The organism is Tuberibacillus calidus DSM 17572 (assembly GCF_000430685.1).
Taxonomy (GTDB): domain Bacteria; phylum Bacillota; class Bacilli; order Bacillales; family Sporolactobacillaceae; genus Tuberibacillus; species Tuberibacillus calidus.
Genome location: NZ_AUMM01000005.1, coordinates 57,672 through 115,342, shown reverse-complemented (window position 1 = coordinate 115,342; position 57,671 = coordinate 57,672). Strand labels below are relative to the sequence as shown.

General features: G+C 45.8%; 51 protein-coding genes, 2 tRNA genes, 2 riboswitches and 2 other annotated features (2 of these 57 cut by a window edge). Of the genes, 4 read left to right on the top strand and 49 right to left on the bottom strand.

What is annotated here, in order from left to right; genetic code table 11:
* The 4 genes in view from H532_RS0102460 to hemA are tightly spaced (at most 41 nt apart) and all read right to left on the bottom strand, a layout consistent with a single transcriptional unit that may run on beyond the window.
* Nucleotides 1-463, bottom strand: the 5' portion of a protein-coding gene (locus H532_RS0102460; RefSeq protein WP_027724157.1) for a uroporphyrinogen-III synthase. The gene continues 317 nt to the left of window position 1, outside the view; the window shows 463 of its 780 coding nt (coding positions 1-463); it begins with the start codon at nucleotides 461-463; its stop codon lies off the left edge, out of view.
* On the bottom strand, nucleotides 460-1,389 hold the full coding sequence (hemC, locus tag H532_RS0102455) for a hydroxymethylbilane synthase (RefSeq protein ID WP_027724156.1): 930 nt from the start codon (nucleotides 1,387-1,389) through the stop codon (nucleotides 460-462). Before hemC ends, H532_RS0102460 begins: the two co-directional genes overlap by 4 nt.
* Before the next feature lie 41 nt (nucleotides 1,390-1,430).
* The gene (gene ccsA / locus H532_RS0102450; protein WP_038111333.1) at nucleotides 1,431-2,249 is read right to left on the bottom strand and encodes a cytochrome c biogenesis protein CcsA; all 819 of its coding nucleotides are present in this window, start codon (nucleotides 2,247-2,249) and stop codon (nucleotides 1,431-1,433) included.
* 12 nt (nucleotides 2,250-2,261) lie between these two features.
* Complete coding sequence (hemA, locus tag H532_RS0102445; RefSeq protein WP_027724154.1) at nucleotides 2,262-3,608, bottom strand: glutamyl-tRNA reductase; 1,347 nt, start codon at nucleotides 3,606-3,608, stop codon at nucleotides 2,262-2,264.
* 222 nt (nucleotides 3,609-3,830) lie between these two features.
* On the opposite strand from hemA, the gene H532_RS0102440 reads away from it, so the two are divergent.
* Nucleotides 3,831-4,325: a LiaI-LiaF-like domain-containing protein gene (locus H532_RS0102440; protein WP_027724153.1), complete on the top strand. Its 495-nt coding sequence runs from the start codon at nucleotides 3,831-3,833 to the stop codon at nucleotides 4,323-4,325.
* 212 nt (nucleotides 4,326-4,537) lie between these two features.
* Here the strand turns inward: H532_RS0102440 and yihA are convergent, their stop codons facing one another.
* The 17 genes from yihA to H532_RS0102350 all read right to left on the bottom strand — a co-directional run bounded on the left by yihA (nucleotide 4,538) and on the right by H532_RS0102350 (nucleotide 22,771).
* A complete protein-coding gene (gene yihA, locus H532_RS0102435) occupies nucleotides 4,538-5,134 on the bottom strand; it encodes a ribosome biogenesis GTP-binding protein YihA/YsxC (protein ID WP_027724152.1) in 597 nt (198 codons plus the stop codon).
* A complete protein-coding gene (gene lon, locus H532_RS0102430) occupies nucleotides 5,131-7,449 on the bottom strand; it encodes an endopeptidase La (protein WP_027724151.1) in 2,319 nt (772 codons plus the stop codon). The genes yihA and lon overlap by 4 nt, the downstream gene beginning before the upstream one ends.
* A 161-nt stretch (nucleotides 7,450-7,610) precedes the next feature.
* Entirely contained in the window at nucleotides 7,611-9,278 is a 1,668-nt protein-coding gene (lonB, locus tag H532_RS0102425) for an ATP-dependent protease LonB (protein ID WP_027724150.1), read from the bottom strand.
* Nucleotides 9,279-9,609: 331 nt separating this feature from the next.
* Nucleotides 9,610-10,884, bottom strand: a complete 1,275-nt coding sequence (gene clpX / locus H532_RS0102420) for an ATP-dependent protease ATP-binding subunit ClpX (protein WP_027724149.1) — start codon at nucleotides 10,882-10,884, stop codon at nucleotides 9,610-9,612.
* Nucleotides 10,885-11,262: 378 nt separating this feature from the next.
* The gene (gene tig / locus H532_RS0102410) at nucleotides 11,263-12,585 is read right to left on the bottom strand and encodes a trigger factor (RefSeq protein ID WP_027724148.1); all 1,323 of its coding nucleotides are present in this window, start codon (nucleotides 12,583-12,585) and stop codon (nucleotides 11,263-11,265) included.
* A 243-nt stretch (nucleotides 12,586-12,828) separates the two neighbouring features.
* The gene (locus tag H532_RS19385) at nucleotides 12,829-13,845 is read right to left on the bottom strand and encodes a tetratricopeptide repeat protein (RefSeq protein ID WP_027724147.1); all 1,017 of its coding nucleotides are present in this window, start codon (nucleotides 13,843-13,845) and stop codon (nucleotides 12,829-12,831) included.
* Between the two features lie 238 nt (nucleotides 13,846-14,083).
* A tRNA-Arg gene (locus H532_RS0102400) sits at nucleotides 14,084-14,160 on the bottom strand.
* Between the two features lie 141 nt (nucleotides 14,161-14,301).
* Nucleotides 14,302-14,375: transfer RNA gene (locus tag H532_RS0102395), tRNA-Gly, on the bottom strand.
* Nucleotides 14,376-14,564: 189 nt separating this feature from the next.
* Complete coding sequence (locus H532_RS0102390) at nucleotides 14,565-15,161, bottom strand: XTP/dITP diphosphatase (RefSeq protein ID WP_027724146.1); 597 nt, start codon at nucleotides 15,159-15,161, stop codon at nucleotides 14,565-14,567.
* Between the two features lie 2 nt (nucleotides 15,162-15,163).
* Nucleotides 15,164-15,910, bottom strand: a complete 747-nt coding sequence (gene rph / locus H532_RS0102385) for a ribonuclease PH (RefSeq protein WP_027724145.1) — start codon at nucleotides 15,908-15,910, stop codon at nucleotides 15,164-15,166.
* Nucleotides 15,911-16,248: 338 nt separating this feature from the next.
* A complete protein-coding gene (locus H532_RS0102380; RefSeq protein WP_027724144.1) occupies nucleotides 16,249-17,307 on the bottom strand; it encodes a GerMN domain-containing protein in 1,059 nt (352 codons plus the stop codon).
* Nucleotides 17,308-17,582: 275 nt separating this feature from the next.
* Nucleotides 17,583-18,371, bottom strand: a complete 789-nt coding sequence (gene racE / locus H532_RS0102375; RefSeq protein ID WP_027724143.1) for a glutamate racemase — start codon at nucleotides 18,369-18,371, stop codon at nucleotides 17,583-17,585.
* Between the two features lie 17 nt (nucleotides 18,372-18,388).
* Nucleotides 18,389-18,838: a MarR family winged helix-turn-helix transcriptional regulator gene (locus H532_RS0102370; protein ID WP_027724142.1), complete on the bottom strand. Its 450-nt coding sequence runs from the start codon at nucleotides 18,836-18,838 to the stop codon at nucleotides 18,389-18,391.
* Nucleotides 18,839-19,026: 188 nt separating this feature from the next.
* Nucleotides 19,027-19,251 carry a helix-turn-helix domain-containing protein gene (locus H532_RS0102365; RefSeq protein WP_027724141.1) on the bottom strand — a complete coding sequence of 75 codons (225 nt, stop codon included), beginning with the start codon at nucleotides 19,249-19,251 and terminating at the stop codon, nucleotides 19,027-19,029.
* A 355-nt stretch (nucleotides 19,252-19,606) separates the two neighbouring features.
* A complete protein-coding gene (gene sdhB / locus H532_RS0102360; RefSeq protein ID WP_027724140.1) occupies nucleotides 19,607-20,362 on the bottom strand; it encodes a succinate dehydrogenase iron-sulfur subunit in 756 nt (251 codons plus the stop codon).
* A 19-nt stretch (nucleotides 20,363-20,381) separates the two neighbouring features.
* The gene (gene sdhA, locus H532_RS0102355) at nucleotides 20,382-22,133 is read right to left on the bottom strand and encodes a succinate dehydrogenase flavoprotein subunit (RefSeq protein WP_027724139.1); all 1,752 of its coding nucleotides are present in this window, start codon (nucleotides 22,131-22,133) and stop codon (nucleotides 20,382-20,384) included.
* Between the two features lie 29 nt (nucleotides 22,134-22,162).
* The gene (locus H532_RS0102350; RefSeq protein ID WP_027724138.1) at nucleotides 22,163-22,771 is read right to left on the bottom strand and encodes a succinate dehydrogenase cytochrome b558 subunit; all 609 of its coding nucleotides are present in this window, start codon (nucleotides 22,769-22,771) and stop codon (nucleotides 22,163-22,165) included.
* A 385-nt stretch (nucleotides 22,772-23,156) separates the two neighbouring features.
* Here H532_RS0102350 and H532_RS0102345 point away from each other — a divergent pair, with 385 nt between their 5' ends.
* Entirely contained in the window at nucleotides 23,157-23,621 is a 465-nt protein-coding gene (locus H532_RS0102345) for a YslB family protein (RefSeq protein ID WP_051263080.1), read from the top strand.
* A 146-nt stretch (nucleotides 23,622-23,767) separates the two neighbouring features.
* On the opposite strand, the gene H532_RS0102340 is transcribed toward H532_RS0102345, so the two are convergent.
* The 14 genes from H532_RS0102340 to H532_RS0102260 all read right to left on the bottom strand — a co-directional run bounded on the left by H532_RS0102340 (nucleotide 23,768) and on the right by H532_RS0102260 (nucleotide 40,417).
* On the bottom strand, nucleotides 23,768-24,994 hold the full coding sequence (locus tag H532_RS0102340) for an aspartate kinase (protein ID WP_027724136.1): 1,227 nt from the start codon (nucleotides 24,992-24,994) through the stop codon (nucleotides 23,768-23,770).
* A gap of 98 nt (nucleotides 24,995-25,092) precedes the next feature.
* Nucleotides 25,093-25,270: riboswitch (Lysine riboswitch) on the bottom strand.
* A gap of 84 nt (nucleotides 25,271-25,354) precedes the next feature.
* Nucleotides 25,355-26,023: an amino acid ABC transporter permease gene (locus H532_RS0102330; RefSeq protein WP_027724134.1), complete on the bottom strand. Its 669-nt coding sequence runs from the start codon at nucleotides 26,021-26,023 to the stop codon at nucleotides 25,355-25,357.
* A 77-nt stretch (nucleotides 26,024-26,100) separates the two neighbouring features.
* Entirely contained in the window at nucleotides 26,101-26,949 is an 849-nt protein-coding gene (locus H532_RS0102325) for a transporter substrate-binding domain-containing protein (RefSeq protein WP_038111349.1), read from the bottom strand.
* Between the two features lie 144 nt (nucleotides 26,950-27,093).
* A riboswitch (TPP riboswitch) is annotated at nucleotides 27,094-27,200 on the bottom strand.
* Nucleotides 27,201-27,272: 72 nt separating this feature from the next.
* Nucleotides 27,273-29,051, bottom strand: a complete 1,779-nt coding sequence (gene uvrC / locus H532_RS0102320) for an excinuclease ABC subunit UvrC (RefSeq protein WP_027724132.1) — start codon at nucleotides 29,049-29,051, stop codon at nucleotides 27,273-27,275.
* 125 nt (nucleotides 29,052-29,176) lie between these two features.
* Nucleotides 29,177-29,491 carry a thioredoxin gene (gene trxA / locus H532_RS0102315; RefSeq protein WP_027724131.1) on the bottom strand — a complete coding sequence of 105 codons (315 nt, stop codon included), beginning with the start codon at nucleotides 29,489-29,491 and terminating at the stop codon, nucleotides 29,177-29,179.
* Nucleotides 29,492-29,798: 307 nt separating this feature from the next.
* A complete protein-coding gene (locus tag H532_RS0102300; RefSeq protein ID WP_027724130.1) occupies nucleotides 29,799-30,776 on the bottom strand; it encodes an electron transfer flavoprotein subunit alpha/FixB family protein in 978 nt (325 codons plus the stop codon).
* A gap of 15 nt (nucleotides 30,777-30,791) precedes the next feature.
* The gene (locus H532_RS0102295; protein WP_027724129.1) at nucleotides 30,792-31,562 is read right to left on the bottom strand and encodes an electron transfer flavoprotein subunit beta/FixA family protein; all 771 of its coding nucleotides are present in this window, start codon (nucleotides 31,560-31,562) and stop codon (nucleotides 30,792-30,794) included.
* Nucleotides 31,563-31,637: 75 nt separating this feature from the next.
* A complete protein-coding gene (locus tag H532_RS0102290) occupies nucleotides 31,638-32,411 on the bottom strand; it encodes an enoyl-CoA hydratase (protein ID WP_027724128.1) in 774 nt (257 codons plus the stop codon).
* Between the two features lie 65 nt (nucleotides 32,412-32,476).
* The gene (locus tag H532_RS0102285; RefSeq protein ID WP_425426220.1) at nucleotides 32,477-33,067 is read right to left on the bottom strand and encodes a fatty acid metabolism transcriptional regulator FadR; all 591 of its coding nucleotides are present in this window, start codon (nucleotides 33,065-33,067) and stop codon (nucleotides 32,477-32,479) included.
* Nucleotides 33,068-33,235: 168 nt separating this feature from the next.
* Nucleotides 33,236-34,921, bottom strand: coding sequence for a long-chain-fatty-acid--CoA ligase (locus H532_RS0102280; RefSeq protein ID WP_027724126.1), 1,686 nt, complete (start codon nucleotides 34,919-34,921; stop codon nucleotides 33,236-33,238).
* Between the two features lie 234 nt (nucleotides 34,922-35,155).
* Nucleotides 35,156-35,575 carry a DUF350 domain-containing protein gene (locus H532_RS0102275; RefSeq protein ID WP_027724125.1) on the bottom strand — a complete coding sequence of 140 codons (420 nt, stop codon included), beginning with the start codon at nucleotides 35,573-35,575 and terminating at the stop codon, nucleotides 35,156-35,158.
* Nucleotides 35,576-35,605: 30 nt separating this feature from the next.
* A complete protein-coding gene (locus H532_RS0102270) occupies nucleotides 35,606-37,966 on the bottom strand; it encodes an endonuclease MutS2 (protein ID WP_027724124.1) in 2,361 nt (786 codons plus the stop codon).
* A complete protein-coding gene (gene polX, locus H532_RS17615) occupies nucleotides 37,959-39,662 on the bottom strand; it encodes a DNA polymerase/3'-5' exonuclease PolX (protein WP_245566391.1) in 1,704 nt (567 codons plus the stop codon). Before polX ends, H532_RS0102270 begins: the two co-directional genes overlap by 8 nt.
* 197 nt (nucleotides 39,663-39,859) lie before the next feature.
* Nucleotides 39,860-40,417 (bottom strand): CvpA family protein, encoded by a 558-nt coding sequence (locus H532_RS0102260; RefSeq protein ID WP_027724123.1) that lies wholly within the window; start codon nucleotides 40,415-40,417, stop codon nucleotides 39,860-39,862.
* 232 nt (nucleotides 40,418-40,649) lie between these two features.
* On the opposite strand from H532_RS0102260, the gene rnhC reads away from it, so the two are divergent.
* The gene (gene rnhC / locus H532_RS0102255; protein WP_027724122.1) at nucleotides 40,650-41,585 is read left to right on the top strand and encodes a ribonuclease HIII; all 936 of its coding nucleotides are present in this window, start codon (nucleotides 40,650-40,652) and stop codon (nucleotides 41,583-41,585) included.
* Between the two features lie 184 nt (nucleotides 41,586-41,769).
* On the opposite strand, the gene pheT is transcribed toward rnhC, so the two are convergent.
* The 5 genes from pheT to H532_RS0102230 all read right to left on the bottom strand — a co-directional run bounded on the left by pheT (nucleotide 41,770) and on the right by H532_RS0102230 (nucleotide 48,552).
* Entirely contained in the window at nucleotides 41,770-44,193 is a 2,424-nt protein-coding gene (gene pheT, locus H532_RS0102250; protein WP_027724121.1) for a phenylalanine--tRNA ligase subunit beta, read from the bottom strand.
* Nucleotides 44,194-44,205: 12 nt separating this feature from the next.
* Nucleotides 44,206-45,240, bottom strand: a complete 1,035-nt coding sequence (gene pheS, locus H532_RS0102245) for a phenylalanine--tRNA ligase subunit alpha (RefSeq protein ID WP_027724120.1) — start codon at nucleotides 45,238-45,240, stop codon at nucleotides 44,206-44,208.
* A gap of 46 nt (nucleotides 45,241-45,286) precedes the next feature.
* Nucleotides 45,287-45,514, bottom strand: a binding site (T-box leader).
* 234 nt (nucleotides 45,515-45,748) lie between these two features.
* Nucleotides 45,749-47,242: a catalase gene (locus H532_RS0102240; RefSeq protein WP_027724119.1), complete on the bottom strand. Its 1,494-nt coding sequence runs from the start codon at nucleotides 47,240-47,242 to the stop codon at nucleotides 45,749-45,751.
* 26 nt (nucleotides 47,243-47,268) lie between these two features.
* Complete coding sequence (locus H532_RS0102235) at nucleotides 47,269-47,667, bottom strand: Fur family transcriptional regulator (protein ID WP_027724118.1); 399 nt, start codon at nucleotides 47,665-47,667, stop codon at nucleotides 47,269-47,271.
* A 129-nt stretch (nucleotides 47,668-47,796) separates the two neighbouring features.
* Nucleotides 47,797-48,552 carry a TrmH family RNA methyltransferase gene (locus H532_RS0102230; protein WP_027724117.1) on the bottom strand — a complete coding sequence of 252 codons (756 nt, stop codon included), beginning with the start codon at nucleotides 48,550-48,552 and terminating at the stop codon, nucleotides 47,797-47,799.
* An 85-nt stretch (nucleotides 48,553-48,637) separates the two neighbouring features.
* Between H532_RS0102230 and sspI the strand changes: the two genes are divergently transcribed.
* Nucleotides 48,638-48,841, top strand: coding sequence for a small acid-soluble spore protein SspI (gene sspI / locus H532_RS0102225; RefSeq protein ID WP_027724116.1), 204 nt, complete (start codon nucleotides 48,638-48,640; stop codon nucleotides 48,839-48,841).
* Nucleotides 48,842-48,908: 67 nt separating this feature from the next.
* On the opposite strand, the gene H532_RS0102220 is transcribed toward sspI, so the two are convergent.
* From H532_RS0102220 to H532_RS17610, 9 genes are all read right to left on the bottom strand, one after another.
* On the bottom strand, nucleotides 48,909-49,994 hold the full coding sequence (locus tag H532_RS0102220; RefSeq protein ID WP_027724115.1) for a M42 family metallopeptidase: 1,086 nt from the start codon (nucleotides 49,992-49,994) through the stop codon (nucleotides 48,909-48,911).
* 218 nt (nucleotides 49,995-50,212) lie between these two features.
* A complete protein-coding gene (gene dut, locus H532_RS0102215; protein ID WP_027724114.1) occupies nucleotides 50,213-50,650 on the bottom strand; it encodes a dUTP diphosphatase in 438 nt (145 codons plus the stop codon).
* Between the two features lie 216 nt (nucleotides 50,651-50,866).
* On the bottom strand, nucleotides 50,867-51,226 hold the full coding sequence (gene rplT, locus H532_RS0102210; RefSeq protein WP_027724113.1) for a 50S ribosomal protein L20: 360 nt from the start codon (nucleotides 51,224-51,226) through the stop codon (nucleotides 50,867-50,869).
* Between the two features lie 40 nt (nucleotides 51,227-51,266).
* Complete coding sequence (gene rpmI / locus H532_RS0102205; RefSeq protein WP_027724112.1) at nucleotides 51,267-51,461, bottom strand: 50S ribosomal protein L35; 195 nt, start codon at nucleotides 51,459-51,461, stop codon at nucleotides 51,267-51,269.
* A gap of 82 nt (nucleotides 51,462-51,543) precedes the next feature.
* Nucleotides 51,544-52,047, bottom strand: coding sequence for a translation initiation factor IF-3 (gene infC, locus H532_RS0102200; RefSeq protein WP_027724111.1), 504 nt, complete (start codon nucleotides 52,045-52,047; stop codon nucleotides 51,544-51,546).
* A gap of 441 nt (nucleotides 52,048-52,488) precedes the next feature.
* Nucleotides 52,489-53,514, bottom strand: a complete 1,026-nt coding sequence (locus H532_RS0102195; RefSeq protein WP_027724110.1) for an ABC transporter permease — start codon at nucleotides 53,512-53,514, stop codon at nucleotides 52,489-52,491.
* A 444-nt stretch (nucleotides 53,515-53,958) separates the two neighbouring features.
* Entirely contained in the window at nucleotides 53,959-54,216 is a 258-nt protein-coding gene (locus H532_RS0102190; protein ID WP_027724109.1) for a hypothetical protein, read from the bottom strand.
* 264 nt (nucleotides 54,217-54,480) lie between these two features.
* Nucleotides 54,481-56,397 carry a threonine--tRNA ligase gene (thrS, locus tag H532_RS0102185; RefSeq protein WP_027724108.1) on the bottom strand — a complete coding sequence of 639 codons (1,917 nt, stop codon included), beginning with the start codon at nucleotides 56,395-56,397 and terminating at the stop codon, nucleotides 54,481-54,483.
* Nucleotides 56,398-56,446: 49 nt separating this feature from the next.
* Nucleotides 56,447-56,666 (bottom strand) — a binding site (T-box leader).
* Nucleotides 56,667-56,899: 233 nt separating this feature from the next.
* A protein-coding gene (locus tag H532_RS17610) for a putative sporulation protein YtxC (RefSeq protein WP_245566390.1) crosses the window boundary here: on the bottom strand, nucleotides 56,900-57,671 show its 3' portion. It continues 47 nt past the right edge of the window; the window shows 772 of its 819 coding nt (coding positions 48-819); the start codon falls outside the window, past its right edge; its stop codon occupies nucleotides 56,900-56,902.

Sequence of the window (57,671 nt, the reverse complement as noted above, 5' to 3'; positions counted from 1 at the left end):
TACCGGCTTGATGCAGTTCAGTTTCCAAATCGCTTTTGGCGAGGTTTCCGAGGAGAAGGAGCGCTGTAGCACCTTTTGGCGCCGCTTGCCGGAACGCCTCGGCCAAGCTTTCCGCTGTAAATTCTTTCGGCCATCGTTCAACCTTAAACCCATATGATTCAATCATTTTTGCGGTTTTAAGACCGACAGCGGCAAATTTTGGTGAACGAATCCGGATCCCCCGTGCGTTTATAAGGTCCATAAAAGCCTTTACGCCATTGGCACTTGTAAAGATGAGCCAATCAAAGTCATCGGCCTTTTCTAAAATCGCCCATTCTTTTTCTGAAAGCGGTGCGGGGATTATCTTCATCACAGATCGTATAATGGGCTCTGCCCCATAGGCACGAAGTGTTTCGGCCATTTTTTCGGACGATGTTTTCTCCCGCGTCAATAAAACGGTTTTCCCTTCCAAAGGCAAGGTCATTTTGTTAACCGTACCTTTACGTCTTGCAGAATATCGTCTGCCCCTTGTTGTTTCAGGGCTTGCCCAAGTTTTACGCCAAGTTCAACCGGGTCGTTGCCTGAAAGCCGGTCTTTGATTATGACTTTGCCGTCGGGTGTTGCAACAAGGCCGGTTAATGTCAAGCGGTCGCCGTCGCTTTCACCCAGAGCCGCAATCGGCACTTGGCAACTTCCCTCTAGTTCCCCAAGAAACGCTCGTTCCGCATAAACGACACGGGCGGTCGCTTCATCATGGATCAACGCCAATAGTTCCAACAGCGCTTCATCATCACTGCGGCATTCGATGGCGAGCGCGCCTTGGCCAACCGCTGGCAAAACATCATCCACATGAAGATATTCCGTCACTTTTTCTTCTTTCCAACCCATTCTTTCCAATCCGGCAGCCGCAAGGACAATGGCATCGAATCGCCCTTCCTCCAACTTACGGATGCGCGTATCAATATTTCCCCTGAGCGGTTCGATGCGCAAATCCGGGCGCACATGAAGAAGCTGGGCTTGCCGTCTCAAGCTACTCGTTCCGACAACTGCTCCCTCGGGCAAATCTTTCAGAGAGCGATAGTTTTTAGAAAGCAAAACATCGCGATAATCGGCGCGGGGCGGCACGCAGGCAATCGTTAACCCGCTCGGAATCTCTGACGGAACATCTTTCATGCTGTGAACGGCAAAGTCGATGTCTCGTTCGAGCAAAGCTTTTTCAATTTCTTTTACAAAAAGGCCTTTCCCGCCCACTTTGGAAAGCGTGACATCAAGGATGCGATCTCCTTTTGTGACGATATGTTTTAACTCAAAGTGTACATCCGGGCAGAGCTTCTGGATTTGCTTCATAACCCATTCGGTTTGCATCAAAGCGAGCTGACTCTTCCGCGATCCGACAACGAATTTCGGCATGTTGCTCCTCTTTTCTCTGTTAAATTTTCATCCTACATCTATTACCATAAATGAAAGCCGGTGAAGGATTCTGATAAAAACACATTGATTAAAACGATCAGAAACCCCACAGCATTCCAATAGACTAAAGGCTTCCCAGACACATTTCTTCCCAGTTTTTGATAGATATAAAAGCCATAGACAAAGAGAATGAAAAAAGAGGTTAATACTTTAATATCCAACCAGCTAAAGGCGGATAAAGTGAAAATGGCTCGGTCGATGCCGAGAAAAAGCGAAATGGTTAACAGTGGAAAGCCCGCTAAATTACAAACGAAGGATGCTTGTTCCAATTTTGAAAGACTGCTGAAACGAATGAGACGACGCCCCCATTTTTTCTTTTTCAGCATCGAATACTCCAGCCAATACATGACGGACAAGATAAACGAAGCGAAAAAAGCAGCATAGGCAATAAATGCCATGGTGATATGAATGATTAACAAGTCCGACATGAGCTTTTCACTTAAGACTTGCGAAACCCGGTCATCGGGTCCAAACAATGTCACGGCCATGAGAAAAAAGCCTAGGGCGTTAGCGAAAAGCGAAAAAAATGGCAAGCGGTCAGATCTTGTTAACAATAAAGAAAAGGTAATCATCAACCAAGATAAAAAGAACAGGCCGTCAAGAGGCGTCAGGATAGGAAATTCGCCTGTCACATGCATCTTCTCGTAAAAAATCACATCTTGTAAAAGCCAGACAATAATAAGTAACCAGAAAGCGATGCGTCTCGCTTTCCGGTTATTTTGATAGTAATCCATGAAATAAAAGCATACAGAGGCAGCATAAATGACGATCGTCACATCATAAAGTGCAGTGATTGGCATGGTCGAATCCCCTTATGAACGCGGCCGAGCTTCATTTAAAACGGGACGCTTGCCATAACCCCTTTGTTCGTCATAGGGCATATCTTCTGAAAGTTCTAAATCCAGACCGAAAATATCAATAAAAGTATTTAATAATTGTTTGGCATCCGGGTCAACGGCAAATTCCTTCGCCTTTTGGATTGGCTCACGCAGCATTTGATTCACAATGCTCTTCGTATGCTTACTGATAATCTTGCGTTCCCGTTCCGTTAAGTCGGGCAGCTTGCGTTCCAGACTTTTCATCGTTTCCCTTTGGATTTGCAACGCTTTTTGCCTTAATCCGGCGATAATTGGAACGACACCGAGCGTTCCAACCCATTCGAAAAACCGTCCCACTTGCTCTTCTATCATTTCGGAAATACGAGCGGCCGCTTCTTTACGTTCCTCTAAATTGGTTTGAACAATGCCTTCGAGATCATCAATATCATAGAGAAAGACGCCTTCCAATTCTTGAATGCTTGGATCCACATCTCGTGGAACGGCAATGTCAACGATAAACAACGGTTTCCCTTTACGTTTCTTGACGGCACGCTGAACCGTGGAAGCGGTAATGACAAAATCTTTGGCACCGGTAGAACTGATTAAAATGTCGGTCTCGGCCAAGGCGTTTTCCAATGCGCGGATGTCCTTCGCCACACCATTATAGCGCTCTGCCAGTTCCACGGCTTTTTCATAGGTTCGGTTCATCACGGTAATGTGATCAATGCCGCGGCTTTTCAAATGTGTAGCCGTTAACTCGCCCATTTTCCCAGCACCAAGAACTAAAATGCGCTGATCATCCAGACGGCCAAAGATTTTCTCAGCCAGTTCAACAGCGGCATAGCTCACGGATACCGCGTTATCGTTAATCATCGTCTCCGAATGCGCGCGTTTGGCTACATTTAGCGCTTCCTTAAATAATTCATTAAAAAAGGTCCCTGTAACGCCTAGGGCTTGCGCCTTAAGAAAAGCATCGCGCACTTGTCCGAGGATTTGGGTTTCACCCAAAACAAGGGAATCCAAACCGCAAGCGACATGGAATAAATGGCGGACGGCTTCCTCATTTTCTTTCACAAAAATATAAGGCTGAATGTCTTCCATCTTCTTGTTAAAGTAATTCGCCAAAAAAGCTTTTGTGTAATAACGCCCTGTGTGAATTTGGTCCGAGGCAACATACAATTCTGTCCGGTTGCACGTTGAGACAATTACAGCTTCAAAAATGCTCTTTTGGTTGCGTAGTGCTTTTACTGCCTCGTCCCATTCCGACTCCGGAAATGTCATTTGTTCCCGAATTTCAACAGGGGCCGTTTTGTGATTCACGCCGACCACTATCATATTCATCGCTGTCTACCCCGTTCCTTCCGTTCATTCCAATAGATAGTATATCATGTTTCGTCCCGGGAAACATCCTAAGGATGATTATTTAGAATAATTATTATCAAAGATTTCATCTTCAATCATAAAGAAACACTTGAGTTTTCGCAATGCATATGCTGTCATTATATTAGACAAAAAGTGTGAAATTCACACAAAAGACATAGATAGAGCTTGGAGGGAAACCGGTTGAAAAACCAGAATGCGTTTGTCGGCTTAGCCCTGCTAGGATTCGGCATCTATTTTTTACTTAATCAATGGCACATTCCATTCTTGCAATCGTTTCACAGCTGGCCGACCGTGGTCATCATCATCGGCCTGGCGTTGGCTGTTCAGGCACTAGCAGCAAAAGATTACGGGAATTTATTTCCGGCGGTCATCCTCCTGGGGCTTGGCATTCATTTTCATTTTCGCGATGAATGGCCGTGGTGGCCGGAAGGTTGGGCCGTGTATACCTTTATTTTTGGCCTCGCTTTTCTTGCCCGTTATTATAAAGAGCGCAAAGACGGTCTGGCTATCGGGCTGACGCTTGTTGCGCTATCGCTTTTAAACTTTTTCTATCAAAGCTTCCAATCCTTTACCGCTAGACTTTTCCACCTCATTGGCGATCTTTGGCCCCTACTCTTGATTGCCTTCGGGCTTTATCTGATTTTCGGTCAGAAAGGCGGTAAAAAGAAAAGGTAAAGCCATCACGCTTTACCTTTTGATAACCTTCATATAAATGGATGGTTAAAACAAAGGAGATCGCTTTTCTTGTAGGGAATCAAAAAGCCCATAGGCCCCAACATATCATACCTCATGCATCTCGACGCCTCCGAACACCAACACACAGGCAAATACCATATCATGCGCCACAATGATCCTCATCCTAGAACGGATGATTTACATAAAAACGCTTAAGTCATTTGGTGATCTAGGTATTTTTCAATCTCCTGCCACAATTCCTCTTTCCCCGTACCGTTAAAAGATGAGAAAACAACCAATGGGTCATCGGCGACCATCTGTAATCCTTCACGAATGATTTTTTTATGCTTCTGATGTCGGCCTTTGGAAATTTTGTCGCTTTTGGTTGCTGCCACTATTGTCGGGATCTGAAAATATTTCAGATATTCGTACATTTGAATGTCATCTTTTGAAGGTGGATGGCGGAAATCAACCAACTGAACGACACCGCGAAGATTGCGATTTTCCGTAAAATACGTTTCGAGCATTCGCGCCCAAGCCGCCCTCTCCGATTTGGACACTTGGGCATAGCCGTAACCCGGGACATCAACAAAATAAAAAATGTCGTTAATCAAGTAATAATTCAACGTTTGTGTTTTCCCCGGTTTTTGGGAGGTTCGAGCTAAATTTTTCCGGTTCAACAACGTATTGATCAGAGATGATTTGCCGACATTAGAACGGCCAGCCAAAGCGATTTCCGGCAAATCGCCTTCCGGCCATTGAGAGGGTTTGACGGCGCTCAGGACATATTTTGCACTCGAAATTTTCACCGGGCTTCTCCTCGCAGAGCATGGCGGAGGACCTCGTCGAGATGTTTGACTTTGATAAAGGTCAAATCCTTGCGGACGCTCTCTGGTATATCATCTAAATCGCGGGCGTTTTCTTGAGGAATGATGATCGTTTTCAAACCGGCGCGATGTGCGCTTAATGTTTTTTCCTTTAATCCGCCAATCGCAAGCACCCTCCCGCGAAGCGTAATCTCTCCGGTCATGCCGACTTCTTTTTTCACTGGTCGATTCGTTAATGCCGATACAAGCGCTGTGGCCATGGTGATCCCGGCGGACGGACCATCTTTTGGAACGGCTCCTTCAGGAACATGGATATGAAAATCGTGTTTTTCATGGAAATCTTCCGGTATACCAAGTTCTTTTGCGTGCGCCCGGATATAGCTGAATCCGGCCTGAGCCGATTCTTTCATGACATCGCCAAGTTTTCCGGTGAGCGTCAATTTTCCTTTCCCAGGAAGGACCGATACTTCAATGGACAGCGTGTCACCGCCAAATGGGGTATAAGCCAAACCCGTGGCCACGCCGACTTGATCTTCGGCTTCCGCTTGTCCGTAATGGTAAAGCGGCTTTCCGAGAAATTTTTCGATCGTCCCCGCCGTGATCGTGACGGTTTTTTGCTCGCCGGTGACAATGCGCTTCGCCGCTTTCCGGCACAAGGAGGCAATCCGCCTTTCGAGGTTGCGGACGCCCGCTTCTCTTGTATAACGGCGAATTAAAAATAAGATGGCATCGTTCTGGAAGCGGAGTTGACTTTTTTTCAAACCGTGTTCTTTCAGTTGTCTCGGGATAAGATGGCCAAGGGCGATATGAAGTTTTTCCTCCTCGGTGTAGCCAGCGATCGTGATCATTTCCATTCGGTCCAAAAGCGGTCCGGGAATCGTCGCGGCGTTATTGGCGGTTGTTATAAACATGACTTTGCTTAAGTCGTACGGCTCTTCAATATAATGGTCACTAAAGGTAGCATTTTGTTCCGGGTCGAGCACTTCTAACAGAGCAGCGGCCGGGTCCCCGCGAAAATCATTGGACATTTTATCAATCTCATCCAAAAGAAAAACGGGATTAATGGTTTTCGCTTTTTTCATGCCTTGAATGATGCGCCCCGGCATGGCGCCGACATACGTCCGGCGATGGCCGCGAATTTCTGCTTCATCACGGACACCACCAAGGGAAATGCGGACAAAGTGGCGGTTAAGCGCCTTGGCGACGGACCGGGCTAATGATGTTTTACCCACACCAGGCGGTCCGACAAGGCAGAGGATCGGACCTTTTAGTGATTTCGTTAGCTTCTGAACAGATAAATACTCTAGGACGCGTTCTTTCACTTTATCCAGTCCATAATGCTCTTCATTCAAAATCTTTTCGGCATGGCGAATATCAAGATTGTCGGTCGTCTCCTCTTTCCAAGGCAATTGGATTAACCAGTCGATATAATTGCGAATCACACCGCTTTCAGCCGAGCTCGGCGGCAGTTTATCATAGCGATTCAGTTCTTTGCGCGCTGTTTCCTTCACATGATCCGGCATGGAAGAAGCTTCGATTTTTTCTCTAAGCGCTTCGACTTCGCTCTCTTTCGTTTCCTTTTCGCCGAGTTCTTTCTGGATGGCTTTCATCTGTTCCCGCAAATAATATTCTTTTTGCGAGCGCTCCATCGATTTTTTGACTTGCTGCCCAATCTTTTTCTCAAGGCCAAGGACTTCTTGTTCATCACTTAAAATTTGAATGAGTTTATTCAGGCGTTCTTTGATGTCCAACAATTCCAATAGCCCTTGCTTCTCCTTTATCATTAAAGGGAGATGGGAGCTAATGACATCAGCAAGCCGTCCGGGCTCGTCAATGTCTTGGACAGAGGCCAAGGTTTCGGGCGTCACTTTTTTGCTTAGTTTAATATATTCAGCAAATTGATCGACCGCAGCGCGCATCAATGCTTTGGTTTCCAAATCGAAGTCCGACACTTCTTCTAGGATCGTGACGTCGGCTTCATAATATGGTTCTTTCTTGGTATAGCGCTCAATTTTCGCTCGCTTTTCACCTTCGACCAAAATGCGGATCGTCCCGTTCGGTAGCTTTAGCATTTGTTTGACGCTAGAGATCGTTCCCATTTCAAAAATATCTTCAGGTTTTGGAGATTCCACCGCAACTTCTTTTTGCGCCACAAGGAGGATTTTGTGATCATCTACCATGACGGCCTCCAACGCCTCAACGGACTTTTCGCGCCCAACGTCTAAGTGCATGACGACCGTTGGGTAAACGATTAAGCCGCGCAGAGGAAGCACAGGGATTCTTCGCTTTTCACTCACTTAACCACCTCCATGAGCGGATGATTATGTATGTCATTCATTCATAATTTTACATGACCTTCGCGCTCGGTCTCACGCAAAATCATACCATTGGAGGAAAACAATCGTCCAGCCTGGACTATTAAAAATGGTTAGTTAACCCGTGACAGGCGTAACACCTGTCACACGGGTTGTATCGGGGCTTGCGTCATGGCTGGGACCGATTGATCATCTGACAGCCAGTCCGGTTCTTGCAAAGCGATTTTGAAAACTTCGCTCAGTTTTTTTACCGGAATGATTTCGATATCCTTTATTTCATTCAACAGGGCTTGTCGATTTTCTTCAGGAATGATCACCCGCTTCGCCCCTGCTTCTTTTGCTGCTTCAATTTTGGCGATCACCCCGCCGATTGGCTTAACAGCTCCGTGGATCGATAATTCTCCGGTCATTGCGACGTAGGGATCCACCGGGATATTCTTAATGGCGGAATATACGGCTGTAGCGATGGCAATGCCAGCCGACGGACCGTCAACCGGTGCGCCTCCCGGAAAATTAATATGAATGTGATACTGATGGGCACGCGTCCCCATTTGGTTGAGAACGGTCAGAACATTTTCCACCGAACTTTTGACAAGGCTTTTCCGCCGGATCGATTTGCCGGAGTTACCTAACGTCTCTTCTTCAACAATACCCGTAATCGTCAAGCTGCCCCGTTTTGCCCGAACGGCGGTGACCTCTATTTCCAACAAGGCACCGCGATTCGGTCCATAAACGGCTAAACCGTTGACTAGGCCGACAACCGGCTCTTGGTGCACCTTTTTTTCCTGACGGGGTTGTAACTGACTGGCATAAATCACCCATTCAATGTCTTCCAAACGAATTTCTTGACGATTTTTCGATATAGCCAAGCCTGCGGCGATTTGCATCATATTCACGGCTTCTCGGCCGTTACGGGCATATTCGGCAATTTTATGTATGCCTTCATCCCCAATCGTCAACTGCAGTTTGTCGGCAGCCCTTTTGGCAATCACTTCAATGTCTTTGGCTTTCAATTCATTAAAATACACTTCCAGACAGCGCGAACGGATGGCTGGTGGAATTTCCTCAGGTGACCGGGTGGTTGCCCCGACGAGTCGAAAATCAGCGGGTAAACCATTTTGAAAAATGTCATGGATGTGCGGGGGAATTTGCGTATTTTCTTCGCTATAATAGGCGCTTTCCAAGAAAACTTTGCGGTCTTCCAACACTTTGAGCAGCTTGTTCATTTGAATGGGATGGAGTTCACCGATTTCATCGATAAAAAGAATGCCACCATGTGCGTGGGTGACGGCACCTTGTTTCGGCTGCGGGATGCCTGCTTGTCCCATCGCTCCCGCTCCTTGATAAATCGGGTCATGGACACTGCCGATTAATGGGTCGGCAATGCCGCGTTCATCGAACCGAGCTGTCGTGGCATCGAGCTCGATAAACACCGACGATTTTTTAAATGGAGAAAGCGGATTGCGTTTAGCTTCTTCCAAGACGAGGCGTGCGGCGGCCGTTTTCCCCACACCTGGTGGGCCGTAAATTAAGACATGTTGCGGGTTCGGTCCGCACAGCGCCGCTCTTAACGTTTGAATCCCATCGTTCTGACCGACGATGTCATCCATCGAAGTCGGACGGACTTTTTCCGCAAGCGGTTCGGTTAAAGAAATGCTACGCATTTTCCGCAGGTTTTCCAATTCCTTTTTCGATTCTTTGTCAATAGAGGCCTTCTGCGATTGCTGGCTGCGAAGCAAATTCCAGAAGTACAAGCCAATGATGACGCCGAAGAATAGTTGCACGAAAATCACGAGCGATGTCCAATTCATTCCTTTAACCCCCCTGAATGTTTGCTTCCATTGGTTAGTATCTCCTGGCCCTATCTCTAGTAAACGGCAGGAGGGGTTAGGGAATGAATGGTAATCCCCCACTAAAGAGAAAGGCGAATGATCCGAGGTAGGAAAACTTTTTTTAAAGAAAACGCGGGTCTTTTATCCTTTTTAAGCGCAGCAAGAGCCTTCGTTTGACTTATGCTTACCTGTAAATATTTACTTTCTTACCAGAATAAAAAAGGTTGACTCATGAGGCAAATATCCCTGATGCCCAGGTCATCCCTCTTAAGTCAACCTCTCATGTCATGACTCACTATGCAAAGATTGGTCAGGCGCTTTCTTTCGGCTTTTCGTTATTTTTGATCACGGTGCCGTCATCCATAATCAGTGTCGGTGCGACTTTGTCTGTCACGGTTTCCTTCGTGATGATGCATTTTTCCACATCATCTCGTGAAGGTAGTTCAAACATGACATCGAGCATAATCGTCTCGATGATGGAACGCAATCCGCGGGCGCCGGTTTTTCGTTCAATGGCTTGTTTGGCGATCTCGCGGAGCGCTTCGTCGGTAAATTCGAGATCCACACCATCAAGCTCTAATAACTTTTGATATTGTTTGACCAATGCATTTTTCGGTTTTGTCAAAATATCAACAAGCGCATCTTCATCTAATTGATCCAATGTTGTCACAACGGGTAAACGGCCAATAAACTCGGGAATCAAGCCGAATTTCAATAAGTCTTCGGGGAGCACTTGTTTGAGGTACTCGTCTTTTTCCAGTTCTTTCTTGCTTCTTACATCTTGGCCGAATCCGATCACTTTCTTACCAAGGCGGCGTTTAATTATTTGTTCAATGCCATCAAAGGCACCGCCGCAGATAAACAAGATATTCGTCGTGTCGATTTGAATGAATTCTTGATGCGGGTGTTTTCTTCCGCCTTGTGGTGGGACGCTGGCGACCGTTCCCTCAAGAATTTTCAGCAAGGCTTGCTGAACCCCTTCACCGGAAACGTCACGTGTAATCGAGGGGTTCTCGGATTTGCGAGCAATTTTGTCGATTTCATCGATATAAATAATGCCTTTCTCGGCTTTTTCCACATCGTAATCGGCGGATTGGATCAGTTTAAGCAAAATGTTCTCCACATCTTCACCGACATAACCGGCTTCGGTTAATGATGTCGCATCAGCAATCGCAAACGGGACATTTAATATTCTAGCAAGTGTTTGCGCGAGCAACGTTTTCCCGCTTCCCGTCGGTCCAATCATGACGATATTGCTCTTGGCAATTTCTACATCATCATTCTTGTGCTTGGCGTTGATGCGTTTATAGTGGTTATAAACAGCAACGGAAAGGCTTTTTTTCGCGCGATCTTGCCCGATCACATAATCATCGAGGATGTCACAGATTTCTTGTGGTTTTGGCACATCCTTAAATTCGACTTCCTCATCGACACCAAGCTCTTCCTCTACGATTTCGGTACAAAGCTCGATGCATTCATCACAAATATATACACCTGGTCCGGCAACCAGTTTCCGAACTTGATCTTGCGTTTTTCCGCAGAAGGAACATTTCAATTGACCTTTTTCGTCATTAAATTTGAACATTATTTCACCCCTAATTTCTGTCTTTGAAAGCACGGGCAGAAAAGAGCGAAAAAACTTTACATTGTAAAGCGTGATCGTTAAACCTTTTCAACCGATGATTCAGCGACATAAGACAGCGCGATGGTCTGTCATGTCTTTACTATAGAATAACCATAATCGCGCAACAGTTCAAATAATATACACGGCGGGAAATGATAACTTTTTATGTAAAACAGCCCTTTTGGGAGGCCTCCCTTAACGTAAGGATATGTATATGGTATATAAAATACACTTTTTTTTGATTTTAATCAAAACCCGGGAACGAAATAAATTTCGACAAAAAATTCTGCATAAAGGTAATGAATGGGAGCCGCTAAAAGCCGCTCCCTGATGCTTGATTTACGCTTCTTTAATTTCTTCGGCAGGAACTTCAACCCCGTGGTCAACAAGAAAATCAATGGCCTTGCGGATTCTAAGGTCTTCTTTAATCGCTTTCGTTCCGCCTTGCATGTTAATCAATTGTTTCACTTGGTCAACGGGCATTTTAAAATTCTCTGCGGTTTTCTTAATATCTTCTTCGACTTCCTCATCCGTGACTTCGATGTTTTCGGCATCTGCCACCGCTTCGAGGGTGAGATTTGCTTTGACGCGTTTTTCCGCAGATTCACGCAATTCTTCTCTCAACCCTTTTTCATCGGTTCCAGAGAATTGATAATACATATCCATCGTTAAGCCTTGGGAAGCCATTTGCTGCCTTACTTCCCCAACCATGCGATCGATTTCTCGTTCAATCATGGCTTGAGGAATGTCCACTTCGGCATTTTCCGCAGCTTGTTCAACAACGGCATCGCGTCTGTTGTTCAGTGCTGTCGTTTCCCTTTGCTCTTTTAGTTGATTTTTAATTTTTTCTTTCAGCTGGTCTAAGGTTTCAACCTCTTCGTCCACATCTTTAGCGAATTCATCATCGAGTTCCGGTAACTGTTTTACTTTCACTTCGTGCACTTTCACTTTGAAAGTAGCTGGCTTACCTTGTAATTCTTCGGCATGATACGATTCAGGGAATGTCACTTCGATTTCTTTTTCTTCCCCAGCTTTCATTCCGATCAGTTGTTCTTCAAACCCCGGAATGAAGGTGTTGGAGCCGATTTCAAGCGAATAATTTTCTCCCTTACCGCCATCAAACGGTTTTCCATCGATAAAGCCTTCGAAATCGATAACGACCGTATCACCGTTCTCGACAGCACCGTCTTCTTTTACAGCGAGTTCCGCATAGCGTTCACGAAGCCGATTGAGTTGATCATTCACATCCTCATCAGTGACTTCTACGTTTTGCTGCTCCATTTTAAGCCCTTTGTATTCACCGAGCTTAACTTCTGGTTTTACGGTGACTTCAGCTTTAAAAATGACTTCGCTACCTTTTTCGATCTTTTCGATATCGATGGTCGGTTGATCGACCGGAAAAATACCGGTTTCATCTACCGCTTTAGCATAAGCTTCCGGCAGAATAATGTCGACAGCATCTTGATAAAGCGCCTCCACGCCAAAACGCTTTTCAAAAATCGGGCGAGGCACTTTGCCTTTGCGGAACCCCGGTAGGTTCACTTTTTTAACAACTTTCTTGAACGCTTGGTCAAGCGCTTTATTGAAGCTCTCGGCGTCTACTTCAAAAGTTAAGACACCTTGATTTCCCTCTTTTTTCTCCCAATGTGCTTTTACATCCATTTAGTCTTACCTCCAACAACGATCTTCATACTTATAAGAGAGAGGCGCCATTCAAATGAAAGGTCATTTTTTCACGGCGCTTCTCTTATAGAAAATTTTTTATAAGAAAAGCGTATGGATCATACCGCCATCTTATCAATACAGGACTATGCAACCACTACATTATAACATAAACAACGTGAATGCAAAATTGGCTGCACAAAAAAAACGATATTTTCTATCCATCGTGCACCAAACCATCCCTCAAGATGATGACTGAGGCGCCTCAACCGCTTCCAATTGCGACAGGGCTGGCTGAACCTCTGATAGGGTAAGCCCGAAAGCCTGATGCAATCGAGCGTCCGTCACGGTTTCTCCATTCATACGGTGAACAAGGGTATAGCATGCGGCCGCCCAAGTGGTCGCTTCATCAGCGACCAATGGTAGGGGATACATCGTTAAAATAAAATGTCCCCAAAGTTCACTCGCTTGATCAAGGAGTGATGGGCTTTCAGACCCTAGGACATCACGGATTTTTTTAAGCACTTGCTCAGACAACCCTTCATAAAATAAAGGTTCACCTAAATGAACTTTAACGATCTGACCGAATTTCTCAACTTCGACCGTCTTCTGAATACCTCGTTCCTTTAAGTCTCCGAGCATCATGCTCTTCAATAACGGGTCTCCGTTAGGATTGGCAAAGAAACTTGTATAAAGAGGCAGAACTTCCTCATCCTTTAGACGACGCGCCTGATGAAAAGCCCGCCACTGCTGGTCTCTATTTTTGTTAGACAAGGCTTCCGAAAGATCAGCCTGCCCGTGATTATCCCGTTCATCATGTGAAGGTAGCGGGATTTCATTCATTCTTCGTTTGGCAAATTCCCCTAAATGCTTGAGATTTCGCCGTTCTTCAGGCAGAAACTTGCTTTCTTCCAAAACCATCTCGACCATATCACAAACGGCTTGATATTTCTTCTGATAGATTAAAACAGTTAAATGAAGCTTCAAAACATCAAAATAGTCACCAACACCCCGTTCGAGCATCTCTTTCGTCAGAGATTCAGCTCGGTCGAGGCGTCCGAGCTCAACACTACAAACCGCAAGACCATATGCGGCTTGTGGGTTATCACGGTCAAATTCTGCCAACTGTTTGAACAATTGAAACGCTTGTTGGTATTGTTTCGATTGAAGCGCAAGAATGGCTTTTTCTGATAATAACTCGGCTAAGCGCGGAAAGGGTATGATCATTCCGTCCTTTTCATTTGGCCGTTGATCGCTCACATTAGGCCCCCATTTCAAAAACCTTTCTCGTTCTCCAGTGTAACAGTTTCACCGCTTAAAGACAATTTTCCCTTTTATTTTTCATGTGACATGTGTCAGTTCTTATGAAAAAAATACGTTGACCGAACATCTAAACTTTTAGTTTAAACAAAAAAACAGAAAAACGCTCGCAAACCTGTTTCGTTCAACGGTTTCGAGCGTGATTGGTTGTTTTCGCTTTTTCAAGAAATTAATAGAATGGCGTCCCAGGAGGGATTCGAACCCCCGACCGACGGCTTAGAAGGCCGTTGCTCTATCCTGCTGAGCTACTGGGACATGGACGTTGTTTGAAAAGTTCATCGTGCGTTTGGACGAACCGCCGTTGCCGTAACTTAACACCAGTTACTTCTCGTATTAAACCCAACGCATGCGGCGAATGGAATTTACCTTCAAAATAAAAAAAGACAACGCATATTATGGAGCGGGTGATGGGAATCGAACCCACGACTAGAGCTTGGGAAGCTCTTGTTTTACCATTAAACTACACCCGCATGTCTAACGACAATGTTTAATATAACTGATATTAGTGCCGTTGTCAATATGAAATTTGAAATGGTGTCGAACGTATGTCAACTTGTCATATAGGGAAGGCCTAAAGACAAATTTTCCTCTTGCACTAACGATCATCCTTTTTATCGCTGTCATTGGGTAAACCGGCGGGAATACCCGCCGGCTGTCAACTAACCTAGCAGTTCAGGCAGTAACTTTTCTAATTTTTTTAAAGCACGAGCCCGATGACTGATCGCGTTTTTTTCATCTGAAGTTAACTCCGCAAAGGTTTTATTCATTTCCGGGATATAAAAAATGGGATCATAACCAAAGCCCCCTTCACCCCTTGGCGCGGTTGTAATGAGACCGCGGCATTCTCCTTCCGCAAATACGGTTTCGGAACCGGGGCGACTGACAGCAAGCACACAGACAAAGCGCGCGCTTCGCTCATTCATGGGCACATCCTCTAACTCCTTGAGCACTTTTTCAATGTTTTTTCGATCGTCTTTCTCCTCACCGGCATATCGGGCGGAATAAATGCCCGGCCGTCCACCTAAGGCATCGATCGCCAATCCTGAATCATCCGCAATCGCAAGACACTGGTAACGCTCGGCAATGGTTTCCGCTTTAAGCCGCGCATTTTCTTGAAACGTTGCACCAGTCTCCTCAACATTGGGAGCATCTGGCAGATCATTCAATGACAGAACTTCTGTGCCATAAGGGGCAAGCATCTTGCGAAATTCTTTAATTTTTCCTTCGTTTTTTGAGGCAATCAACACTTTTTTCATGGTTAATCCTCCCGAGAATCAGGAAGCGTAAATGCGCCGATAATTTTTTTCTGATAATCAATTAACTCCGAAATGCCCTTTTTTCCCAAAGCGAGAAGTTCAGCCAACTGAGCCTCAGAGAAAGTGGCTTCCTCCCCTGTCCCCTGCAGTTCAACGAAGTCACCTCTACCGGTCATGACAATATTCATGTCGACTTCGGCCGTTGAGTCTTCTTCATAATTCAAGTCTAATATGGCGCCATGGTCGGGATGAATGCCAACCGAAGTGGCCGCAAGAAATGTTTTCACAGGCATCGTATCCACAAGGCGATCTTCAACGGCTTTTTTAAAAGCTAAAACCATAGCCACAAATGCACCCGTGATGGAGGCGGTTCGCGTCCCGCCATCGGCTTGAATGACATCGCAGTCGATCCAAATCGTCCGTTCGCCGATCGCATTTAAATCGACGACAGACCGGAGCGCCCGCCCAATGAGGCGTTGGATTTCCATTGTTCGTCCGGAAACACGGCCTTTACTTGACTCACGCGTGTTTCTTTGGGGGGTTGCCCTTGGGAGCATGGCGTATTCGGCGGTAATCCAGCCTTTCCCTTGACCGCGCATAAACGGGGGCACACGATCTTCTATCGTTGCCGTGCAGATTACCTTTGTTTGGCCGACTGAAATCAATACTGACCCCTCAGGGTGTATCGTAAAATTTGGTTCAATATGTACAGGTCTTAATTCGTCATGTTTTCTTCCGTCTTGTCTCATACCCATCCTCCCTAATAGGACCATATTCTCCCGCCAGGTCTATTTTTAAACCGGAAGCCCTGACTGACCAATTTAAAAGAGGTAGCCTCAGCTACCTCTTTTAACTATAACATATTTATATCGGCTTCGCTTGTCACTTCCCTTATCATCCCAAAGCAAGAAACCCCCACTTCCTTGCGAAAGCATCGACCGTGAAACGGTGCTCGCCGTGGGAGAACATCCTAAAACCTTGCCACTTCTTAGGATGGCGCTATGGGGGATGTTTACTTCCAATGGTTTAACTTTTAGCACGGATCCATACCATTGGTCTTCGAGATTTCGGTCAAGACGTTTCGAACCTAAATCCCAACTTGATTGACAATTGGTTTGGTTACAGGTTCAGTTAAGGCCTTGCCGTTGTCAAGCGTCATTTCTGCCTTTCCTTTCACTTCAACCGCTACTTTTTTGATGCCGTCGGTGCCGATCAGTGATAAGGCTAAACAATTAACGGCTTTGTCACTTACAACTCTTTTCTTTGGATCATTAAATAATTGTTCATTGAAATTCAGTGTCACGATGCCATCTTTCACAACGGGTTCATCGACTAATGCGGCATCGGTATTAAAAGGCGACTCAAGGGAAGCATCGCTAACAGGCGGATGAATTAGCGCATCAACTTTTGCGCTTAGCATATCCTTAGTAGCGTCGATCCGTCGGGTAACAGGGACATAATACGTATCGCCGCTATCGTTTTGCGATAAATAATAAATGGTGACTGAGTCACTTGCCCTCAGATCAACAACATTGCCAAGGGTGACATTAATGCCGTCCTTCCGGGATAATCCGTCCGGTGCGATTGGCGTTTTAGCTACCGGCATTTGGTTTAGCATTTTGCCGTTCAAGCTGAGTTTGACGTGATCGATCGTATCGAATTGCGTTAATGTCCAAGTGATGGCCTCCATGATTTGTTCTTCTTGACTGGCCTTATAATTGGCAAATTCCTTTGAGAAGTCAACGGTTGCCACACCATCTGCTAAATTAACGGTAAATGTTGTTCCAGCTGGGAGGACAGCTTGAAAACCGTCCGGTAAAAGCTCTTCTACAGGCCCGTCCTTGACGAGATATTTTAAGACATCCGTCGCCGGGGAGGGCGTATTCGGCAATGCAAAAGTTTGCGGCGTGACATGCCCGTTTTGGTCAATCAGGTAAAGCTCACGATTCACTGTTTTTGCCTTTTTTTGATCGGTGGATTGGGTCGCGGCCGTTTTCGCTTGATCCTTATCCTTTTGGACAGCCTTTTGGTGGCTTGGAGGCGGATTAATATTGGATCCCGACTGCTTCTCGACTCCGCAACCGACAAGCGGAATCATGGCGGCAATCGCGAAAATGGAAAATGTCGACGCCAGCCGTTTTCCCATGTTTTTCCCTCCTCTGATGGTTTGTACTAATATGTATACGAGCCTCCATATAATTTAGACCAACCAATCCAAACCTCTGCATAAAAATGTCCGGGCGTCTTGTTGCCCATCATTTATTTTTTTGTAACGGATACTCTGCTCTTATAAAAGCAGGTTGAACTTTTACACCTCGCTTGCAAGGATCATAGCACGCCATCTGAAAGTTATTCCTTCCATTTTTCGAAATTAAAAAGCCGTCCCAAAAGTCCTCGAAGGAACTTTTAGGACGGCTTATCTTAGACGGTCACGGATTGCACGCGCGGTTTGATTTTCATCCATTGTGCGATTACGAGTTTTAGAACGCGCTCAGAACCTGTCGTATAAAAGCGATGTTCCGGATGTTCTTCTGTTCCGAGCATCCCGATTTCCGCCAAGATGGTACTGATCTCTCGAGCGGTTTCTTCTCCGGAATCGATCAGGGCTATCTCTTGGCCCAGCACTTCTTGTATGACAGGTTTTAAAATGGGATAATGCGTACAACCCAAAATTAACGTGTCGATATTTGTCTCTTTTAAAGGTGACAGTGAGCGGCTGACAATGTCATATGCCCGTGGGCCAGCCCATTCCCCACTCTCAACTAGAGGAACAAAGTCAGGGCAGGCGAGGGCTTGGATTTCTAGATTCTGATTTATCCGTTTTAAGGCACGCACATACGCCCCGCTTTGTATCGTCCCGACCGTACCGATGACACCGATCCGTCCATTGCGGCTTGCTTTCACCGCCGCCCGGGCGCCCGGTTGTATAACACCGATGACCGGTATGGGAAGTGTTTGTTTGATTTCTTCATAGACCATCGCCGTGGCCGTGTTGCAGGCGATGACAAGCATTTTAATATCCTGTTCTAAAAGTCTATTCGTCAATTCCCATGTAAATTGCCGGACTTCTTCCGGCTTTCTTGGGCCGTATGGGCAACGTGCCGTATCACCCAAGTAAAGCAAACGTTCGTGCGGAAGCTGGCGGATGATTTCTCTAGCTACTGTCAGTCCGCCCACTCCTGAATCAATGACGCCAATCGGTCTGTTCAAAACATCGCCCCATTTTCTTAGAAGTCCTTTTTTATTTCGTCATAGATTTTTTGGAGACCAGCTTGGAAACCACTGATGACTTCTTCAGGGTATTTTCCAAGTTTCTCCTCTAAAAAGGCTTGACGTTTGCGAATGACATCGCGGATCAGCCCGGCGCCTTTTGGCTGCAAATAAATGCGGACAAGCCTTTTATCGTTCTCATCCTTCATGCGTTTCACAAGTTCCCGTTCTTCCAATCGGTCAATCATATCCGTCGTTGTGCTAAACGGCATATAAACGCGGGATGACAACTCCCCTATTGTAATCCCTTCTTCTTCAGAAATCCACTGTAAAGCAACAAATTGCGGTGGTGTGATGCCAACTTCTTTCAGAAGCTGACGTCCGGTTTCTTTTATGACTGATGCCACAAAACGGAGTTGTTTTTCTATAAGTGCATAAACATTTGTTTGCACTGTACTCGAATCCATCTATTTTTCCTCCCGATTCGCACAACCAAGGAAAAGCTCTTTCCATCATTCCTGATTTTCTTTCATCATACCATAAATTATGTATAGGCCGAAACGGTTTTTATCGCACAGACTTTTGCGAAAAGTTGAAAATCAGCACAAAGAAAATAGTGGATCCGGCTTCCCGATGAGAGAAAGCCGGACCCTCCCTAAAGCTCGAGTTCCCCGAGCCGCAACAATTCAACGACCGCTTGAGAGCGACCTTTCACACCCAGCTTCTGCATGGTGTTGGAAATATGGTTTCGAACTGTCTTTTCACTAATAAACAGCTCTTGTGCAATCTCTTTTGTTGTTTTGTCCTGAACGAGCAGTTCGAAAACCTCTCGTTCTCTTTTGGTCAGTAAAGGCTTGGGACGATGGTAGTTATCTTTCAACAATTCCCCCTCCTTGCTCGAGCAATAGAGCTGTGAGGAAGGTATTTAGTCAACATATTATATGTATCGGCCGAAAAACTTGTGACATGGCAGAAACCGCTCTATCGCACACTTTTTGAGCATTTTTCTTAATTGAAATCGCCTGATTTCCTAAAGCCAAGTCTCAACTTGTCGGTGGTTCGGTTTGTTAAAAATGGGAGACTCAAGTTAAGTGATCCCCATCATTTTTCCACAATCAAAATGCCAGCGATCGAACATTTTCTCCTTCATAAAGCGAAAAAAGGGCTTTCGTTCTCAAAATAATGAACGAAAGCCACTCATGTTTATGGTTGCCCGTACAAAAAGCCGGGGATGATTAACGATGTCCAAAAAAGCTTTTTAAGGATTCGACGACAGCTTGACGGTTGATCGCTGCGATGGAAGTCGTCAGCGGGATGCCTTTCGGACATGCTTGCACGCAGTTTTGTGAGTTGCCACAACCTTGTAAACCGCCTTCACCCATAAACGCTTGTAAACGTTCGGATTTGTTCATTTCTCCTGTTGGGTGAGCATTTTTTAACTCCACTTGACCGAAAGCGAACGGACCCATAAATGAGGTTTTGCTGTTCACGTTCGGGCAAGCTTCAAGGCAAACGCCGCATGTCATGCATTTCGATAATTCATAAGCCCATTGCCGTTTGTTTTCAGGCATTCTTGGACCGCTACCCAAATCGTACGTCCCATCAATGGGGATCCAAGCTTTAATCCGTTTTAATGTATCAAACATCCGGCTTCTATCGACGGCCAGATCGCGGATAACCGGAAATGTGCGCATCGGTTCCAGACGAATCGGTTGTTCCAATTTATCAATCAGTGCGCTGCAGGCTTGGCGCGGTTTTCCGTTTATCACCATGGAGCAGGCGCCGCAAACCTCTTCCAGGCAGTTCATTTCCCATTGAGGTGGAGAGGTTTTCTCACCCTTGACATTGACTGGGTTGCGACGGATTTCCATTAATGCCGAAATCACATTCATATTCGGGCGATAAGGCACCTCAAACGTTTCTTCGTAAGGGGTTGCTTTGGGACCGTCTTGCCTCAAAATGATCAAACGCACCGTTTTCCTTTCAGCCATTAGTCTTAACCCCCTTAAATTAATGTTCGGTTGTATAGTCGCGTTTACGCGGTTTAATTAAGGATGTATCAACTTCCTCGTATTCAAAATCAGGACCGTTTTTGTCCGGATTAAATTTCGCCTTGGTTGTTTTGAGCCATTCTTCGTCATTACGTTCCGGAAACTCCGGTTTATAGTGCGCCCCACGGCTTTCATTACGGTTATAAGCGCCGAGCGTAATGACGCGGGCGAGCTGCAACATGTTCCAAAGCTGACGGGTAAAGGAAGCACCGCTGTTGGACCATTTGGAAGTGTCATTGATGTTAATGTTTTTCCAACGTTCCATAAGCTCTTGAATTTTTTCATCGGTCTTCAAGAGGTTTTTGTTGTAACGAACAATGGTGACGTTATCGGTCATCCATTCACCGAGTTCCTTATGAAGCACGTAAGCGTTTTCCGTTCCATCCATCGCCATGATGTTGTCGAACTTTTCTTGCTCGCGGATGCGATTTTGTTCGAAAAGACGGCTGGAAAGGTCTTCAGCATGCTTATCCAAACCGCGAATATATTCCACAGCGTTAGGCCCTGTGACCATGCCGCCGTAAATCGCAGACAGCAGGGAGTTTGCCCCTAAGCGGTTCGCCCCATGATATTGATAATCGGCTTCCCCGCAAGCAAACAAGCCTTTAATATTCGTCATTTGGTTAATGTCAACCCACATGCCGCCCATGGAATAGTGGACAGCCGGGAACACTTTCATCGGTACTTTATGTGGGTCTTCACCGACGAATTTTTCATAAATCTCAATGATCCCGCCAAGTTTGACATCTAATTCATGCGGATCTTTGTGCGAAAGGTCTAAGTAAACCATGTTTTCGCCGTTTATACCCAGTTTTTGGTTCACGCACACATCAAAGATTTCCCGCGTGGCGATATCGCGAGGAACAAGGTTGCCGTATGCCGGATATTTTTCTTCGAGGAAATACCAAGGTTTACCGTCTTTATATGTCCAGATGCGGCCACCTTCCCCACGGGCGGATTCACTCATCAAGCGCAATTTGTCATCGCCAGGGATCGCAGTGGGGTGGATTTGGATAAATTCCCCGTTGGCATAATAGACGCCTTGTTGATAAACAGCGGATGCGGCAGAACCGGTATTAATCATTGAGTTGGTCGACTTACCGAAAATAATGCCAAGCCCGCCGGTCGCCAAAATAACGGCATCCGCAGCAAAAGTTTTAATTTCCATAGAGTGAAGATTTTGCGCAACGATGCCACGGCAAACTTCTTCATCATCGATGACAGCGGACAAAAATTCCCAATACTCATATTTTGTGATGAGGCCGTTGACTTCCCAACGTCTGACTTGTTCATCCAAAGCATAAAGCAACTGTTGACCAGTTGTCGCACCGGCATAAGCCGTTCTATGATGTTTCGTGCCGCCGAAACGACGGAAATCGAGCAAACCTTCCGGAGTCCGGTTAAACATGACACCCATCCGGTCCATCAAGTTAATAATGGAAGGTGCTGCTTCACACATCGCTTTGACTTGTGGTTGGTTGGCGAGGAAATCACCGCCATAAATCGTGTCATCAAAATGAATCCATGGCGAATCGCCTTCGCCCTTTGTATTAACAGCCCCGTTAATCCCACCTTGGGCACATACCGAGTGTGAACGCTTTACCGGAACTAAAGAAAAAAGATCCACGTGTACACCGGCCTCAGCCGCTTTAATCGCCGACATTAAACCAGCTAGTCCGCCGCCGACGACGATAATTTTCTCATTACTCATTTGCCACACTCCCTACATAAGCTATATCATCAAACAAATGCAAAAACGGCCCGAACGCCTACGTAAGCGAGCAGAATGAAGACAACTACTGTAAAATAAGTCGTCACTCTTTGGGCACGCGGCGTGACAATGATTCCCCAGTGAACCAAGAATGCCCATAAGCCGTTTGAAAAATGAAAGACTGCCGCAATGACCCCAACAATATAGAAGATCAGCATTCCTGGGTTATCGAGGATATCTGCCATCATGTTAAAATCGAGTTCCTTTAAATGCAAAAGGTAGGCAATGTGGGTTTCCCAAATATGCCATGCCAAAAAAATGACCAGGTATAAGCCCGTAAAACGCTGAAGAAGGAACATCCAGTTGCGGAAATAGCCATAATGATTCACATTATATTTGGCTTGGAAAGCGATATAGATGCCGTAAATCGCATGGAATAAAAGCGGCAAATAAATTAGAACGATTTCCAAAAAACGAACGAACGGAAGATGTTCCATAACGTTGGCGGCCGTATTAAACGCATTTGGGCCTTGAGTTGCATAGTAGTTGACGGTCAAGTGCACGATCAAGAACAGACCGATTGGAAATAAGCCAAGGAATGAATGAAGTCTGCGATTGACATAATCCCTGCTGGCCATTCGATTTCCCCCTTCGACGACTTGTTTTTACCGGTTGTTGGTTGAGCTCATTTTCGATACCACACGGGGCCAGGCGGTATTGGCATGAACCATCCGTGACGCACGAAAAGACTGTTGATCTGAGTCGATTTGACGTATGTATCCACCTAACATTAGGAAACCCATACTCGACAGCGCTTTAAATAGGGTTTTTATCAATACCTGTGCCTACAACTGAGATCCACAGTTTCTCCGAACGTCGAAAAGTGTTCATTTTGTGACAAGACCATTGTACTCCCATCATTTTACCCCGTCAAGGAATCAAGGATACATAGGTAAAGCCAAAAACTTGTAGTGAAATCGGCTATTAATCGTTATAATATAAATGTCAGAAGGAGTGGGAGCCATGAAAAGAGCATTGCCCCAAATCGAACATTACAGCGGACTTGAAGTTTCCTCATTCGGAATTGAACTCCTCAGATCCGTCCTCTTACCGGAGTTATTGGGCGATGATCTGGAGCCAATTTTATATTGGTCAGGACGAAAATTAGCCCGGCTTTATCCATTTAATACGATCGATGATTGCATCGCCTTTTTCGATAAAGCAGGGTGGGGTAAGTTGGAAGTTGTTGAGGAATCACGCGGTAAAATGCAACTGGAATTAAGTTCGGAACTCGTTTCAGCACGTCTTATCGACGATCCAGATGCCGCATTTACTTTGGAATCAGGATTCCTCGCCGAAGCCTTACAAAACATTAAGGGTTATTGCGCGGAGGCTTATACTGAAATTAAAAACAGCCGTAATAATAAAAAGGTCCTCTTTCTTATTAAATGGGACACAAAAGATCCCGTTGAAACCGTGACTTATTGAGGCATCACACCTTAAAAAAGGTTGACCTTTGAAGGATCCCGGCTAAACAGATGTCAGATAGAGCTTTGCTTGCAAAAACCGCCTGCCTGCATCTGGCCAACCTTCCTTAGGTCAACCTTTTTACCCATCCATCGCGTTTTTCGTCGTTATCCAACGCGGACCGTCATGTCAAGTTGGAAGGTTTCATGCAGGACTTGAAGCGCCTTCTCCAAATTTTCCCCTGCAATGACTGTGGACACCTTAATCTCCGATGTGCTCACCATTTTGATTAAAATCCCTTGATCCGATAAAGCCGAAAAACACGTCGCAGCAACCCCAGGATTGGAGGCCATCCCCGAACCGACGATGGAGACTTTTGCCAGACCAGCCTCCGTCTCTAAATATTGATATCCAATGGCCGCCTTTTCTTTTTCCAATACATCGATGGTATCATCCAAATCATTGACAGCGATGGTAAAGGATAGCGATAACCCATTCTCACTGATATTTTGAATGATGATATCGATGTTAATCCGAGCATCCGCTAATTTTTTAAAGACATCGGATAGAGTCGTCATTTTATTAGGCAGCCCGTGTAAAGTTACTTTAACAACATTGCGTTCAAAGGCCAAACCCCTAACGCTCATTTGATTTTCCATTTGCGCTTCCTCCTTAATCACCGTGCCTTCAGTATCATTGAAGCTGGAACGGACAACGAGTGGCACCTTATATTTCTTAGCATTTTCCACGGCTCGAGGGTGGAGGACACCAGCGCCTAGATAGGCCATTTCCAGCATTTCATCATAACTGATTTCATCTAGCTTCCGCGCGGCTTTAACATAACGCGGGTCTGTCGTATATACCCCATCGACATCGGTATAGATTTCGCATAAATCAGCCTGAACCGCCGCTGCAAGTGCTACAGCGGTCGTGTCGGAGCCACCGCGACCGAGAGTGGTTATTTCATCGTTTTCCGTAATGCCCTGAAACCCCGCAACGACGACAATCTTTCCTTGATGGAGGGCTTTCTGAAGCCGCTCCGTTTGGATTTCTTTAATACGGGCATTGCCAAAGACGCTTTCCGTCGTGATCCCCGCTTGCCAACCCGTCAATGATAATGCTGCAGCACCCATATCTTCTAAAATCATCGTTAAAAGTGCACACGTTTGCTGTTCGCCGGTTGAAAGCAACATATCTAATTCGCGTTTGTTCGGCCGGCGAACCGCTTCATTGGCCAGGCGAACGAGTTCATCGGTCGTTTTCCCCATTGCTGACACAACGGCAATCACTTGATCCCCAGATCGTTTTCTTTCCATGATCCGACCGGCCACTCGGCGAATTCTTTCAATCGATCCTACCGATGTACCGCCGAATTTCATGACAATAAGTCCCATGTCCACCACTCCTATCCCCGATTCAAGTCATACAAATCTTGTGAAAAACGAAAAAGACGATGAGCCACCCTCACCGTCATAAAAATTCCGTTTTTTCGATGATGGATAGCGCTCCACACTTTAAAAGTGTGACAGACCCGCACTTCTTCAGCTACGGATCCAGCGGCCATGTCACCGGCCATGCACCGCTTCGGCAATGACCCCTTTCCACCTCGATCGTTGATGTCCGGGCATCTCACGGGGCTTACTCTTGGCCATCGCACCTCTATCACAAATCTTTATTAAATTAGTTGCAATTATATCAAAGTTGATACATAACTTCAATCATTTATGAAATTGCAAGGCGGTACATATTACCTTTTAACTTATGATTGGAAACCGCTTTTCCAGTAAATTTTGTAATGCCGATGCAGCAAGGCAAATGAGCCAATAAATGATCGCCACTAGGGTGTACATCGTTAAAGTGTCATAAGCCCTTCCGGCAACGATCTGACTCATATGAAACATCTCCGGAACGCTGATTACCGCCGCGAGTGACGACGATTTAATTAAATCGAGAAAAACGTTTCCAAGGGAAGGGATGGCGATCCGAAATGCCTGCGGAATAACGATCGCCGTTAACGCTTGACGGTAGGACGCTCCAAACACCATCGCCGCATCCCATTGTTCTTTAGGAACCGAAGCGATGGCTGCCCGGTTAATCTCCGCCATATAGGCGGCGCTGTTTAAACTGAAACCGACGATCGCGGCGGTCAGCGCCTTCCACTCCACCCCTATCACTGGAAGCCCGAAATAGAGCAAAAAGAGAAAAACGATCATCGGCATGCCTCGCATAAAAGAAATATAAAAACGAGCCGGCCACTTTAAAAGAATAGAATGAGAGCTGCGCATGACGGCAAGGATGACGCTTAAAGCCAATCCGAAAATCATGCTTAGAATAGAAATCAATAAAGTATACCAGATGCCCTGAAGAATGTAAGGCAGCGAATCAATCGCAAGCTGCGGATCAAACAAGTCACCCCAAGTCACATGATCCCTCCCTTTCCAACTTTACAATTTATGTCAAAAATAGAGGCAACGGTTCGAAAACCGTTACCTTGCATCCATTAATCCAATTTAACTTCTCTGATTTTTAGATTTGGTTTTTTCGAGACATCAGCACCATAAAACTGTTTGCCGAGTTTGGCAAGCGTGCCGTCTTTTTTCATTTCGCCCAGAACCTTGTTGACCTGCTTTTGCAATTCGGTATTATCTTTGTCCATGGCGATGGCGCTGTGTCCTAAGTTATATCTTATATTCGGATGTATTTCCAATGGCAGATTCGGAAAGGCGGACAATCCCATTTTGCATAGATAATAATCATTCAAAATCACATCCGTCCGGCCGAGGGCAACATCCTTAAGATACACATCATTCGTTGCGTTGCCGTAAGTGACGATTTCCGCTCCAAACTTTTTGGCAATCTGGCTGTACACCGTTGATGCTTCCCCACCGGCGCGTTTTCCTTTCAGATCTTCCAATTTCTCTATTCCGGAGTGGTCTTTTTTACGCACGATGGCAACGCCGTAAGAATACTTATACGGGTCGGAAAAAGCGAATTTTTTCTCCCTTTCTTTAGTAGGCTCTATATCGTTGGCGGCAAGATCAATTTTTCCGCTTTGGAGAGCCGGCAACATGGCATCGATGCCCATTTCCTTGAACTTAACTTTCAAACCGAGCCGTTTGGCGATTTCCCGCACGACTTCTACATCGTACCCTGTTAATTTATTTGAGCCTTCCGCATGAAAGGAACTGCCATATAGTGTTCCTGAAGTTCCGACATTTAGAACGCCTTTTTCTTTGATTTTATCCCAAGCGGACGCAGACGACTTGTTGTTTGCACTCCCGCACGCGCCAAGAGCAAAAATGAGGCAAAAGATCCCCGTCCAAGCGAGTAACTTAAAAGAACCTTTCAATGAAAACACCTCGACTTGTGAATTGATTTGCCATATAAATAGAGTAACTTTGCTCGGACCTATGTATTTAACTTTCCCAAAAAGGCATAAAAAAACTTCCGGCAAGCGAGCGGAAGGTTTGAAAAATAACATGAGATAAAATGTTATCACCAACCTCCGCTTCCATACGCCGGTATGATCCGGATCAAGTTAAAAGGGTTCGGAGTTATCCGTCTCAGCCGGACGATCGCCCGGCACCCCTAGCAGAGTTAAAATCTACTTTTTTGGCAATCTCAAAATACCATTTCACTACTGCCAAGTCAAAAGTTATACCCAATAAAGAATTAATTGTCGTCGTTCTTATTTAGTTTTTGTAGAATATCTTCGGCAACTTTGATAGGTATTCCGGCATTAATAAGATCTTCAACAGAGGCTTCTGCAATCTTTTTCACTGACCCGAAATTTCTTAACAATAGGCGTTTTCGCTTCGGCCCGACACCCTCAATATCATCAAGGATCGATCTTGCCATGGTTTTGTCCCTGACTTGTCGGTGAAAGCTGATGGCAAACCGGTGGACTTCGTCTTGAATCCGCTGCAACAGGTAAAATTCCTGACTGTTGCGCGAAAGCGGGACGATTTCGGCGGGATCGCCGGTGACCAATTGAGATGTCCGGTGTTTGTTATCTTTTACCATCCCACAAACGGGAATCGAAAGTCCTAATTCATTTTCCAAAACATCCATAGCCGCATGCATCTGGCCTTTGCCTCCGTCAATTAATATGAGATCCGGAAGCGGCAAATCTTCTTTTAAAAGACGGCTATATCGCCGGCGCACGACTTCCTTCATGGTGGAGACGTCATCGGCACCTTCCACCGTCTTAATGCGATATTTGCGGTAAGCTTTTTTATTCGGCTTCCCATCTTCAAATACGACCATGGCTGAGACAGGATGCACGCCTTGGATATTCGAATTGTCAAAGGCTTCAATGACCCGCGGTGTTGGAATATTTAGAGCAAGCCCTAACCTTTCAACGGCTTTGATCGTCCGCTCTTCATCCCGTTCGATTAAGGTAAACTTTTCCTCAAGGGCGATTTTCGCATTTTTCCCTGCCAAATCCACTAACGCTTTTTTCCGCCCGCGCATCGGTTGGACCACATCGATTTCTAATAGCTTGGCAACCAGTTCCTTGTCAATCGCTCGCGGGATTAAAATTTCCTTTGGCTTTAAATGATTGGCTTGATAAAATTGCCCAATAAACGTCAGAAAATCGTCCTCGGGATCCCGATAAAACGGAAAAATGGACACATCTCTTTCAATTAACTTGCCTTGGCGCATAAAAAAGACTTGGACGCACATCCAGCCTTTGTCATAGGCAAAATTGAACACATCGCGGTCGACCGTGTCGGTAAACATCACCTTCTGCTTCTCCATCACGGTTTCAATCGATCGGATTTGGTCGCGGAGTGTTTTCGCCTTTTCAAAATTCAACGCTTCCGCTGCTTCAGCCATCTGTTTTTCCAACTCTTTTTTAATCTCTTTATATCCGCCGTTCAAAAATTTAACGATCCGCTCGATCCTTTCCGCATACATCGCCTCTGTCACTTCGCGCGCACACGGTCCGATGCACTGCCCGATATGGTAATAAAAACACGGCCGTGTCTCTGACCCGCTGCATTTTCGCAAAGGATACAGGCGGTCAAGCAACTTTTTCGTTTCTTGGGCAGCGCTGACGTTTGGGTATGGTCCAAAATATTTGCCGGAACCTTTCTTCACCTTTCGCGTAATGATGAGTCTCGGATGCCGCTCATTCGTGATTTTTATATACGGATAGCTTTTATCATCCTTCAGCATGACATTATATTTCGGTTCATGCTTCTTAATTAAATTCATCTCGAGCAGCAAGGCTTCAATGTCTGAAGAAGTCACAATGTATTCGAAATCGGCGATATCGGCAACAAGCCGCTGCGTTTTTGCGTCATGACTGCCGCTGAAATATGAGCGGACGCGATTTTTTAAATTTTTCGCTTTGCCGACGTAGATAATCGCTCCGCGGTCGTTTTTCATTAGGTAACATCCCGGTTGGTCGGGAAGAATCGCTAATTTTTCTTTTAAAGTATTCATCGCGATCGCCTTTTTCCCCAATAAAATGATAAAATGACATTTTATATTTTATCACAGCGGAAATGAAAAAAAGAAGGATCTGTGTGACCCTTCTTTTCCCTTTCAATGCGTTTAGCATTGCCGCTTTAGAGGTGTTTGTTGATGAAACCGACGAGAGCTTCTTTTGGCTGATAGCCGACGGTTTTATCGACCAATTCGCCGTCTTTAAAAAGCAAAAGCGTTGGAATGCTCATGACGCCGAATTGGCTGGCCGTTGCTTGGTTTTCATCGGTGTTGAGTTTTGCGATTTTCACTTTGTCGCCCATTTCACCATCTATTTCCTCAAGCACCGGAGCGATCATTTTGCATGGACCGCACCAAGGCGCCCAAAAGTCAACGAGAACCAAGCCGCTCTTCGTTACATCGGCAAACGTTTGATCCGTCACATGTGTAATTGCCATGAGAAAGCCTCCTTTTTTTTATGTATTAACTTAGAGAAGCATAGAACGTTAGCTTCCTTTTCTGCAGTATATCACGCAAGCGTCTGGCCGCCAAAAAATATGCCTAAATCTATCCCCAATCGCTTGTTAGTCTGCCCGTTCTCCTGTCTGTCATTCAAAAAAGATGATGCAGCCATCTTCACAGGAAGACCCTTCGTAGAGTAACGCGAAGCAAAAGCCCAAGTGGCTTAAATCGACCTGGAAAAATGCTCTTCTTTCTAAGTAGTATGAAAAAAAGGAAGCGGGACTTCGCCCACTTCCTAGTCATTTAAGCCTCTTGAAGCACTTCCTTGAAGTATTTTGTCAAAAGCGGCACAACCTCAAAAATATCACCGACGATGCCATAATCGGCCACGTTGAAGATATTCGCTTCGGGGTCTTTGTTAATGGCGACGATGACTTTTGAATTCGACATACCGGCCAGATGCTGAATAGCCCCGGAAATGCCACAGGCAATGTAAAGGTCAGGGGTAACAACCTTACCGGTTTGCCCAATTTGCAGCGAATAATCGCAATAACCTGCATCACAAGCCCCTCGGGAAGCACCGACGGCACCGCCGAGAACTTCTGCCAATTCATATAACGGTTTAAATCCTTCAGCGCTTTTCACACCGCGGCCACCGGAGACGACGACTTTTGCTTCCGTTAAATCGACACCGGAAGTCGTTTTCTTAACAATTTCTTTGACGATGGTGCGTAAGTCTTTAATCGCAACGTCAACATGAGCGACATCAACATCACGGGATTCATCTTTTTCTAGCGCATCGATGTTATTTGGACGGACGGTGACAAAGATTAATCCGTCTTTAACCCGTTTCTTTTCAAATGCTTTTCCTGAATAGATCGGACGAATGAAGAGCGGATCACCGCCGTTTTCTTCAATGCTGGTGACGTCAGAAATTAAAGCCGAATCCAGACGGGCGGCTAGACCTGCGGCTAAATCTTTGCCAATTGACGTGTGACCCATGACAATCGCATCGGGTTCCTCGAGATCAATGACGTGCTTAACGGCTTGTTTATATCCATCTGGTGTATAGTATTTTAACGCCTCGTTTTGGACGACGATGACGCGATCCGCGCCATAATGGCCTAACACCTTGGCTTCCGCACCGATTTCGGCGCCGACGAGAAGCCCGACGACTTCGCCGCCGTCAGCAATTTTCTTAGCAGCGGCAATCGCTTCGAATGAAACATGGCGGAGTTGACCGTCACGAGATTCTGCAAGGACTAACGTTTTTCTTGGCATTTCTGATTCCTCCCGTCAGATTACTTTGGCTTCCGATTTCAATAACCGCACCAATTCTTTCGCTTGACTGTCGGCATCGCCTTCAAGGATCCGGCCGGCTTGTTTCTTCGGCGGCAGGAAGACTTCAACCGTTTCGGTCTTAGCTTCGACATCGTCTTCATCAAGGTCTAAATCATCGAGTTCCAAAACTTCCAGTGGTTTTTTCTTCGCCTTCATAATGCCTGGAAGTGATGGGTAACGCGGTTCATTTAAACCTTGTTGAGCGGTTACAAGGAGCGGCAGCGACGCTTCGATGATTTCCGTATCTCCCTCAGCATCCCGTTCAATGGTCGCCTGATTGCCATTTATCTCTAGTTTGACAATCGTGGAAACATGGGGGATGCCCAATTTTTCTGCAAGACGCGGGCCAATTTGACCGGTGCCGTTATCGTTCGAAACGTTTCCGCCGAGGATAATGTCAAAAGATTTATCTTTAAAATAAGCGGCTAAAATTTCTGCCGTTGACCATTGGTCGGTATCTTCCACATCTTCCGTGCTGATTAACACAGCCTTATCGCACCCCATGGCTAGAGCCGTGCGCAGCTCTTTTTCGGCATCCTCACTGCCCACCGTCACGACGGTGACTTCCCCGCCGTGAGCGTCTTTTAATTTAATCGCCTCTTCAATGGCGAATTCATCGTAAGGGTTAATGATAAAATTGACACCGTCATCGGAGACGCGACCGTTTTCGATGACTATTTTTTCTTCGGTATCAAACGTCCTTTTCATCAAGACATAGATGTTCATGGTTGAAAGCCCCTCCTTATTCGAATGGATTCTATCGGACTCACAAATGTGAGGCACCGGCTGAAAGTAGTCAACTTATTCATCAATAAACTGTGGTTTCCGTTTTTCAATAAAGGCGCGGATCCCTTCTTGGCCGTCATGGGAAGTAAAGACTTCACCAAAAGACGTTCTTTCTTTTTTCATGCCTTGTTCAAAGTCCCCGCGTCTCGCTTCGTTTAAGCAGCTCATTAAATGGCGGACCGAAACAGCGCTTTTTTCGGCGATTTTCTCGGCAAGCGCCAAAGCTTCATCCAATCCCTTACCGGATTCAGCTACACAGTTGACTAAACCGTATCGAACGGCGTCTTCGGCGGAAATTGGCTCGCTCGTGAGCATCATTTCAGTGGCTTTTGGAAAACCAACGAGTTTTGGTAATCTCTGCGTGCCGGCAAAACCAGGAATAAGACCGAGTTGCAATTCCGGAAGCCCGAGCTTTGTTCCGGTTTCGGCAATTCGGATATGGCAGCCCATCGCGAGTTCGAGCCCGCCGCCAAGCGCTGCACCGTGAATGGCAGCGATGACCGGCTTATGGAATTCCTCGATCCGAGAAAATAAACGCTGCCCTTTCTCAGAGAGGCTGGCGAAAGCTGCCCCATCTTTCACTTCGGTAAATTCCTTAATATCAGCGCCTGCCGAGAAAAAGCGACCCTCCCCGTGAATCACGACCACTTTAATGGATGGATCGGTTTCGATTTCGTTAAAACGCGCAGATAAATCCTCGATGACACGGGTCGATAAAGCATTGGCAGGCGGATGGGCAAGGGTCAGAATCCCAATCCTCCCTTGTTTCGTCAGGCGAACCGTTGACATCGCAACACCTCCTAATCTAATAAAAGCGCTTCCATTTCTATGAAAGAAAAAAGGGGAACCCCCTTTTATGAACGGGTCGATAATCCGCCGATCAAGAGGTCGGTGACGGGTTGGGCTAACGCTTTGAGATCATACTTATGATCATTCATCACCCAGTTAGTGACCGTTTCGTCCAAGGTGCCGAAAATCATTTGCCGGGCTAGGCGGACGTCAATCGTCTCGCCAAAGACCCCTTCGCGTTTTCCTTGTTCTATAATACTATCGATGACGACCAAATACCCCTTGAGCGCTTCATTGACTTTCAAGCGCAAATTGCGGTTCGTTTGCCGAAGTTCCAACTGCGTCACGACCGCTAAATTTTTATCGGCAGCCAATTGCCCGAAATGCATGGCTACCATCGCCCGCAGTTTTTCGGTCACTGAATCCTTAGAGGCAATTTCGTGCTGTATTTTTTCAATAAAATGACCCATTTTCTCCCGAAACAGGGAGATTAAGAGGTCATCTTTATTTTTAAAATAAAGATAGATCGTCCCATCCGCGACCCCCGCCTTTTTGGCGATGCGAGAAACTTGGGCTTGATGAAAGCCGTTTTCCGCGATGACTTCAACGGCGGCATCAATAATCTTTTTATATTTCGGCCTTTCCTTCATGGACATGCTCCGTCGTCGATCTCCTTTTAAAAATGAATGACCGTTCATTCATTCCTATTATAATCTGAACCTTCAAAACGGTCAATCGGTTTAAGCGTTTTTATATCTATCATAAATTAAGGAAAATCCGCTCAAGTTTTCCTGCCTAAAAAGAGCGGGGAGAGATCGCTCTTTTTACGACGTTTGGCGCTTTTTATCTTCTTCCGCGATTAAAACGCGTTTCAGCACCTTCCCTATGGCCGATTTAGGCAGCTCACTGCGAAACTCATAGCTTTTTGGCACTTTATACGGAGCGAGCATTTTCCTACAGTGCGCATCCAGCGCTTTTTCGTCTAAAACTCGTCCTTGTTTCGGTACAATAAACGCTTTCACCGTCTCTCCCCGATAATCATCCGGAACGCCGATTACAGCCGCTTCTTGTACATCGGGATGCTCATAGAGCACTTCTTCCACTTCGCGCGGATAAATATTGTAGCCGCTTGCGATGATGACATCCTTTTTACGGTCAACGATATAGAAATAGCCTTTTTCGTCCATATAGGCCATATCCCCAGTGTAGAGCCAACCGTCTTTTAGGACTTTCTCGGTTTCTTCCGGGCGATTCCAGTACCCTTTCATGACTTGCGGTCCTCTGACGACGAGCTCTCCGACTTCATTTACCGGGCATTCTTCTCCCGTTTCGGAGACAATCTTGCAATCGGTGTCCGGATAAGGAATGCCGATGCTCCCCGAAACCCGTTCTCCCCAGATTAAATTACAATGGGTCACCGGCGAAGATTCCGATAATCCGTAACCTTCAACAAGTTTACCCCCAGTAAGACGCTCGAACGTCTGCTGAACCTCAACGGGCAACGGCGCCGAACCACTGATACATGTTTCAATCGATGATAAATCATATTGGCTGATGTTCGGATGGTTGATGAGAGCAATGTACATGGTCGGAGCGCCTGGAAATAGCGTCGGTCTTTGTTTTTCGATTGTCTTTAAGACTTCTTCAACATGAAATCGCGGCAAGATGACCATCTTGGCGGCATACATGATGGCGAGATTCATGACAATCGTCATACCATACACATGAAAAAACGGCAGCACCCCAAGGACAACTTCTTCACCATATTTTTGGCGATACATCCACATACAGGATTGTTTCGTGTTGGCGCTAAGGTTCCGATGCGTTAACATGACGCCCTTGGCGACTCCGGTTGTCCCTCCCGTATATTGCAGAAGGGCTAGATCTTCCCTCGCGTTGATGGTTGCAGGTTTAAACGCTTTCGACCCATTCTGAATCAAATCTGTCAAAAGATAAACGTTTTTTTCATTTCTGATATCTCTTTTTTTCGGTAGTTTGGTTTTGGAAGCAATGGGGTATAGGACATTCTTCGGAAAGGGCAAATAATCTTGCACACCGGTTACGATGATGGTTTCCAGGTCGGTATTCAGACCAGCTTTTTTCACCCTTGGATAAAGAGCATCAAGGCAAATGATCATTTTCGCTCCGGAGTCTTTCAGTTGATGATGCAATTCATGCTCGGTATATAAAGGATTTGTTTGGACCACGACGCCACCAGTCATTAAAACGGCAAAATATCCGATGACGGATTGCGGGCTATTCGGCAGCATAATGGCTGCACGGTCGCCTTTCTTCAAGCCGAGCTTCTGCAGTTGATCGGCGAGTCGGAGCGTGTCATCATACAGCTTGCTAAAGGTTAACTCTTTACCTAAGAAGTGAATCGCGATCTTCGTTGGAAACCGAGCCGCCGCCTCCCGTAAGTAGTCAAACAGCGGACGGTCTTCATATTCGTTGACCGGGGCAATTTCTTTGGGATAAAGCGATAACCATCTCTTGGCAGAAGCCTCCATGGCAGAACCTCCCTTTATCACCCCACACCTTCCATAACACATTCCTTATACTCTATTATAATGTAAACCTTTTCAAAAAACATCCTTTAAACTTATAATATTTTTTCATTTCATTACTGATAGATTAAATAAATGATTCCTGCTAGAGCAAAAACAATACAACAGCCGATGAGCACTTTGGCGAGAGTTTCCATGTTAAAAGCTCCTTCGAAAGGAATTTGTGACAACGAGATGTTAAAAAGAAGAGCCGGAAAGACCGGCACCAATCACATAGGACAATCCGATGGAAATCATCATCGCCATCCAGCCAACCGCTTTATTACCGTTCTTAATTTCTTCATCAATATTAAATGAAGGCGTTAAAAATTCAAAGATAAAGTAGCCGCCCATTAAAAGCAAAAAGCCGAAAGACCCTTGTAAAATAGCGGATGGCAATGAATCGCTTTCGGACAAGGTGACACGGAAGATGTTGGCAATCCCAAAAATCTTTCCACCAGTTGCCAATGCGACGGCAAGGTTGCCGTTTTTGATCTCTTCCCAATTCCGGTATTTGGTCAGCAGTTCAAAAACGGCAAGGAAAACGATCGTGCATAAAATCACGGCACTGTAGTCGGCTAAAGTTCGAAAGTAGACGCTTTTTTCAAAAAGCTCCAAGCGTTTTCACCTCATTGAACCCGGTAAGCCTTATTTTAATTCCGCGATGGTCACACCGCTGTCGCCTTCACCGTAAGCCCCTAACCGGGAGGATGTCACTCTTGGATGGTTTTGCAGGACTTTTTTAACACCATTCCGAAGGGCGCCGGTGCCTTTCCCATGAATGATCGAAACCCGTGAATACCCTGCAAGGATGGCTTCATCCAAAAACTTCTCGAGTCGATGCATCGCTTCCTCAAAGCGGAGGCCCCGCAAATCCAGTTCGGAGCGCACCGGAGCGGCACTCGTCTTCACTCTGACGATCGGTTTTTCTGCCTTTTCCTCCTTAGCCGCTTCGAGATCAGAAGCATTGATGTTCATTTTCATAATACCGACTTGCACAAGATATTCATGGTCGCTGATTTTTTCGACGATATGACCGATTTGACCGAAGCGGGGCACTTTGACAGCCTGCCCGGGTTGAAAACTTTTTCGTTCTCTCTTCTTATACGTCAGCTCCAGACTTTGGGTTTCACCTTTAAGGGCAGCCATCGCTTGTTCCATTCGTGTTTTGGCATCAATGAGTTCATGTTCTTTGACGGGCTTATCTTCTTTTCGCCACTGCCGTAACTCCTCTATCAGAGCGGTGATTTCCTGCTTGGCTTTTTCCATTTTGGCACGCGCATCATCTTCTGCTTGACGGAGGCGCTGATTCTTTTCCCTTTCAAACTGCGCAATTTTCTCTTCCCATTCTGCTTTTTTCTCTGCCATTTCTGCTTTTATACGCTTGACTTCTTGTTCGGCCTTCTCCGCTTCTTTCCGACTGTTTTCAAGTGAAGCGATCATTTGATCTATTTTTGCCGTGTCAGCGCCGATCAGACTTCTTGCCTCTTGAATAATGGCTTCTGATAAACCGAGTCGCTTCGATATTTCAAAAGCATTGCTTCGGCCGGGAATACCCATCAATAAACGATAGGTCGGTGAGAGCGTCTCGACATCAAACTCAACACTCGCGTTAATGACGCCTTGTTTTTCATAGGCATACGCCTTTAATTCGCTGTAATGCGTGGTCGCGATAACGGTTGCACCGCGCGAGAAAACATGATCCAGTATCGCGATGGATAGGGCTGCCCCTTCTTGCGGGTCCGTCCCCGCCCCAAGTTCATCAAAAAGGACTAAACTCTTTTCATTGACATTATCCAAAATGGTCACGATATTGGTCATATGTGAGGAAAAGGTGCTTAAATTTTGCTCGATGGATTGCTCATCACCGATATCCGCAAATACCCGTTCAAAAACATTCATTTCCGAACCGTCTTCAGCCGGTATAAACAAACCCGATTGAGCCATGAGCGTCAGAAGCCCCACTGTTTTTAAGGTGACGGTTTTCCCACCGGTATTTGGTCCGGTGATGATAATGGAATGAATATCACCTTGGACTTCGATATCGATCGGCACGACTTTCTGCGGATCGATGAGGGGATGGCGCGCTTTTTTCAATTTAAACCGGCCATCTTCGCGCAACTTCGGCAGACCCCCTTTGATGGACATGGCATACTTCGCTTTCGCAAAACAAAAATCGATGCGGCTTAACACGTCGATGTCATTAAGAAGGCGTTCGGCTTCTTCTGCCACTTTTGCCGTCAATGCCGCAAGAATCCGCTCGATTTCATGTTTTTCCTTCGCTCTTTTCTCACTTAAATGGTTGTTGATGTCAACCACAGACTGCGGTTCAATAAAAAGCGTCGCCCCTGAAGCCGATTGATCGTGGACGATGCCGCCAAATGCCTGACGATATTCTTGTTTCACCGGCACGACATATCGGTCATTGCGGATGGTGACAATCGCTTCCGAAAGCATTTTTTGCGTGCGGGATGAGCGGATGATGTTCTCAAGTTTCTCCTTAATCCGGCTTTCATAAGATCGTATTTGTGCCCGTATTTCCCTTAATTGGTCACTGGCGCTATCGAGGACATAACCTTGTTCATCGATGGAACGCCGGATCGCTTTTCCTACATCCAGCGCAGGGTCTAGAGCATCCGAAAGACTCTGGATGATGGGGAGGGAAACCGACGACTCATCACACGTTTCCTGAATAAACTGCTTGACCACACGAGAAGCAAAAATCACATCCCCCACAGCCACGAGTTCTTTTGCAGACAGGGTGCTTCCGATTTTAGCTCTTTTAACAAACGGGCGGATGTCTGTTACCGCCCCGAAAGGTAAGTGCCCGCGCATCCTGAGCACTTGATATGCTTCATCTGTTTCCGCAAGCATCGCTTGAACCGCCTTTCGGTCATTTTCCGGTTTCAATGTTTCAATTTGCTTTTGCCCGAGCGTTGAGGCGGCATGATGCCACAATTGCTTTTTGATTTTCTCATATTCCAATAAATGCATTGCGCGTTCAAACAACATCATTTCCCCCTAAAAAGCCTTCGTATTTCGGAGCCGAAATCCACGCCTCGAATTCATCCCGCGTCATGGTATTTAACACGGATGTCTTGCGGATACGGGCGCGCCGGGCATAAGCGACACCAAGCGCCATATCCTCTAGCATTTCCAATGAATGGGCATCCGTATTAATGGCGATTCTGACGCCCTTTTCTTGACAACGTGAAAGCCACTTGACGGCAAGGTCCAAGCGATTCGGGTTGGCATTGAGCTCTAAAGCCGTGTTCGTTTCAGACGCCAGATCAATCAATTTTTCTATATTAATAGCATAGCCTGGTCGCCCGCCGATGATGCGGCCCGTCGGATGAGCGATAAGACGGACGCGTGGATGACGTAAGGCTTGAGTGAGGCGTGACATAATTTTTTCTTCCGATTGCGAAAAAGCACTGTGGATGGCGGCGATGACAAAATCAAGCTCATCAAGGACGTCATCGCTGTAATCCAAGCGGCCATCCGGTAAAATATCCATTTCCACTCCAGCAAATATTTTAAATGAATCGCCGTATTTCGCATTCAGTCTTTCGATTTCTTCCCGTTGTTCTTTTAAACGTTTTTCCGATAGACCTCCTGCGACAACTAAGGATTGGGAATGATCCGTAATCACAATGTAGTCATAACCTTTTCTCATGGCGGCTTCCGCCATTTCTTCAATGGTATAAGCCCCATCGCTCCAAGTCGTATGCATGTGTAAGTCGGCTTTCACCGCCGATAAATCAATCCACTCCGATGTTTCTTCAACCTTTGCAACATCGATTTCATCCTTACCCTCACGCATTTCCGGAGGAATAAAAGCAAGACCGAAGTGCTGAAAAAATGCCTCCTCTGTTGGAAATGTCAACAAGGTGCCATCCGGGCGCTCGACGCCATATTCACTGATCTTCTCTCCACGTTCTTTGGCGAGCCGGCGCATTTCGACATTATGTTCTTTGGATCCCGTAAAATGATGCAGCGTTGTGGCAAACGCATTCCTGGTCACAAAGCGAAAATCAACGGAAACTCCGTATTCATCGTTCAGGATGACAGACATTTTCGTCGACCCTTCGCCCGTGACCTCCCGGATGTCCAAACGCTTTTTGATTTCAACGGCTGTATTTTCGGGCATTTCAGTCGCAATGACAAAATCTAGATCCTTGATCCATTCGTTCACCCGCCGTAAACTTCCGGCGCGGCTTGCACATTCGATTTCCGGAATCTCACGAAGCGCGTTTTCAATCGTTTCGGCAAGCCGTATCATATAGGCGATTGGCAGACGCTCCGGTTTCTGACTGTAAGCTTCCACCGCTTGCAAGATTTTCTCTTGTGTTTTTTCGCCAAAACCTTCCAAGGTCTGGACGCGCTTTTCGATACACGCTTTTCTTAAACTATTGAGATCAGTAATCCCGAGCTGTTGGTACAGTTTTCCGATCTTTTTCCCGCCAAGCCCGGGAATCTTTAACAATGTTAATAGACTTTCGGGAATTTCAGCCTGCAATTCTTTTACCAATGTGGATTCGCCAGTGGTGATTAATTCTTTAATCACATTAGCTGTCCCCTTACCAATTCCGGGGAGGGTTGTCGGGTCCTCGATTTGCATGAGACTCCGATGATCGTTTTCAAGTGCGGCAGACGCTTTTCGAAATGCCGCTATTTTAAACGGATTTTCTCCTTTAATTTCCATATAGGTCGCAATCAACTCTAAAACGCGGCAAACTTCTTTTTTATTCAAACGTCTCACCCTTTCATAAAGAGAACGCGTCTCACTTGAGCCCTTTACCGAAGCAGAACCTTCACCGCTCTTATGCCAGCCTAAAAAAGGATAGGCCTTTCTTATCGGTAAAACAAAAGACATCCACCGTTCGCGGTGCATGCCTTTTATCAGAGCGTCGGCCCTTTAGCCGCGGAAAAATCAATCCAAAGTTCGTGAATTTTATGCGATAGAAACGGTGTGTCTTCAATCATGACATGGGCGATATACGATTGGTCAATCGCTTTTTCGATCCCGCCATATGGAAACAACGCCCCAATGTAAAGCAATAAAAACATTATCAAATAGATTTCGGTAAAGCCAAAAAGCGCACCGAGCCAACGGTTGATGGTTCTTAATATCGGTAAATCGGCAAGGAAATCTAACATCGACCCGAGAATTTGCCAAATGATTTTTACGGCGATGAACAAAAGGATAAACGAGATCGCTCGATAATACGCCATTTCGAGACTCGTATGGTCAAGAATGGAAAAGAACGCATTCGTGCTCGTTGTTGTTGGAAACGGAATCCATAGCTTGATTTTCGGCGCTAAATCATCATAATACATATAAGCGATGACGTATGCCGCTATAAAACCCGTTAAATGCACAATTTGAAGGATAAGACCGCGCCGTGCGCCCATTAAAAAACCAGCTAAAAGAAGCAATAACAAAATCAGATCTAACATGAACCAGTCTCCTCTATAATCCTACAATCTTACGAATACCAAGCGCGGAGGGTATTAAGAATTCCCGCACATTAACAGCCATTTCTTTTATCATAACAAAAACTATTTCTCTATTAAAGGATGTTTCCTGCATGGAAATATGTCAAGTGTTGGTGAGAATCTTTCTTGTTTTGACGAATCGACTAGAGTCCATTGAACCACTCGGCTATAATGAGGGAAAGGAGTGAAGCGCATGAGTCAGGCGGTACTTACCGTGCATCATGATGTGATAGAAAAAATGAAAGCTTTTTACACCGATCATTTAGTTAACGAATGTCCTACCGGTGCCATATTTCGCGCAAAGGTTAACGATTGCGCCATTACCGCGTACCGATCCGGAAAAGTATTATTTCAGGGGAAGCGCGCGCTGGATGAGGCTACTATATGGGAAGAATGGTCAAAATCCCTGCCAACAAAACCGAACCAAAAAAATAACAAACTGGAAGACCATGACTTTTTGCCGCCCGAAAATATCGGGGAACTGGCCATTATCGGTTCAGATGAAGTGGGAACGGGTGATTATTTTGGGCCCATTGTTGTCTGTGCGGCATTTGTCGACCAGGAGATTAAAAGAAATCTCCCCACGGGCATCCGTGATTCCAAAACCCTTACTGATGCTAAAATTAAGGAACTGGCCGCACCCCTTTCAAAACTCGTTCCCAATACCATCTTGACATTATCAAATGAAAAATACAATCAGCTCGTCGAAAAAGGGTATACGCAAACGCAAATGAAAGCGATCTTGCATCATCAAGCCCTATCAAATGTCATAAAAAAATTGGATGGCAAAACCTTTGATGGCTGCCTCATCGATCAGTTTACAGCACCGAAGCAGTTTTTCGAAGCGACCCGTAAGCGACCAGATCCCCTCCCTAAACCTATCTTTTTTAAAACAAAAGCAGAATCCTTACATCTCTCGGTTGCCACGGCATCGGTTCTTGCCCGTTATGTTTTTTTGAAAGCCCTCAGCCAATTGTCAACTGAAGCCGGATTAGACTTACCAAAAGGAGCGGGGGCGGTTGTCGATGATGCCGGTGCAGAAATCATTCGCACCAAGGGGGAAAGTTTCCTAAAAAAAATCGCTAAGGTTCACTTCGCCAATACGGAAAAAGCTAAACGTCTGGTATAATCTTTTTCATTTCTCTAAAGTAACTTCGCTTGCCAAACCTTGTGGCATGCGGTTTCTTCGTTTAACTTATTTAGCCCTGTAAAAAATTTATGCTTCCTTCCAGTTAAAATCAAAGGTTGACAGTAAAGGTCGGGTATGACCGACGCTTTATGTCAACCTCTTTTCATTCTATCCACTTAACGCTTTAACTTCTTAACACGGCACCAAGCTGTGTTTCTAGTTCATTTAAAACTTGATTATGGACTTTCGTAACCTCTTCATCTGTGAGCGTCCTTTCAGGATCCAGATAAGTCAGGGAGAAGGCCAGCGATTTTTTCCCACTTTCCAAACGCTCCCCTGTATAGACATCAAACAAGCGGACTTCTTTCAATAACGGTGCACCGCTTTTTTGAATGACTTCAGTGAGTTCTCCCGCCGACACGTCCTGGTCGACAACTAAGGCAATATCCCTTGTGACCGCAGGAAAGCGCGGCAGGCTTCGATAGCGCAATGCCGGAACTTCACTTTGTAAAAGGGTCCGGAGATCGACTTCAAAGGCATACGTATCGTTCAACTCAAGCGTTTTTTGCAATACCGGATGGATTTGGCCCAAAAAACCGATGACCGCGTCATCCAGCAAAATGTCTGCCGTCCGTCCCGGGTGCAATCCTTTCCGGGTCGAGGGCACAAAACTGATCCGATCCGATAATCCGAGCAGCGCCATTAATCCTTCCAGCAAGCCTTTTACGGCAAAAAAGTCCACTTTCAAACCATCATGATGCCAATCATCCGGCCGAAAATAACCGGTTAAAACGCCGGCGAGCCGCTCAGTTTCCACCGGCTGCTGGGAAAGTTTTTCTTCCTTCGTTAAAAAGACTTTCCCCATCTCAAACAGTGCAACATCTTTCATATGGCGGTTCAAGTGGTATTTTACAACGTCGAGAAGCTCCGGCAACAGACTTTGTCTGAGCACCGCGCGTTCTTCGGACATCGGCATGGAAAGCTTAATGGGTCGGAACCCTTCCCCTTCAATTAAAGAAACAGCTCCCACCTTATCTTCTGAGGTGAGCGAATAAGTCACCGCCTGATACAGACCAGAACCCGTCATATAGCGTTCGACCATCCGGTGCTTTTTCTGATAATCCGTCAGTTTTCCTTCTGTGGCACCTTCCGGGAGGGTCGCGGGAATGTGATCATAACCGATCATACGTCCCACTTCTTCCACCAGGTCTTCCGGAATGGCGACATCCGGCCGCCGCGAAGGTACGGAAACCGTTAACGCATCGCCATCAATGGTCGCTTGAAAACGCAGCCTTCTGAAAACAGATAGAATAGTATCTTTGGACAGTGATGTGCCGAGTACGGCATTGATTTTTGCCCACGGCATGGAAATCGCACGGGGCGGCACTTGAGCCTCGCCCGATTGGACGATCCCCTGCAAAACGGTTCCGGAAGCCAACTCACACATCAATTGCGCCGCACGGTCAGCAGCTTCCATCACCCGATTGGGATCGATGCCCTTTTCAAAGCGGCTGCTCGCATCAGTCCTAAGCCCTAAGCGGGAGGATGTGCGGCGAATCGAACGGCCATCAAAAAGCGCCGCCTCAAGTAAAACGGTTTTCGTCTCATTCGTCACTTCCGACTCGGCACCGCCCATCACACCGGCAATAGCCATTGGGCGTTCCCCATTTGTAATCACAAGATCTTCTGCAGAAAGCGTTCGCTCTTGGTCATCGAGTGTCGTGATTTTTTCACCGTCACGGGCCCGCCGGACAAGCACCTGATCTGAGCCAAATCGGTCATAATCAAAAGCATGAAGCGGCTGACCGTATTCCATTAAAACATAGTTCGTAATGTCGACGATATTATTGATCGGCCGGATACCAACAGCGATCAAGCGGTTTTGCAGCCATCGCGGGGAAGGCGCAATCGTCACGTTTTCAATGACACGGGCGCCGTAAAAAGGCACGCCATCTTTGGCATCGATTTGCACGGCGATTTTATCGGACGCCTTCTGCTCTATTTCTTTTACCGACGGTGCGGGAAGCTTGATGACCCGATCCAGGATCGCTGCCACCTCATAAGCCGCCCCGATCATGTTCATGCAATGGGCGCTGTTCGGAAGAATATCCAATTCCAAAATGACATCATCAAGATTCATGTATGGCAAGGCATCTTGACCGACAACGGCTTCTTCATCTAGAACATAAATGCCGTCCGCATATTCTTTTGGTACAAGATGGCCGTCCACGCCAAGCTCTTGTAAAGAACAGATCATCCCTTCGGACACTTGCCCGCGCAATTTCGCTTTTTTAATTTTGAAATCGCCGGGAAGAACGGCGCCGACTTTTGCGACGGCGACTTTTTGTCCGGCTGCCACATTCGGTGCTCCGCAAACGATTTGCACGACTTCGTCACCAAGATCCACTTGACATAGATGAAGATGATCGGAATCCGGATGCGGCTCACATGTTTTGACCAAACCGACTACGACATTTTTTATCCCGCGGCTGAGGTCGGTGATGTGTTCGACTTCAATGCCAGCTTTCGTGATTCTTTCGGCAAGCTCCTCTGGCGTAATCCCCGAAAGATCAACATATTCGCTAAGCCACTTAAAAGAAAGTTTCATGACACGTCCTCCTTACACCTGCTTAAACTGACTGAGAAAGCGGCGATCGTTGGTATAGTAATGACGAATATCGTCGATGCCGTATTTTAACATCGCAATGCGTTCCGGGCCCATGCCAAAGGCAAAACCGGTATAAACTTTCGGGTCAAAACCGGACATTTCAAGGACATTGGGATGCACCATGCCTGATCCTAAAATTTCAATCCAACCCGTATGCTTGCACAGCGAACAGCCATCGCCTTTACAACGGAAGCAAGAAATATCCATCTCCACCGATGGTTCCGTAAAAGGGAAAAAGCTCGGTCGGAAACGAATGTCACGGTCTTCTCCAAACATCTTTTTCGCAAAAACGGTCAAGACGCCTTTTAAATCACTTAAGCGGACATTTTTATCGACATAAAGCCCTTCGATTTGCATGAACTGATGGGAATGTGTTGCATCGTCATTGTCGCGGCGATACACTTTCCCCGGGCAGATGATTTTAACTGGGCCTTGGCCGCGATGCTTTTCCATCGAGCGCGCTTGAACCGGTGAAGTTTGCGTGCGCAGCAATAAGTCTTCTGTAATGTAAAAGGAATCTTGCATATCGCGGGCGGGATGATCTTTTGGTAAGTTCAAGGCTTCAAAATTATAATAATCGGTTTCTACTTCTGGCCCTTCCTCAACCGAAAAGCCCATGCCGATAAACAAATCCTCGATCTCTTCAACAATGGCTGTTAAAGGATGAATATTAGCTTTCGGCATCACGCGCCCGGGCAAAGTCACGTCAATGGTTTCAGAAGCAAGCCGTTTCTGGATCGCTTCTTCTTCCAGCTTCCTTTGTTTATCCTCAATCGCTGCTTGGATGGCATTGCGGATGTCGTTCGCCAACTGGCCGATGACGGGTCGTTCTTCTGGGGAGAGTTTCCCCATGCCGCGCAACACCTCTGTGATCGGGCCTTTTTTCCCTAAATATTTCACGCGCAGATCTTGTAGCGTCTTTAGATCCGACGCTTCTTGAACTGAAGCCAACGCTTCGCTTTTGAGTGCTTCCAATTGGTCTTTCATGACGGTCCTCCATTTCATTTGTATATAAAATAAAAAAACCGCCCCTGGAAGGGACGGGATGACCGCGTTACCACCCTTGTTAACAATGAAAGTTCATTCATTGTTCACTTCATTAGATAACGGCCAACAGCCGGCACAACCTTAACCTTAAAGGTGTTCGGAAGGCAGCTCCGGAGCGAATTCCTTAAGGTCCTCCATAGAGGCGCTTCCAGTCGCTGACGCCTCCTCCCTGTATGGCGACATCTTAAGTACTACTCTCTTTCATCGCATTCACTATCCATCTGTCTAATTTAATAGTATAGGCATTTTTGATTGCGCGTGCAACCTTTGTTAAGATATTTGGGCAAAAATGAAATGGAAACAGATGGCATCTTTCACTTGAAAAAAGGTGAGTTTGGTTCTTAGCTCGGTCCATAAATAGAATAGAGTGGTTCACTTTTTAGAACCACTCTATACCCGGTTTTGATGGATGCTGACCTCTAACATTTGAGTCAACCTTTTTTCATTTTTATTTCGTAACGGCCGCTTCCACTTCGCTCATCGGAATGCCAAGCGCTTTGGCTACCCCTTCACCATAAGCAGGGTCAGCTTTAAAGCAGTTTGTAATGTGACGTATTTGTACTTCTTTCGTCGTTCCTTGCATCGCGCGGGCCGTGTTTTCAAACAGGCGTTGTTGTTCATCTTTCGACATCAGCCGGAACAGCTTACCGGGTTGTTCGTAATACAAATCATCATCTTCACGGAAATTATGGTAATCGGCCGTCCCGAAAATGTCCAATGCCGGTTCTTGATGTTCTTTGCTATCCTGCCATTCGCCATAGCTATTCGGACTGTAAGAGATTTGTCCGCCTTCCGCTGCATTGAAAATTCTCATGGCGCCATCGCGATGGTATGGATGGAAGTTCTTCGCGTTTTTCGGGTAGTTCACCGGAATTTGCCAATGGTTAACGCCAAGGCGATAGCGCTGCGTATCACCATAAGAGAACAGACGTCCTTGCAGCATTTTATCCGGTGAAAAACCGATTCCCGGTACAATATTGGTCGGAGCAAACGCCGCTTGTTCGACTTCAGCAAAATAGTTTTCGGGATTGCGGTTCAATTCCACAACGCCGACTTCAATTAACGGAAAATCTTTATGGTACCAAACTTTTGTCAGATCAAACGGATTATACGGCAGCTTTCGCGCTTGTTCTTCCGTCATCACTTGAATATACATCGTCCACTTTGGATAGTCGCCCCGTTCAATGGCTTCATATAAATCTTTTTGGTGGCTGTCACGGTCGCGGCCAATGAGTTCTTGCGCTTCTTGGTCCGTTAGATTTTTTATCCCTTGTTGGGTTTTAAAGTGGAATTTCACCCAAACGCGTTCATTGTTGGCATTGAACATACTGTACGTATGGCTTCCGAACATGTGCATATGCCGGTAGCTCGCAGGAATCCCGCGATCGCTCATCACAATCGTGACTTGATGAAGCGCCTCCGGTAACGACGTCCAGAAATCCCAATTGGCTTGAGCGCTGTGCATGTTCGTCTTCGGATCACGCTTCACCACATGGTTTAAATCCGGGAACCGTTTTGGATCTCTCAAGAAGAAGACCGGTGTATTATTCCCCACTAAATCCCAGTTTCCTTCTTCCGTATAGAACTTGATGGCCGTCCCTCGGATATCGCGTTCCGCATCGGCTGCCCCGCGCTCGCCGGCGACCGTTGAAAAACGGATGAATAAATCAGTTTTCTTGCCGACTTCGGAGAAAAGCGCCGCTTTCGTATATTGTGTGATATCATTGGTCACCGTAAAAGTACCGTAAGCCCCCGAGCCTTTGGCGTGCATGCGCCGCTCCGGTATGACTTCACGGTCGAAATGAGCCATTTTCTCAATAAACCAAAAGTCTTCCATAAGCAGTCCGCCGCGTGGGCCGGCTGTTTTCGAATCCGTATCATTGGGCACCGGGGCACCGAAAGCCGTCGTCATTTTTTTCGGTTGTTTTTCTTGATCAGCCATTGAAAAAGCCACCTCCAATAGAGTCTTTAACCAGAATCACCCTCCCGGCAAGATGGACAAATTCCTTTTAACATCACTTGGTGTGATTCGATCGCAAATCCTGTCTCTTTTTCTATGTCTTTTAACCATTGCGGAGAGATGTCATGGTCAACTTCATCAATTTTGCCACATATCTTGCATTGCAGATGATGATGGTCATGTAAATTGCCGTCATAGCGGCTTACGCCTTCTCCAAGCTTCAACTCTCGTATCAATCCATTATCTGTTAAGTATTTTAAAGAGTTATAAACCGTCCCATAGGCAAAATGGTAGCCATCCCTTGCCAGCCGTTCGATGATATCGCCTGCTGTCGGGTGGTCATTGGAATTTTTGATGACCTCAAGAACGGCCTTCCTCTGGGGTGTTAGCCTTATATTTGTATTCATGAGTGGGCCCCCTCATTTAATTCTTATTTTAGATTTAGTCTAAATATAAGTCAATCTTTTTATTTGCAATGTTGCTTTCCGTCCGGTGAATCCCATCGAGCATCCTTTTCCTAAAGTATTTGCTGACAATTAAATACCGCGGAGGCGATACATGAGGATGCCTGCAGCAACGGCCACATTCAGTGATTCGGCTCGACCAAAAATAGGGATTTTCACATTCATATCGGTCATCGCCAAAATATCCGGGTGTACGCCTTCACCTTCATTTCCAACGATTAATGCAAAGGCAGAAGCCATCGGCCCTTCTATGTCCTCAAGACGTTGTCCATTTAGCGACGTCCCGATAATCGGGATGCCTTTTTTCTTTAAATCCTCCAAAACTTGTTCTAATGGCTGTTGTACAACGGGAAGATGGAAATGTGAACCTTGAGCGCTTCGCAATGTTTTTTGGTTATACAGATCAACTGTCCCAGCACCAAGGTAAACAGCGTCCATTCCCGCCGCATCAGCGGTGCGAATTAATGTCCCGAGATTACCCGGGTCTTGGACGCGATCAATCAATAAAAAGCGTTTCGCCGTTTCAGGCGGTGCTACGCTTTGCAGCCGACAAACGGCAAGCACGCCCTGTGGCGTCTCTGTTGTACTGAGCTTCTGAAATAAAGAGTCAGTCAATTGAATTTTCGGGATATCATATTCATCCCATTCTTTATAGGCCTTAGACTCGTTGAAAATAAGGGTATGGACGACCCCCGGTTCCTTTAAGGCCTCACCGACAAGATGCGGACCTTCAATCAAATAAAGACCAGCTTTCTCGCGACTTTTTCGCCGCAACAACTTATGCCATTCTTTGTAAGTGGGATTTTGTGCGCTTTCAATCCGCTTCAATGCTTTCATCACCTTTTGCTTCATCCATTACATAACTTTAATTATTTAACCAATACTAAGGAAAAAAGTAAAGGAGCTAAGAAAAATGGATATCAATATTCGCGCAGCCATTAAACATAATATAGCCGATAATACAAAAGAGCAATTACGCGACACAATTGTGGATGCCATTCGCGATGGACAAGAAAAAATGCTTCCAGGTCTTGGGGTTTTATTTGAGATTATTTGGCAACAATCAGATGAAAGCCAACGGGAGATGATGGTCGATAACCTTGCGAAAGGGGTTTAAAATGAGGAAAAGAGGTTGACGTAAGCGAAATCCATCGCCATGTCAACCTCTTGTTATTTAAAGCTTTTTATCCGAAAATGATTTCTTTAGCTTTGTTGCTGTCTAAGCGTTTGATGACCTCAACAAGTAATTTGACTGCATTTTCATAGTCATCGCGGTGAATGATGGATGCTGATGAGTGTAAATAACGGGTAGCGATCGTAATCGATACAGACGGCACGCCATTACCGGTCAAATGTATGCGTCCGGAATCGGTTCCACCGCCCGGGACAAAATCGTATTGATACGGAATGTTATTTTCTTCCGCCACGCTCGTCACAAAATCAAGAAGAGCTTTATGGGCGATCATAGAAGCGTCATAGACGATGATTTGCGGACCGTTCCCCAACTTGGACAGGGCATCACGCTCCGACATACCTGGTGTATCACCGGGTATCCCAGTATCAACGGTTAACGCTAAGTCCGGTTGAATGAGGTGTGCCGAAGTTTGCGCCCCGCGCAAGCCAACTTCTTCTTGTACGGTGCCAACGCCATAAACGATGTTCGGGTGATTGACGCCTTTTAGTTCTTTTAGGACATCGATGGCAATCGCACAGCCAATCCGGTTATCCCACGCTTTAGCCATCAAGTACTTGGGATTTTTCATGACCGTAAAATCGCATACCGGAACAACCATATCGCCGGGGCGAACGCCAAAGGATAAAGCTTCCTCGCGGCTCGCGGCGCCGATGTCAATGAACATCTGTTTTTTGTCCACCGGTTTTTTCCGTTCTTCCGGCGGCAAGACGTGTGGTGGCTTGGAACCGACAACGCCTGGAATATCGCCGTTTTTGGTGACGACCGTGACGCGTTGAGCCAGCATCACTTGCTCCCACCAACCACCGATTGTTTGGAAACGCAGAAAACCTTTATCATCAATTTGTGTCACCATGAAACCGACTTCATCGAGGTGACCCGCTACCATGATTTTCGGGCCTGACGCATCCCCGACCTTTTTGGCCACCAAGCTTCCGATGCCGTCTTGGGTGACTTCATCGGCGTACGGGGTTATGTATTTTTTCATGACTTCACGCGGTTCTCTTTCGTTTCCGGAAATCCCTTTCGCATCCGTGAGTTCTTTCAGCATTGTCAGTCTCGAATCCAGTTCACTCATGTTTTTGATCCTCCTATTAAGGTTGTCCGCTTTGACGTTGTCCGATGTTCAACGCCTTTTACATAAGTTATGAAAAAATGCATTTTTGAAATTTCGTCTTCCGAAATATATTATACAAAAAAATGCATGAACTCACAAATTTTTATTTTATCGTCCGTTTTGAAATGGCCTTCATTTACCGCTATGTCCAATATCTGTATTAGCCGGACGTCCACGAGTTATTTCAAACCTGTAGATCCAAACCCGCCTGTACCTCTTTGTGAATCCGAGAGCCATTCACTTTCCACAACGGTGACCGGCAAAACTGGAGCAATGACCATTTGGGCAATCTTCATCTGTTTTTCAACCTTAAAAGGGTGTTTTCCATGATTAATTAAAATCACCTTGATTTCACCGCGGTATCCTTCATCAATCGTTCCTGGACTGTTCAACAATGTCACGGCGTGTTTCAGAGCCAAACCGCTTCTCGGCCGAACTTGAGCTTCGGTTCCTTTCGGCAATTCCATTTGCAGACCCGTCGCCACCAACGCGGCTTCGCCCGGTTGAATCACTTTTTCTTCTACAGAATATAAATCGAGTCCGGCATCCCCTTCATGGGCGCGTTCCGGCAAACGGGCATCCTGATGAATCTTCTTGAATTTAACCGTATATGTCATGATTAACCTCCATCCTTTTTGCTTCTCTTCTATCATAACGATTTTCGTTTAAATTGCCCAATCATCAATGTCCTTTAAAACGTGTAGTCGTAAAAATGCTTGCAAATTTGGCTTGTGCGACTCAACTAAATAATGTTATAAAAAACTCATCACAGCTCCACTAAAGCAAAAATGAGGTTACCCCGTTCGTCATCTTCTGGGGCAACCTCATTGTTATTAAGCGTTGATCGCTTTTTTGGCTTTTTCAGCTAACGCTGTAAAGGCTTTTTCGTCGTTAACGGCGAGATCTGCAAGCATTTTGCGGTTAACTTCGATACCGGCTTGCTTTAATCCATGCATTAAGCGGCTATAGGAAATGCCGTTCATGCGAGCCGCTGCATTGATCCGAGCAATCCATAATTTGCGGAAGTCGCGTTTGCGCTGACGGCGGTCGCGATAAGCAAATTGCAAGGATTGGAATACTTGTTGTTGAGCGACTTTAAACAATTTATGTTTAGAACCATAATAACCTTTGGCCAGTTTTAAAACTTTTTTACGACGACGGCGGGTTACGTAACCACCTTTAACTCTTGCCATGGTAAAAACCTCCTGAATTCACGATGATAAGTCTCGCGTATTATTCGTTGATAAGCTTCTTGATGCGTTTCGTATCGGCCGGTGAGACGAGGCCGCTTTGGCGCGATTTACGCTTTTGATCTTGTGTTTTGTTGCGGAAGAAGTGATTGCGGTTAGCGTGTGTGCGTTTCACTTTTCCGGATCCGGTCAGTTTGAAGCGTTTCGCTGCCCCTTTATGGGTTTTCATTTTAGGCATGATAAATCCTCCCTATAAGCTAATAATCGTTCTTCGATGCGCATGCCGCTCCGGATTCGCCCTTTCCACGGCGATCCATCGGCTATTTTTCATTTTTTGGTGCAAGGATAAGAAACATGCTGCGGCCTTCCATCTTCGGTGCGGCTTCAATAACGCCGATGTCTTCGCATTCTTTGGCCAGTCGTTCAAGCACTTGGCGGCCAAGATCGGAATGGGTAATCGCACGCCCCCGGAAACGGATGGACGCTTTAACTTTATCGCCTTTTTCAAGGAACTTTCTGGCGCTGCGCAATTTTGTGTTAAAATCATGTTCCTCAATGCTTGGACTCAGACGGATTTCTTTAACGTTAATGACTTTTTGATTCTTACGCGCTTCTTTTTCCTTCTTTTGCTGTTCATAGCGGTACTTTCCGTAATCCATAATCCGGCAGACCGGCGGTTTCGCGTTTGGTGCCACCAGCACAAGATCAAGATTTACGTTTCTCGCCATATCAAGGGCTTCTTGCTTCGTTTTAATTCCGAGTTGATCCCCGTTTTGCCCAATCAAACGCACTTGTCTTGCCCGAATGGCTTCATTGACAAACATCTCTTTGCTAATATTGAGCCACCTCCAAAAATTTTGCCCGGCATTTCTCCGATGGTACGCGCAAGCGATCGAATTTAAGCAGAATCAAAAAAGGTGTAGGCATACGCCCACACCTTCCCCTTTGCGTTGTCAACAATTAAACGAATCGCTTATCGGGACCCGCCAACAGCGAGAAAACGTCGCGTCGATCAGGTGAGAAGCTGGGCGCTTCTGCTTGAATACTTTTTACGATCCATAGTATAACACCATCTGCGGACAAAGGCAAGCCTATTTCAGACTAAAGCATTTTTATTGGAGAGGGAGCGTGCGAAAAATCATCCCGTTATGGATTAGTTATTGTTTTCGTTTGATGCTTTTCATCACCGTGACACCTATTCGCTCGGCGAATTAAGCGAGAGCCTATTTGCGCCATTGGCAACGTCATTTTACAGAAACGCTCGTTTACTCGACCATGACATGACGACGGTTGACTGGTGTAAAAAGGTCATCTTCCGTAAATGTTCGTGGCCGTTCATCCACCACACGCTTGCTCCCCGCCGGTCGCTTTCTCCCCATGGACATCATTGTCTTTTTAAAGCCTTCAGCCATAAAGCTAAACGCGAGGACGGATAAACTTAATAAAATTAGGGGAGCAAAAATAAGCCAAGTATGCAAGCCAGAGGCGACGACTTTATAGTTTTGACCGATGAGCCCCGCCCACTCGCCGGTTTGTGAGAGCGTATCCGGGGGATAGCCAATTTTTAAGGTGCCACCCAAAAATAATTGCAAAATCCCCAGATGAGCCAAAACGATCAACACTTGGACGGTTTGCTGCAGCAAGATATAAATGATCTTAGGCATTAAATGCGGCATGATATGTTTGAAAAGAATGTGTAAGCGTCCAGCACCCAATACTTTTGCCGATATAATGTATTCACGATGCATGTGTTCACCAATTTCGTTGCCGATATTCACGCAGACGACGGGCAAGGCGATAACGGCTAAGAGAATCACTTCGAATGAAAGACGCGCCATGAATGAGTATGCAAACGTTTCGGTAGTATAATCCATGATCAATACCGGGCTTAACAATAAATATGCAAGCAACGTGAGCGGGATATAATGAAACCCATCAAGAAGCCCTGTCACAATGGCTTTAAAGCGATAAAAATACAATCCGTATATCGTACCGAGGACCGCACCAAACAAAACGCGTAGGAGTGCCGTTAAAATTCCGATTCCCAAGGTATATTTTGCCCCAATTAAAAGCATGGCGCCATAGTTCCGTCCTGACTGGTCCGTACCCGCCGGTGGAACGAGGGCTGGACTGTAAGGCGTCTGTCCGAGTAATTTCCCATCCTTCATCAAGAGTAATGGTGCCTTCGGAATATGATCGTCATATTTAAAATGGTAAACAATGCTTGCGGTAAGAAGCAGTCCGACAAATAAAAAACCGATCACAAACATAGGTTGCTTAAAAACCTTCATAATAACCCCCTTCTCGTCTCTAGAAAGAAATCTTCGCTCGGTTAAAAGCGCTTAACGCCGTTTTTGCATATTTTCACGGCGAGTTCTGGTAGATTTTTGCGGGTATACCCCTAAATTTAGACTTGATTTTTTCCAAATAATGGGGTGTCTGCTCATTTTCGCGCCTCAGCCTGCTGAAAAATGCGCATAAATGCCGTTTTTGCGCATTTTCTGGTCGATTCCGCCTTCATTTTGCGCATATGCTCCAGTTTTTTACAGATTAGTCCAGGATTTTTTCAATTTATGGAACGTCTGCGCATTTTCATGACTCATCCAGCTCAAAAATGCGCATAAATGCTGTTTTTGCGCACTTTCTGGTCGATTCCGCCTTCATTTTGCGTATATGCTCCAGTTTTTTACATATTTAGCCTTTATTTTTCCAGTTTATGGAGCGTCTGCGCATTTTCATGACTCATCCAGCTCAATCATAGAATAAAAGTAAGGGGCAAAGAGATGCGGAAATAACGGTCGCTCCCCGGATTTTTCTATGTAAACAAGCTGACCCGGATTCAGCAATTGCGAAAAAGCTGTTACAATTTGATTAATATAACTGGAAAAATCCAAGGACATGCCGTTAAACAAACTCGGCAAGGCACCAACAAAAACAATGCCAAGCGCAGATATAATAAATTTGACACCGATTTTAAGAACCTCAGACAGCATATGACAACCCCCTTTTAATCTAGCAAGCAGGAATATTCCGAACAAACTTGTCATTTTTAGCTGCTCTCTCTTCTCGTCTTAACACGTCCTGTTTTGAATAGAAAAAAGTATAATACAAAAATACTATTTCAGGATATCGTTGGCAAGTATTTCTCTGAAATTTCAATGGATTAGGTCTAAAGGGAATTTTTTGTATTTCATGCTTCATGTCGCTTGGAAAAGCAAAAAAGGCGCCTACCGTTTTGCGGTAGACGCGCCATTTTATTATTTTTTCTCTTTAATTTCGTTTAAGAGGCTTTCTTTAAAATCGTTGAAGGCGACGGTTTTCGAATCGCTCTCGCCGTATTTGCGCACATTGACAGCATTTTGTTCTCTTTCTTTATCGCCGACAACGAGCATGTACGGGATTTTCATCGTTTGGGCTTCGCGGATTTTATAGCCGAGTTTTTCATCTCGGTCGTCCACTTCTACGCGGATGAGGCTTTGTTGCAAGTCATCGGCAATTCGCTGGGCATAGTCATGATGGGCTGATGCGACCGGAATCACTTTCACTTGCACCGGCGCAAGCCAAGTTGGAAAAGCGCCGCCAAAATGCTCAATCAAAATACCAAAGAAACGGTCAATCGACCCATAGATGGCCCGGTGAATGACAACGGGTCGAGCTTTTTCATTTTTGTCGTCAATATAGGTTAAATCAAATTTCTCTGGCATCTGGAAGTCCAGTTGGACCGTTCCGCATTGATAGCTACGTCCTAATGCATCCTTGATATGGAAATCTATTTTTGGTCCATAAAAAGCTCCATCGCCTTCGTTTAATTTATAGTCCAGATTTAAATCATGAAGCACATTGCTTAAGGCTGCTTCCGCTTGTTCCCAAAGCTCATCGGAACCCATGGAATCTTCCGGCCGTGTTGAGAGTTCCACTTCATACGTAAACCCGAAAGTTTGATACATTTCATCAATGAGCTTAATAACCCCTTTTATTTCTGACTCAATCTGACTCGGCATGACGAAAATATGGGCATCGTCTTGGACAAATGTCCGTACCCGAGTCATTCCGCTTAGGGCACCACTTAATTCATGACGATGAACTTGACCAAACTCCGCCATTCGAATCGGCAAATCACGGTAAGACCTTAACTTGCTTTTAAAAATCAGCATATGTCCCGGGCAGTTCATTGGTTTTAAGGCAAAAGGCACATCATCGACATTCGTAAAATACATGTTTTCATGATAGTGATCCCAGTGGCCTGATTGTTCCCATAACCGCCGGTTCATCATTAACGGTGTGCGAACTTCTTGATATCCGTGTTTCGTCTGCAGTTTTCTTGAAAAATTCTCCAATTCATTACGGACAATCATACCGTAAGGCAAATAAAAAGGCATCCCCGGTGCTTCTTCAGAAAACATAAACAGCTCAAGCTCTTTGCCAAGTTTTCTGTGATCCCTTTTCTTCGCTTCTTCTATACGGTTTAAATGTTCTTCCAGTTCTTTTTTACTGTAAAAAGCTGTGCCGTAAATGCGTTGTAGCATTTGATTTTCACTGTTGCCACGCCAATAAGCTCCTGCGACGCTCAATAATTTAAACGCCTTAATTTTTCCGGTTGACGGCAAATGCGGCCCGCGGCAAAGGTCAACAAACTCCCCTTGACGATAAAGGGTCAGCGTTTCCCCTTCAGGAATATCGCGAATCAATTCAAGCTTTAAATTGTCTCCCATTTCAGTAAAAAGGGCAATCGCCTCTTCACGGGTGACGACTTCCCGCTTGATTTCAAGATTTTCGTCGATAATTTTTTGCATTTCTTTTTCGATTTTTGCTAGATCGTCTTGATTCAGCGATGTTTCCAAATCCATATCATAATAAAAACCTTCTTCAATAACGGGTCCTACGCCAAGCTTTACTTTACCATAGAGGCGTTTGACCGCTTGGGCCATGACATGTGTCGTCGTATGGCGAAGAATTTCGAGCGCTTCCGGCGCATCTTCTTTTAAAATGCTGACCGTTCCATCTTCATGAAGCGGACGGCGCAAATCAACGAGTTGACTATTGAATTTGCCGGCAATCGCTTGCTTTTTTAATCCCGGACTGATGGATGCGGCAATGTCTTCAACCGTGACACCGCTCGGGTATTCTCTAACAGCACCATCCGGAAAAGTGATGCGGATATTAGCCATCGCCATAATCTCCTTTCAATATGTGTGTGGTGTAAAATAAAAAGCATCCGTCCCAATAAGGGACGAATGCCTCACTCGCGGTTCCACCCTTCTTCCCGTGAAAAATCACGGCTCGAAGTATGATAACGGATTCTCCGTTGCCGATTACTAGGTCGTCCGTTCACCGGCACAGCTCAGAGGGGGTAAATCTGTGATGCTGCTAGGAAGTTCCACCAACCCTTCCCTCTCTATCAACAGCTGGTTCACACATTCATGTCCTCTGTCATCGCTTGTTGCGATTTCAGTTTTTATGTTTCGTATTATAATCATTTGACAGCAAAAATGCAAGCGGCAAACGGCAACCAATGCCACAATATCACGGTTGTTGAAAACCTTATCAACCAATAGTCATGAAGAAGGTGGTCACTGACGAAATTTACAGAAAAGAATCCGCGCCTTTCTTGAGGATGCCGTCTCTATATCTCTATGTCCAAACCATGTCCCATGCATTCCTCGTTGGACGAGTGCGTTATAAATCAATTTTTTTCGCTTCTGCCAAGGGTCGAAATTCCACCCGCTCTTCAAAAACGTTTAAAAGCGTTCGCATCATGCCGTCGTCCTGCCGGTCTGTATAAACAAAAACTTTCAATGGTGAAAGCCCAATTAACGTCAGGAGAATGGAAGGCTCGGCGTCAACGCCCCATTGTTTTAATAACGGGTAAAAGGACCGGATGGCATTTGTGTTTTCGATCGGTTTAAAATGTTCATCGTACAATCGCATGGGTTGGCAATCAATGGCATAGACAACATTCCGCAATGGGCGGTAAGCTTTCACGATTCGCCGCAGCTTGTCAACAAAGGCGGCGTATTCCTGCTGTAACTTGTACTCATCAATGGCAATTTCCAAATACCGCATCAAGCATTGATAATACCCGGATAAACGGAACGTCACTAAGGATTGAAAACTGAAAGAAGCTTGTTCGCAAACCAAATCGAAAATAGCTTCCGAAATCAGTTTCCTTCTCGATGGCAGTTGATTGACGTTTGGCAGTTCTGGCTTCTCACCGGCGAAGATCGCCCGGGCAATCTCAAGAATTTGTTCTCTGTCGGCTTCTTCCGTAAAATAAAAGACATTCGTTAAAATCTCGTTCATCCATTTTTCTTGGTAACGATCCAAAATATAATCCGTCAGAGCTTCCGTCAAGGCGTTTTGTGCATCGCCATCTAGCGGATGGAAAAGCTCTACTTCCACTGTTTCATTTAACACACGAACCGCTGACTTTTCTTCCAAGCGTTCCGAC

Coding starts and splice junctions, on each gene's coding strand:
- hemC (WP_027724156.1), bottom strand. CDS start 1,389: ATGCCGAAATTCGTTGTCGGATCGCGGAAGAGTCAGCTCGCTTTGATG.
- ccsA (WP_038111333.1), bottom strand. CDS start 2,249: ATGCCAATCACTGCACTTTATGATGTGACGATCGTCATTTATGCTGCC.
- hemA (WP_027724154.1), bottom strand. CDS start 3,608: ATGAATATGATAGTGGTCGGCGTGAATCACAAAACGGCCCCTGTTGAA.
- lonB (WP_027724150.1), bottom strand. CDS start 9,278: ATGAATTGGACATCGCTCGTGATTTTCGTGCAACTATTCTTCGGCGTC.
- clpX (WP_027724149.1), bottom strand. CDS start 10,884: ATGTTCAAATTTAATGACGAAAAAGGTCAATTGAAATGTTCCTTCTGC.
- tig (WP_027724148.1), bottom strand. CDS start 12,585: ATGGATGTAAAAGCACATTGGGAGAAAAAAGAGGGAAATCAAGGTGTC.
- H532_RS0102390 (WP_027724146.1), bottom strand. CDS start 15,161: ATGAAAAAAGTGTTGATTGCCTCAAAAAACGAAGGAAAAATTAAAGAA.
- rph (WP_027724145.1), bottom strand. CDS start 15,910: ATGAGACAAGACGGAAGAAAACATGACGAATTAAGACCTGTACATATT.
- H532_RS0102380 (WP_027724144.1), bottom strand. CDS start 17,307: ATGGGAAAACGGCTGGCGTCGACATTTTCCATTTTCGCGATTGCCGCC.
- H532_RS0102370 (WP_027724142.1), bottom strand. CDS start 18,838: ATGGATTCGAGTACAGTGCAAACAAATGTTTATGCACTTATAGAAAAA.
- sdhB (WP_027724140.1), bottom strand. CDS start 20,362: ATGGCTGAAAGGAAAACGGTGCGTTTGATCATTTTGAGGCAAGACGGT.
- sdhA (WP_027724139.1), bottom strand. CDS start 22,133: ATGAGTAATGAGAAAATTATCGTCGTCGGCGGCGGACTAGCTGGTTTA.
- H532_RS0102350 (WP_027724138.1), bottom strand. CDS start 22,771: ATGGCCAGCAGGGATTATGTCAATCGCAGACTTCATTCATTCCTTGGC.
- H532_RS0102345 (WP_051263080.1), top strand. CDS start 23,157: ATGAAAAGAGCATTGCCCCAAATCGAACATTACAGCGGACTTGAAGTT.
- H532_RS0102340 (WP_027724136.1), bottom strand. CDS start 24,994: ATGGGACTTATTGTCATGAAATTCGGCGGTACATCGGTAGGATCGATT.
- uvrC (WP_027724132.1), bottom strand. CDS start 29,051: ATGAATACTTTAAAAGAAAAATTAGCGATTCTTCCCGACCAACCGGGA.
- trxA (WP_027724131.1), bottom strand. CDS start 29,491: ATGGCAATTACACATGTGACGGATCAAACGTTTGCCGATGTAACGAAG.
- H532_RS0102300 (WP_027724130.1), bottom strand. CDS start 30,776: ATGCCAAGAAAAACGTTAGTCCTTGCAGAATCTCGTGACGGTCAACTC.
- H532_RS0102295 (WP_027724129.1), bottom strand. CDS start 31,562: ATGAACATCTATGTCTTGATGAAAAGGACGTTTGATACCGAAGAAAAA.
- H532_RS0102290 (WP_027724128.1), bottom strand. CDS start 32,411: ATGTCAACGGTTCGCCTGACGAAACAAGGGAGGATTGGGATTCTGACC.
- H532_RS0102285 (WP_425426220.1), bottom strand. CDS start 33,067: ATGTCCATGAAGGAAAGGCCGAAATATAAAAAGATTATTGATGCCGCC.
- H532_RS0102280 (WP_027724126.1), bottom strand. CDS start 34,921: ATGGAGGCTTCTGCCAAGAGATGGTTATCGCTTTATCCCAAAGAAATT.
- polX (WP_245566391.1), bottom strand. CDS start 39,662: ATGGAAATTAAAGGAGAAAATCCGTTTAAAATAGCGGCATTTCGAAAA.
- H532_RS0102260 (WP_027724123.1), bottom strand. CDS start 40,417: ATGTTAGATCTGATTTTGTTATTGCTTCTTTTAGCTGGTTTTTTAATG.
- rnhC (WP_027724122.1), top strand. CDS start 40,650: ATGAGTCAGGCGGTACTTACCGTGCATCATGATGTGATAGAAAAAATG.
- pheT (WP_027724121.1), bottom strand. CDS start 44,193: ATGAAACTTTCTTTTAAGTGGCTTAGCGAATATGTTGATCTTTCGGGG.
- pheS (WP_027724120.1), bottom strand. CDS start 45,240: ATGAAAGACCAATTGGAAGCACTCAAAAGCGAAGCGTTGGCTTCAGTT.
- H532_RS0102240 (WP_027724119.1), bottom strand. CDS start 47,242: ATGGCTGATCAAGAAAAACAACCGAAAAAAATGACGACGGCTTTCGGT.
- H532_RS0102235 (WP_027724118.1), bottom strand. CDS start 47,667: ATGAATACAAATATAAGGCTAACACCCCAGAGGAAGGCCGTTCTTGAG.
- sspI (WP_027724116.1), top strand. CDS start 48,638: ATGGATATCAATATTCGCGCAGCCATTAAACATAATATAGCCGATAAT.
- H532_RS0102220 (WP_027724115.1), bottom strand. CDS start 49,994: ATGAGTGAACTGGATTCGAGACTGACAATGCTGAAAGAACTCACGGAT.
- dut (WP_027724114.1), bottom strand. CDS start 50,650: ATGACATATACGGTTAAATTCAAGAAGATTCATCAGGATGCCCGTTTG.
- rplT (WP_027724113.1), bottom strand. CDS start 51,226: ATGGCAAGAGTTAAAGGTGGTTACGTAACCCGCCGTCGTCGTAAAAAA.
- rpmI (WP_027724112.1), bottom strand. CDS start 51,461: ATGCCTAAAATGAAAACCCATAAAGGGGCAGCGAAACGCTTCAAACTG.
- infC (WP_027724111.1), bottom strand. CDS start 52,047: ATGTTTGTCAATGAAGCCATTCGGGCAAGACAAGTGCGTTTGATTGGG.
- H532_RS0102195 (WP_027724110.1), bottom strand. CDS start 53,514: ATGAAGGTTTTTAAGCAACCTATGTTTGTGATCGGTTTTTTATTTGTC.
- H532_RS0102190 (WP_027724109.1), bottom strand. CDS start 54,216: ATGCTGTCTGAGGTTCTTAAAATCGGTGTCAAATTTATTATATCTGCG.
- thrS (WP_027724108.1), bottom strand. CDS start 56,397: ATGGCGATGGCTAATATCCGCATCACTTTTCCGGATGGTGCTGTTAGA.